We start from the raw sequence: 54283 nt of genomic DNA on the forward strand, positions 1-54283 counted from the left end.
CGGCGCCGCCGGCGCTGCCGGGTACGACCGTGACCGTCACTTTCGCGCCCGGGATGCTCTTGCGGGTGGCGTCGTACCAGGGCGCGAGGCGCGCGCCGGGGCTGCCGCCGCTGTCGAGCTTGTAGTCGGACAGGCGCTCGGAATCGGCCGTCATCACGCCGAGCAGGCGTTCGGCGGCGATCGTCGCCTCAGCGCGCATGCTCGCTTCCGACAGCGCCGAGTAGGCGCGCGCCTGCAGGCCGATGGTGCCGAGCAGGCCGATCGCGAGCAGCACGGCGGCCAGCAGCGCCTCTAACAGGGCGACGCCTTCCTGGCGGCGCGGCATGGGACGCAGCATCATGGCGGGCACCTTTGTAGATCGCCGGCGGCGGCCAGCGGATTGCAGCGGATGGCATTGCCGGCCATGGTCAGCACCACGGCGAGCGGGCGCGCCGCGGCGGCGCGCTTGGTGCCGGGGGTGAGTGCGATGCGCTCGATGCGCGGGCCGATGGCCGGGTCGACCCAGCCTACCGGCGTGAAATAGACGGCATTCGCGCCTTCTGGTCCGAGCGCCGGAACCAGGTCGGCGGCCGGCGGCAGGGCTTCGGCGCTGCGCTGCAGCGACTTGAAACCCTTGGCGCCGAGCGGATCGCGGGTGGCGGGATTGGCCGCGCTCGACCAGTTGGGGCTGATGTCGTTGCAGGGTTCGTCCGAGCGCGGGAAGCAGAGGTCGATCTGCCAGTCGTACTGGCCGTTGCCCGCGTTCTTGCTGAAAACCAGGCGGCTGACGCCGTTCTGGGTCAGGGCCTGGTTGCGCGCCAGTGCGAAGGCCTCGGCGTAGAACTGGCCGGCGGCGGCGACCTTGCTGGCGTAGATCCAGTCGGCCATGCGCGGCATGCCGACCGACAGCACGACGCCGAGGATCGCCAGCGCGATCAGGGCTTCGAGCAAGGTGAAGCCGCGGGCGACGAGCATGCGCATGCGGATCGGCCTCATTGGCTACACTGGCCGCTCTTGTCGCGCACCCAGCATCTGGTGCTCGTGGCCCAGCCGGTCGGCACGCTCGTGGTGGCGCGCTGGCCGTTCTGGTCGATCGTGAACACGAAGCCCGAGGTGGCGTTCTTGCCGGTCGCGCTGATGGTGTAGGCGCTGTCGGTCGCGCTCTCGAGCTTGTAGGTGAAGTTGTCGGAATTTGCCGGCAGATTCGCGAAGCCGCTATAGGAATTCGTGTTGGACCAGTGCTGCTCGAGCGCCGGCTGCACGCCCGCCAGGCCGGAATAGGCGTCGGTCAGGCGCGTGCGCAGGACGTAGCTGCCATAGGTCGGCACGGCGATCGCGGACAGGATGCCGATGATGGCGACCGTGATCATGAGTTCGATGAGCGTGAAGCCAGCCTGAGGTTTCATGTCGGTTCCCGAAGGTGGGACGCGCCGCTGGGAAGCATCGCGCCAGAAAGAAAAGTTGCCTTGGGAGAATAATACCGCAGGAAGCTTGCATTACCCTGAGGAAATGCTGACGGGAAGCTGACAATGAGTGGGCGAGCGGGTGCAGCAGTCAAGCCGTTCAGATATCCGGCACGATCCGGATCACCGGCACCCGGCGCAGCGCCTGTGCCTGCAAGACCCCGGGCTGGTGGGCCGCCGCCTGCGACAGCACGCGCAACTGTTCGACCAGCAGTGCGATCTTCTGCTGCCGCTCCTGCGCGGCCGCATCCGTCTCGCCGCGGGCCGCCCTGGTGGAGACCAGCGCCTGCCAGGGCCGGGCGCCGGGCACCGCGGCCTCGAGCGCGCGGTGGAAGTTCGCCAGGTCCTTTTCGATGACCCCGGTCAGGTTCTGCAGGCGCACCGCACGGTGGTTATCGAAATTCATCCTGTCGCTACTGCCGGGCGCAAACTGCCTGGCCAGCATGGCGGCGCCTTGTTGTCCGGCGCGCGTCAGTTCATCCAGGACCGGTGGCGGCATGTTGAGGTTCAGGCCGCCCTCGTCCTTTTTCAGGTAGACCCGGACCACGCGGTCGCGCACGCCTGGCGCTCGCACCAGCATGTGGTTCTGCCAGTGGCGCGCGGCGTTCAGGATGCCGAGCCCGAATCCGGCTAGCCGGCCCGCCCCCGAGGCGCGCTCGTCGAAGCGCAGGAAGCTGTCTCCCCTGCCCTCGTCGTTGCGGTCCGGCAGGAACCAGCGGTTGTCCGCCGTCTCGGGCGTGGCGCCGATCGGGCGGTGCTTGCGCTCGGCTTCCAGCTTGATGCCGAAGGTGGGCCACAGGGGCAGCGGGGCATCGAACAGGTGAATGGGGAAATTCGAACAGATGCCGCCGTCGGAAAACCAGCAGCGTTCGAAGCTGCGCCGGGCATGGTGCGGCTCCTCGAAATCGACCGCGTACAGCGGGACGGCGCTCAGCAGGACGGGGAAACTCAGGCTCAGGCGCGCCGCGAACACGACCGGCAAGTCGCGCGCGGCCGGCAGCATCAGCATGCCTTGCGGCAGCGTGGCGGGGTGGGCCTCGTGGGGCTGGGCGGCGTAGTCGGGGGCACTGCGCACCATGTGTTCGATCACGTTCGGCGGGAACCAGGCCGCCAGTTCCGCAGGCTTGAAGAACAGGGCCTGGTCGCGGTCTTCGCTCGGGAAGCGGTAGGGCCGGCTATGGGTGACATTGGTCGACATCACCTGCAGGTCGACGTAGCGCCAGGCGCGCGTGCCCGCCGCCTGCAGCCAGTCGGGCGGATCGGAACGCGCGTCGTCGGTCGGGCGCCACAGCTCGCCGAAGGTGAGCGGATCGCCGTCCGCCGCCTTCCCCGCGCATTCGTTGATGAGCCTGGACAGCCAGAGCGTCAGGGGTTCGCGCGGATCGCAGGGCGCCATGCGCTCGCTGCCGGGCACATAACCGGTGCACAGGCCGAAGCCGTTCTTCACAAGCGGCCCCGTCGCCACGCGCCAGATCGCGAAGCCGACCGCGCCGATCCCGCACAGGAGGCTGAGCAGGACGGCGGCGAGCCAGCCGGCGCCGCTCGCCAGCCCGAGCAGATACAGGCCGGCCAGCACCAGCACGACGCTGCCGCCGAAGGCCAGGCCGAAGTTCGGGATGATGGCCAGCAGCAGCCTGCCCAGCAGTTTCTTGCCTTTCAGGTTGAGGCCGGAAGCGAGGAGGTTGAACAGGGGCCGCGTGGCCGGCTCGGGCTGGAACAGGTCGAACAGCCGGGTGGCGTTCGGGCGCGAGAAGCCGGCGGCCTGCAGCTCGTCCGGCAGGCTGGCCAGGCGCTTGAAACCGGGGTCGGCGGCCGGGTCGCGCACCCTTCCCACTTCAGCCGCGGCCGCGACCGCCGCCGCCAGCGCGCCGACCGAGGTGCCGCCGATGTTCTTGAGGCGGAAGGTGGCGGCCAGCTCGACGACCGCCTTCGGATAGATGACGCCGCTGGTCACGCCGCCTTCCATCACCATGTCGCATAGGGGCATGGCATGCGGCGCCTGCGCCTGGGGTGTCGACTCGTCGCTCATGGTCCGGCTCCTGGCAGGTTCGCATGCGGGCTGGACAGGCGGCCGTGTCAGGCCATGCCGTCCGGTCTACTGATGACTATCGCGCAGACGCATGAACGCGTCAACAGGAATCCCCGGCCGGCGTGCTCAGGGAAACGCGACCGTGAACACCGCCCCGCCGCCCTCGGCATCGAGCAGTGTCAGCTCGGCGCCGTGCAGGCTGGCGATGTCGCGCACGATGGCGAGACCCAGGCCGCTGCCGTGGGTGCCCTCGTCCAGGCGCACGAAGCGCTCGAACACCTGGTCGCGCAAATGCGGGGGGATGCCGGGACCGTTGTCTTCGATGCGCAGCACGCTGCCGCCGCCCCCCAGCGCGGCGCAACCGACCGTCACGCGGCCGCCGCGCGGGGTGTAGCGCAGGGCGTTGTCGACCAGGTTGTCGACCAGGTCGCGCAGCAGGAAGCGGTCGCCTTCTACTTGCGCCGGGGCCAGCTCGAAGCCGAGGTCGATGTCGCGGCTGGCGGCCTGTTCGACGAAGGCCTGGATGCTCTCGGCCACCAGGTCGGACAGGTCGAGCGGCGCCAGGCGCGCGCGGGCAAAGCGGTTCGGCTCGGCGCGCTCGAGCGAGAGCAGCTGGTTGGTTTGCCGGATCATGCGCTCGTTCGCGCCCAGCATCAGCTCGAGCGAGCGGCACGTCTCGGGATCGTCCGCGTGGCGCGCCGCCAGCCATTCGAGCTGCAGGCGCAGCCCGGCCAGCGGCGTGCGCAGCTGGTGCGCGACGTTGGCGCGGAACTCGTCCTGGGCACGGGCGCCGGCGTCGATCCGGCCCAGCAAGGCATTGAAGGCGCCGACCACGGGCAGCAGCTCGCGCGGCATGCCGGCATCGATGAGCGGCGCGAGGTCGGCGCTGCCGCGCGCATCGAGCCGCGCGCGCAGGCGCGCCAGCGGCGACAGGCCATTCCCGACCGAGAACCAGACCAGGCCCACCAGCGCCAGGCTGAACAGCACTTCGAGCAGCACCAGCGAGCGCACGATGGCCGCCTGCACGCCCTGGCGCGCGCGCGTGGTGCGCGCCAGGCTGACGCGCATGCCCCCGCCCGCCTCCGCCACCGCGACCCGCACCGGCTCGCCGTCGAGGCGCGCGTCGAGCAGGCCCGTGCGTGGCGGCGCCGCCAGCTGCGGCGCGCCTGCCAGCAGGCGCCCGGCGCCATCGTGCAAGGCGGCCCAGCTCGCTTCGCCCGCGCCGTTGTCGGGCGCGACCGTCCCCATAGCGCCCGCCCCGCCGCTGCGCACGCGCGCGGCCAGCGCCGACGCATCCTGGCGCAGGCCTTCGTCGAAAGCGAGCTGGGCCGGCGTCCAGGCCAGCAGGTAAGTGAGGGCGGCGGCGCCCAGGTTGACGACCAGGATCGGCCCGACCAGCCATTTCAGCAGCCGCAGCCGAATGCTGGGAATGCCGCTCATGCGGCCGGCGCCGCTTCCAGCAGGTAGCCGAAACCGCGGATGGTGCGCAGGGCGAGACCGGCGCCTTCGAGTTTCAGGCGCAGGCGCGAAACATAGACTTCGACCGCGTTCAGGGTCAGGTCTTCGCCCCAGGGCGCGATGGTGTCGATGATCTGCTGCTTGGAGACGACCCGCCCGGCCTGCTGCAGCAGGTATTCGAGCACCGCCCATTCACGTGCCGACAGCTCGAGCGGACGATCGCCGATGCGTGCGCGGCGCGCGCCGGAGTCGAACACCAGATTGCCGAGCGTGAGAACGCCTGTCTTGGGTGCATTCCTGCGGCCCAGCGCGCGGATGCGCGCCACCAGTTCCGGGGTGGCAAAGGGTTTTACCAGGTAGTCGTCGGCCCCGGTCTCGAGGCCGCGCACCCGGTCTTCGACGGCGTCGCGCGCGGTCAGCAGCAGGACCGGGGTGGTGTCGCCGCGCGCACGCAGGCGGCGCACGACTTCGAAGCCGTCGATGCCGGGCAGGCCGATGTCGAGCACGGCGACTTGCGGGGGATTGCGCTGCAACTGCAGGTCGGCCTGGAGGCCGTCGCCGGCCAGTTCGACCTGCATGCCGTGACCCTGCAGGGTGCGGGTCAGGCCGTCGGCAAGGACGGCGTCGTCTTCGACGAGTAGGACATGCATGCGCTGGACAGTGGAAAAATGGCTGAAGACTCGGCCATTATGCGGAAAAAGTTGCTTTTTGAGAAGAAAAGCCCCGGAAAAAGCCTGATTTTCAGCATCTTTCCCAGTAGGACTGGACTGACACGACACCATGCATACAGCCTACATGGGGGCAACCCCTAATCTTATGTTCGGCAACAGACGGAACCATTATCGTACACACATCGCGATTGAGAACTTGTCAACTAAGTCACAGTCTCCCAAGAGTCGCACTCCATGCAGTACGTTAGATAAGAGGACAGAAAATGAACAACGCTCAACTCGGTGGTGTCACGCAAAAAGCACAATCGGTCAACCAGCTTCTTTCGACCAAAGAGGATATCAAAGCGGCGTCCCGTCCAGTTGTCAGTTTCAGCGGCACCCAGCAAAACGAACTGCTGGCAGCCCTCCCCCGCCAAGACCTGGAAACCCTGTTCGAGCACCTGGAACTGGTTCCTATGCCATTCGGTAAGGAACTGTTTGAGTATGGCAGCAAATTGGAATACGTGTATTTCCCGACGACTTCAATCGTGTCGCTGCTGTATGTGATGGAAGACGGCGCCACTACCGAGATCGCCGTGGTCGGCCACGAAGGCGTGGTCGGCGTGTCGCTCTTCATGGGCGAGCGCGCCATGTGCAGCGCCGTGGTGCAGAGCGCCGGCTACGGCTACCGCCTGAAGACGCAATACCTGCGCGATGCCTTCAACCGCGGCGGCGCCCTGCCCCAGCTCTTGATGCGCTACACCAACGCCCTGTTCGCCCAGATGGCCCAGAACGCCGTCGGCGGCCGCCACAGCTCGATCGAACAGAAACTGTGCCGCTGGCTGCTCGACCGCCTGGACCGTTCGCCAGGCAACGAGCTGAAAGTGACCCAGGAACTCATCTCCATCATGCTGGGCGTACGCCGCGAAAGCATCACGGCCGCCGCCGGCAAGCTGCAGGATGAAGGCCTGATCCAGTACCGCCGCGGCAACATCACCGTGCTCGACCGTGCAGGCCTGGAAGAGTATGCGGGCGAATGCTACAAGGTCGCCAAGACCGAGTATGACCGCCTGCTGATGGACGTGGCACGCTGATCGTAAGGTGGACGGCTCCACCCTGGCGCTTGAATGATGGCGGCCTAAACGCCGCCCACGCGTTCAACGCCCGCCCGCATCACCCCAACGCATCACGAAGCAATACGAATTTCAGGCAGCAAACCTTCCCAGATCGTCGTTCCCCACCGCCGGCAGGACCGGCGATGGGCTCGGCGGCATCAAGGCAATATGGGCCGTCGCTGCGGCCGGCGCCGGAATCCGGGCCCGCACGCAAGTCCCCACCCCATTCACCCCCGCTTCGACATCGAGTTTGCCGCCCAGCAGCAAGGCGCGCTCGCGCATGCCCAGCAAGCCATGCGACTTGGAACGGGTGAGCGCATCCGGCGCGATGCCGATGCCGTCGTCCGTCACCTCGAGCGCCAGGGCATCGTCCTCGCGCGCCAGGTGTACGATCACGCTGCGCGCCTGCGCATACTTGGCGATGTTGTTGAGCGACTCCTGCACGATACGGAACAACGCGATCGCATGCATGGGGCCGGCCGAGTCGACTTCGCCGTCGATCAACACGTCGCAGTCCAGCCCCGTGACCCGGGCGTAATCCTCGCAATAGCTTTGCAGGGCGGCGGCGAGGCCCAGGTTGTCGAGCAGGCTCGGGCGCAGGTCCTCGACGATGCGGCGCTTCAATTGCACCGTGTCGACCAGGGTCGCACGGGCGCGCGCCAGCATCGGCGCCAGGTCCGGCCGGCTGGCGCGCAGTTGTTCGCTGAGGCTGGCGAGGTCGAGGCCGATGGCGGTCAGGTTGGCGCCCATCTCGTCGTGCAGCTCGCGCGCCAGTTTCGACTTCTCTTCTTCCGACACGTGGATCAGGTGGCGCGACAGCACGGACAATTGCTCGGTGCGGCGCGCCACCGTCGATTCGAGCTGTTCGTTGGCCAGCTGCAAGGCGTGCTCGGCGCGCGCCCGGGCGGTGAAGCTGCGCTGCACCAGCTGGTAGAACAGCAGCAGCACGACGATCGCGGCGGCATTGATGCCCATGCCCAGGATCACCGCATGCCGGTACTGGCCGTAAAAGGCGGCGCTGCGCGCGTTCAGCAATTCGTTTTGTTCGCTCAGCATGATCACGACCTGCAGGCGGATCTCGTCGCTGTCGCCTTCGCTGGGCGCGCCGGTAATGGTGAGGATTTCCTTCAGGCCACCATCGCGATAGATGGTGAGGGCTTCGTTCATCATGCGCAGCTGGCGCTCGACGAGCGTGCGCAGCTGGGCCAGGTTCTTTTGCTGCGAGGGGTTGTCGGCCAGCAGCACGCTAAGCTTGCGCAATTGCTGGTCAATCTGGACCGGCGCGCCCTGCACACTGCCCAGGTAGCTGGGCGAATCGGAGAGGAAATAGCCCCGCAGATTGCTTTCGGCATCGGTGACAAGCAGGTTCAAATGCTGCAGCTCGTCGGTGACTTTGGTGGTCTGGTCTTGCAGCGAATTTGCTGCCTTCAGGCCGTCCAGGTTACGCAGCAGAAAAATACCGTTCACGAGCAGGATCGCCACGCAGGCGAAGCACAGCAGCGTCTTGTACAGAGGGAGGGAGCGCGTGTGTTTCGGAAGGGGATCGGTGGAAAAGTACATCTGCGGGTTCCTTTCGCGCAACTTGCCGGATCGCACTGATTATAGTCGCAGACGGACTTTAATGCAGCGCAGCAATGAGGCCGAGTTGAAGGGATGAGACAGAATGTACTTGCGGACAAGACTCCTTGCCGCCGCGCCAACTGACGCTTTGGCAAGGATGTACGCCGACTTTTGATGCACTACTTATTGCACTGCGGCAAACCCGCGTTGCCGGTCATCCGGCAAGGGCAGGCGCCAGGCGGCGCCCGCGAACTGCTCAGTCGAGCAGGTTGTTTTTCATCGCGTAATAGGTCAGGTCGCTGTTCGACTGCAGGCCCATCTTTTCCATGATGCGGGTCCGGTAGGTGGACACGGTCTTGATCGAGAGCGACAGCGCGTTGCCGATATCGGACACGGTCGCGCCCTTGGCCAAGCGCAGGAACACCTGGAATTCGCGGTCCGACAGCTCGGTGTGCAGGGCCGTATTCGGATCGCGGTCGAAGCTTTGCGCCAGCAGTTCGCCGACGGTCGAGCTCACGTAGCGGCGGCCCTGGAACACAGTACGCACCGCGGTCTTGAGTTCGTCGGCGTCGCACTCCTTGTTCAGGTAGCCGTTGGCGCCCATCTTGAACAGGTTCAGTGCGTACTGTTGTGCCGGGTAGCCGGAGAGAATCAGCACCGGCAGGTTCGGCTGGCCCTGGCGGATGGTACGCAGAATGTCGATCCCGCTCTGGTCGGGCATGGCGATGTCGAGCAGCAGCACGTCGCAAATTTCGCGACGGGCGATGTCCAGCGCCTCGCGGCCGGTGGCGCCTTCAGCGACGACTTCGAAATCGCCGGACGAGGAGAAAATCTGTTTGAAACCTGCTCGAACTATCTGGTGGTCGTCACAAATGGCAACGCGTATCATTGTCTTCCCTTAAATTTTCCTGGCACAGGAAAGTGCCGGGGAAAGCGTCCCCCGGCTATCAGGCGTTGGATTACCTAAGCCGCATGTAACATTTTAGCACTCATGCGCCCTTCTACAACAGCGCACGACTGCCCAGTTAACACTACATTAAGTCGGCCGCACGCTCTGCTTGCACAAAGCGAGAATATCGAGCAGATCCGCACGCAATTTGGCCGTGTCGACGACAGGCGCTTCCTCGACCTGCACTTCCTCGACGCCGCCGGCCAGGTTGCTGGCGCGGCTGTCGAGCTTGTTGCGTGCCCCGCTGATCGTGAAACCTTGTTCGTACAGCAGTTCGCGGATGCGCCGGATGAGCAGCACCTCGTGGTGCTGGTAATAGCGGCGGTTACCTCGGCGTTTGACCGGCTTCAGCTGAGTAAATTCCTGTTCCCAGTAGCGCAGCACGTGCGGTTTGACACCGCACAATTCGCTGACTTCGCCGATCGTGAAATAGCGCTTCGCCGGGATCGGCGGCAGCGCGGTCAGTTCAATCTTGTTCGGGCGATCGTTCATAATTCACTTATCAGCATCAGGCCGCACGCGCCAGCGAGGACGGTGGCGGGCTGGTCTCTTCGACCATGCCTTTCAGTTTCTGGCTGGCGTGGAAAGTCACGACGCGGCGCGCCGTGATCGGGATCTCTTCCCCGGTTTTCGGATTGCGGCCCGGCCGCTGCGGCTTGTCGCGCAACTGGAAGTTGCCGAAGCCGGACAGCTTGACGGCCTCGCCGCGCTCGAGCGCGTTACGGATCTCGTCGAAGAAGGTTTCGACCATGTCCTTGGCTTCGCGCTTGTTCAAACCGACCTGCTCGAAGAGCAGCTCGGCCAGCTCGGCCTTGGTCAGGGTCGGCAGGTCCTTCTCGGCTTCCTTCCGTACCCGCGCCACCTGCATCGCGCGATGCAGATCGGCCGCCAGGGCCTCCTGGAATACGGCCGAATCAACGTCGTTGTTATTAATTTTGAAGCCCTGCCTTCAGATGGACATGTTTTGGATGTAAAACTTAGCCGCGCAATTTTGCGCTGTGTTTTTCTCTTGCGGACTCGGCCACGGCAGCCATCACGGACTCCACGACATCGTCCTGCAAGGTCGATTGAGTATCTTGCAAGCTAAAGCGGAAAGCAAGCGATTTTTCGTCCGTTTCCAGGCCCTTGCCGCGGTATTCATCAAACAAAACAACGGCTTGCACGATCTTGCCGTTCGGGTGGGCGGCGACTGCCGCCTCGAAGGCGTCGATCACGGCCTGGGCCGGAACGCTCTGCTTCACCACCAGCGCCAGGTCGCGCGTGGCGCCCGGGAACTTCGAAATCTCGCTATAGCTCGGGACTTCGCGCGCCAGCAGCGCGCTTGCATCGACCTCGAACAGCACAGGCGCCTGCGGCAGGTCGTACTTCTGCAGCCAGCGCGGATGCAGTTCGCCGATGAAGCCGACCACGCGACCGTCGAGTTCGACATGCGCGCAGCGGCCCGGGTGCAGCGCCGGATGCTCAGCCTTGACGAAGCGTACCACACGCGGCGAAAACAGCGCTTCCAGATCGGCCTTCACGTCGAAGTAGTCGACGGCACGCGTCGGCGCGCCCCACTGCTCCTCAATCGCCGGGCCGTAGGCCATCGCGCCCACGCGCTTGGGCTGCTCGAAACCGGCCACGCTCAGCGGACCGTCTTCAGTCGTGTCGGCGCGCTGGAACACGGCGCCCACTTCGAACACGCGCACCCTGCCCGCCTTGCGGTTCAGGTTGTAGCGCACGTTGGCCAGCAGGCCGCCGATCAGGGTCGAGCGCATCACGCTCATCTGGCTCGCGATCGGGTTCTGCAGCTTGATCGGATTCTCGTTGGCGGCGAAATCCTGCTCCCAGACGCTTTCCACGAAGCTCATGTTGACGACTTCCTGGTAGCCCAAATCAGCCAGCTGGTGGCGCACGGCGAACAGCGAGCGGGTGTTTTCCGGCTCGATCAGCATCGCGGAAGGCGCCACCGGCGGGTTCGCAGGAATGTTCTCGAAGCCATACACGCGCGCGACTTCCTCGATCAGGTCTTCCTCGATCTCGATGTCGAAGCGGTAGGACGGCGCCGTCACGAAGAATTTACCCGCCTCATGCGTGAACGGCAGGTGCAGGCGCGTGAAGATGTCGGCGACGATCTCGTCGGTGATCGGCACGCCGATGACCTTTTGCGCGCGCGCGGTGCGCAGCATGACCGGCTTGCGCTCCGGCAGGTTCGCGACCTGGTCGTCGATCGGGCCAACCTTCGTTGCGTCGGTGCCGCAGATTTCGAGGATCAGCGCAGTGATGCGCTCGATGTGCTCGACGGTCGTGGCATAGTCGACGCCGCGCTCGAAGCGGTGCGCCGCATCGGTCGAGAAATTGTATTTGCGGGCACGGCCCTGGATCGCGTTCGGCCACCAGAAGGCCGCTTCCAGGTAGATGTCGGTCGTGTCCAGCGTGACGGCGGTCGAATCGCCGCCCATGATGCCGGCCAGCGATTCGATTTCCTTGTCGTCGGCGATCACACCGACCCACTCGTCGACTTCGATGGTGTTGCCGTTCAGGAGCTTCAGGGATTCGCCCTTCTTGCCCCAGCGCACGTCCAGGCTGCCGTGGATCTTGTTCATGTCGAACACGTGCGAAGGACGGCCGACTTCCAGCATGACGTAGTTCGAGATATCCACCAGTGCCGAGACCGAGCGCTGGCCCGAGCGCTCCAGGCGCTGCTTCATCCAGTCCGGCGTCGCCGCCTTCGCGTTCAGGCCGCGGATCACGCGGCCGGTGAAACGGCCGCACAGGTCCGGCGCCGAGATCTTTGCCGGCAGGACTTCGTCCATCGTGACCGGCACCGGCACCGTGGTCGGCAGGTGCAGCGGGGTGCCGGTGAGCGCCGACACTTCGCGCGCCACGCCCAGCACCGACAGGCAATCCGCCTTGTTCGGGGTCAGCTTGATGGTGAACTTCAGGTCGTCCAGGCCCAGATAATCGCGGATGCTGGTGCCGACCGGCGCGTCGGCCGGGAGTTCCATCAGGCCGCTGCTCTCTTCCGAAATTTTCAGCTCTTTCGCCGAGCACATCATGCCCTGCGACTCGACGCCGCGGAGTTTACCGACCTTGATCTCAAAGGGTTTGCCGTCGGCGCCAGGCGGCAGCACGGCGCCGGCCTTGGCGCAGATCGCCTTCATGCCGGCGCGCACGTTCGGGGCGCCGCAGACGATGTTCAGGAGTTCGCCGGTGCCGACGTTGACCTGGCAGACGTTCAGGCGGTCCGCGTTCGGGTGCTTGGCCACTTCGACAACTTCGGCCACGACCACGTTCGAGAACGGCGGCGCGACCGGCTCGACTTCTTCGACTTCCAGGCCGGACATCGTCAGCAGGTGGGACAGTTCTTCCGAAGTCATCTTCGGATCGACCATGGAACGGAGCCAGTTTTCGGAGAATTGCATAATCTTTTACCTTGTCTATTCGTGCTGCTCTTCGCGCACCGCAATCTGTAGGGTGGACGGCTTGCCGTCCACGCGGTGATCGTTAGCGTTCGTTGAACGCGTGGACGGGATAACAGTCCCCCGGACTGTTATCCCCCGTCCACCCTACTTAGTTAAACTGCTTCAGGAATCGCAGGTCGCCTTCGTAGAACAGGCGCAGGTCGTTGATGCCATATCGCAGCATCGTCAGGCGCTCGAGGCCGGAGCCGAACGCGAAGCCGATGAATTTTTCCGGATCGAGGCCGAAGTTGCGCACGACGGTCGGGTGCACCTGGCCGGCGCCCGAGACTTCCAGCCAGCGGCCCTTCAGCGGACCCGAACCGAAGGCGATGTCGATTTCGGCCGACGGTTCCGTGAACGGGAAGTAGGACGGACGGAAACGCACCTGCAGGTCGTCGGTCTCGAAGAAGGCCTTGACGAAGTTCAGGTAGACGCCCTTCAGGTCGGCGAAGGAAATATCCTCGCCGATCCACAGGCCTTCGACCTGGTGGAACATCGGCGAGTGGGTGGCGTCGCTGTCGACGCGGTAGGTACGGCCCGGCGCGATCACCTTGATCGGAGGCGTGTGGGTGCGCGCATAGCGCACCTGCATCGGGCTGGTGTGGGTGCGCAGCAGCAGCGGCTTGCCGGTCGTGTCATTGCCTTCGATATAGAAGGTATCCTGCATCGAACGGGCCGGGTGGTTTTCCGGGCTGTTCAGCGCCGTGAAGTTGGTCCAGTCGTTTTCGATTTCCGGGCCGTCGGCCACGTCGAAACCGATCGAGCGGAAGATCTGCTCGACGCGCTCCCAGGTGCGCATCACCGGGTGGATGCCGCCGATGCCGCGGCCGCGGCCCGGCAGGGTGACGTCGATGGCTTCGGCGTTCAGGCGCGCTTCGAGCTGGGCGTTGGCGAGCGCATCGCGGCGGCCAGTCAGTGCCTGTTCGATTTTTTCTTTGGCGGCATTAATCAGTGCGCCCTGCGCCTTGCGCGCGTCAGGGTCGAGCTTGCCGAGGCCCTTCATCAGTTCGGTAACCTGGCCGGTCTTGCCGAGGTATTTTGCTTTTGCGTTTTCCAGCGCGGCCGCGTCAGGGGCGGCGCCAAAGTCAGCCTGGGCCGAGACGACGAGTTCTTCGAGCGAGTTCATGTGTGTTCTGTTCCTGGATTGGGTGGCAGGAGCCACGGGTGCTGGTCAATTGTCGCGGATCTGCAACGCGTTGGCAAATTCACAGCATCCCAGAATCAAAAACGGGGCAAAGGTCTGCACCGATGCCCCGCTCTTTTCACGCTACGTTGCCGCAGCGTTGTTTGCTAGCAGTCTGCTATTAGGCAGCCAGCTTGGCCTGGACGGCAGCGACGATCGCAGCGAAAGCTGGCTTGTCGTGCACGGCCATGTCGGCCAGGACCTTACGGTCCAGTTCAATCGCGGCTTTTTTCAGGCCGTTCATGAACGCGCTGTAGGTCATGCCGTGCGAACGCGAAGCCGCGTTGATACGGGTGATCCACAGTGCGCGGAAGACGCGCTTCTTGTTGCGGCGGTCGCGGTATGCGTACTGGCCAGCGCGCATGACTGCTTGCTTGGCAATACGGAATACTTTGCTGCGACGGCCACGGTAGCCTTTAGCAAGCTCAAGAACTTTCTTATGACGGGCACGTGCAGTAACCCCACGTTTTACTCGAGGCATATTCGCTCCTTAGTGTGAGATTAAGCAGATGGCATCATGCGGTAGACGCTGGTCACGTCCGACGCATTGATGTTACGGGTGCCGCGCAGCTGACGCTTGTTCTTGGTGGTCTTCTTGGTCAGGATGTGACGCTTGAACGCCATACCCGATTTCACAGTACCGCCCGGACGCACGCGAAAACGCTTCTTCGCGCTGCTTTTGGTTTTCATTTTTGGCATAGTCATCTGTCCTTGCGGACAGCCTCATATGTGACAGGATTGCAGGTGGCAGCAACGCTGCTCTTGGATGCCTACTTTCACTTGTCTTGCAGCAGGAGCGAGCCTGCTACAACCTGCTTCGAAAAACAGGAACCGCAGATTCTAACACAGGTTCAGGGGGAAAGTGTTGCTGAGGGGCGGATTTTGAATGGTGGGCACGGGGCGCCCACCCTACGACTATCACCGCGTGGGCGGGAGACCCGCCCACCTTACGATCCTTCGGCATACGCTGCTCAGTTCGTAGGGTGGGCGCTCCGTGCCCACCAACATCGAAGTCGCAAACGACACAAGGCCGGGCCCGGTGTCAGCATCGCTGCAACACCGGGCCCGGCCCTGCTCTCACCCAAATCGAAGAATTACTTCTTCTTCTTCGGCGCGATAATCATGATCATCTGGCGGCCTTCCATCTTCGGGAACTGCTCGACCTGGCCATACGGCTCCAGGTCACCCTTCAGACGTTCGAGCATGCGGAAGCCGATGTCCTGGTGCGCCATTTCGCGACCACGGAAACGCAGCGTGATCTTGGTCTTGTCGCCGTCTTCCAGGAACTTGATGAGGTTACGCAGCTTGATGCTGTAGTCGCCTTCATCCGTGCCTGGACGGAATTTGACTTCCTTGACCTGGATGATCTTCTGCTTCAGCTTGGCTTCGTGGGCCTTCTTCTGCTCCGAGTACTTGAACTTGCCGTAATCCATGAGGCGGCAGACCGGTGGAGACGCGTTCGGCGCGATCTCGACCAGGTCGACGTTCTTTTCCTCGGCCAGACGAAATGCCTCAGCCAGGCTCACAATACCCAGCGGCTCGTTGTCCACCCCGGACAAACGCATTTCCGGGTAAGTGATTTCGCCATTGATGCGATGCGACTTGTCAGTAGCTATGTTGTTTCCTTTTAATGTCTGAATAACCGGCCGGCTTATTTTTGGTTATTTGGCCTTGGAGGCCACTTCGCCAACGAGGCGCTCGATCAGGGCATCGACGGACATCACGCCCAGATCGACATTGCCCCGGGCGCGCACGGCCACGGTGTTTGCTTCACGTTCCTTGTCGCCAACAACTAGAATATATGGCAATTTTTGGACGGAATGCTCGCGTATTTTATAGGTAATCTTCTCGTTCCGCAAATCAGCGTGAACGCGCAGACCGGCCTTCTTGAGCTTCTGTTCCACCTCTTTCACATACGTTGCCTGGGCGTCAGAAATGTTGAGAACAGCCACTTGTACCGGCGCCAGCCAGAGCGGCAGCGCGCCGGCATAGTTCTCGATCAGGATGCCGATGAAGCGCTCCATCGAACCGACGATCGCGCGGTGCAGCATGACCGGCACCTTGCGGGTATTGTCTTCCGCCACATACTCGGCCCCAAGACGGCCCGGCATCGAGAAGTCGACCTGCATGGTGCCGACCTGCCATGGACGGCCGAGGCTATCCTTCAGGTGGTACTCGATCTTCGGACCGTAGAAGGCGCCCTCGCCCGGCAGTTCCGTCCACTCCACGCCGCAGGCGCGCAGGGCCGAACGCAGCGCTTCTTCCGCCTCGTCCCAGATCTCGTCGGAACCGATGCGGCTGTCCGGACGCAGGGCCAGCTTGACGTCGATGTTGTTGAAGCCGAAGTCGTCATACACCTGCATCGCCTGCGAGTGGAAGGCGGTCACTTCCGCCTCGATCTGCTCTTCGGTGCAGAAGATGTGGCCGTCGTCCTGGGTAAAGCCGCGCACGCGCATGATGCCGTGCAGCGCGCCCGAGGACTCGTTGCGGTGGCACTGGCCGAACTCGCCGTAGCGCAGCGGCAGGTCGCGGTAGCTCTTCATGCCCGAGTTATAGATCTGCACATGGCCCGGGCAGTTCATCGGCTTCAGCGCATACGAGCGGTTCTCCGACTCGGTCGTGAACATGTTTTCGCGGTAGTTGTCCCAGTGGCCGGTCTTCTGCCACAGGGTGACGTCCAGGATCTGCGGCGCCTTCACCTCGTCGTAGCCGTTGGCCTGATATTTCTGGCGCATGTACTGCTCGACCTGCTGCCAGACGGTCCAGCCTTTCGGGTGCCAGAAGATCAGGCCCGGCGCTTCTTCCTGGAAGTGGAACAGGTCCAGCGCCTTGCCGAGTTTACGGTGGTCGCGCTTTTCCGCTTCTTCCAGCATGTGCAGGTATTGCTCCTGGTCTTCCTTCTTGGTCCAGGCGGTGCCGTAGACGCGCTGCAGCATCTCGTTATTCGAGTCGCCGCGCCAGTAGGCGCCGGCCAGCTTCATCAGCTTGAAGACCTTCAGCTTGCCGGTCGAGGGCACGTGCGGGCCGCGGCAGAGGTCGGTGAAACCGCCTTCCGAATACAGCGAGACATCCTCGTTCGCAGGGATCGAGGCGATGATCTCGGCCTTGTAGTCTTCGCCGATCGACTTGAAATAGGCCACGGCTTCGTCGCGCGGCAGCACCTTGCGGGTGACCGGCTCGTCCTTCTTGGCCAGTTCCTGCATTTTCTTTTCGATCTTGGCCAGGTCGTCCGGGGTGAACGGGCGCTTGTACGAGAAGTCGTAATAGAAACCGTTGTCGATGACCGGGCCGATCGTGACCTGCGCTTCAGGGAACAGTTCCTTGACGGCGTAGGCCAGCAAGTGCGCGGTCGAGTGGCGGATCACGTCCAGGCCTTCGGGATCCTTGTCGGTCACGATGGCGAGGTCGGCGTCCTGTTCGATCAGGAAGGAGGTGTCGACCACCTTGCCGTCGACCTTGCCGGCGAGCGCCGCCTTGGCAAGGCTCGGGGCGATGCTGGTTGCCACCTGGGCGACCGTCACGGGGCCGTCGAACTGACGGCTGGAGCCATCGGGAAGTCGCACGTTAAGCATAGTGATCTCCATGTTGGCGCGAACGCCGGAAAAGTTAAAAATTTATAAAGCTGAATTCGCTGGACGAAAAAAAACGCGCACCAGGCGCGTTGATTTCGTTGTGTTGAGCAAAAGCACACCCGACCGCGTCTAGCGATTCCCCCACAACATAGTCGTAGTTCGCGGTGTCATAACCGTCGGTGCCTTTCTCGCTCTTACAGGTGGTGAGCGAAGGGACTTCGCTGCACTGAAACTCTGGTGGGCGGTGCAGAATTCGAATCTGCGACCCCTTGGATGTCGACCAAGTATTCTAACCAGCTGAACTAACCGCCCAATGACGTGCATTATAGGGGCAGCGCCGCCCTCGCGCAAGGCTTGCACGGAATTAAGTAGCGAGCTGGCAAAGTTGGCGCGGCTATCCATTACACTGCCGGCTGTTTCACTTTATCGACGCCCATGCCTTCCGAACACGCCGCCCCGACTTCCGAACACCTGCACGCCCACCTCGACGGCGACGCCAGCCATGGCCACTTCATCGAGGCGCGCAGCCAGAAGGCGCTCGGCATCGCGCTGGCGATGACCTTGTTGTTCGCGCTGATCGAAGTCGTCACCGGCGTGATGTCGAACTCGCTGGCCCTGATTTCCGACGCCGGCCACATGGTGACCGACGCCGCCGCCCTCGGCCTGGCCCTGCTGGCGCAGCTGATCGCCAAGCGCCCGCCCTCCTCGCGCCACTCCTTCGGTTTCGTGCGCGCCGAGGCGCTGGCCGCTTTCGTGAACTGCCTGGGCATGCTGGCGCTGGTTGCCTGGATCGTCTGGGAAGCCGTGCAGCGCCTGACCCATCCGGAACCCGTGCAGGGCGGCGTGGTGCTGGTGGTGGCCGCGATCGGCGCCGCCATCAACCTGCTGGTCGCCTGGGTGCTTTCGCGCGACAGCGACAGCATCAATACCCGCGCGGCCCTGGTCAACGTGCTGGGCGACCTGCTGGGCTCGGTGGCCGCGATCGCCGCCGGCGCCATCATTTATTTCACCGGCTGGGTTCGCATCGACCCGATCCTCTCGATCTTCGTCTCGCTGCTGATCCTGAAGTCGACCTGGGGCATTCTGCGCGAGTCCTATCACTTCCTGATGGAAGGCGTGCCGCACGGAATCGATTACCTGCAGGTGGGCGCCGACCTGGCCGAGGTCGAGGGCGTGCTCTCGGTGCACGACCTGCACGTCTGGGACATGTCGCCCGGCCATCCTGCCCTCATCGGCCACCTGGAGATTCGCGACCTGGTCGAGTGGCCGGACGTGCTCAAGCGCGTGCGCGCCATGCTCCTCGACAAGCACGGCATCGACCACGTGACCCTGCAGCCGGAAGCACTGGACGGCATGCCGCTCGATCCGCACTGTAAGCCCGCACTGTAAGCATCTTCCGACCCCACGTGGGCACGCGCGCCGATAGTCTCAGGCCGGCGCTTCCCGATAATAAAGGGATGAGCGAACTCACCGATCACGTCTTCGACACCCTGGTCATCGGCGGCGGCCCCGGCGGCCTGACCGCCGCCATCTACCTGCGCCGCTTCACGCGCAACATCCTCGTCGTCGATAAGGGCAACAGCCGGCTGTGCCTGATTCCCGTCTCGCACAACTATCCCGGCTTCCCGGAGGGCGTGCCCGGCGGCCAGTTGCTGGTCAACCTCACGAACCAGCTGAAGAACTACGGCGGCGAGGTGCGGCATGGCGAGATCACCGACCTGCGCCTGGAAGACGGCCACTTCGTCGGCGACTACCTCGACGACGAAGGCGTCACCCACGAAGTCCGCGCCTTGACCGTGCTGCTGGCCACCGGCGTGGCCGACGCCGGCCTTCCGATCGAGAACTGGCGCGAAGCCGTGGCCTGCGGCGCCGTACGCCTGTGCCCGGTGTGCGACGGCTACGACGTCATGGACCGGCGCATCGCCGTCGTCACCAACGAAACCAACCCGGTCGGCCACGCCCTCTTCATGCGCTCCTTCAGCGCGCACGTGACGCTGTTCGACCGCGGCGAGGAATCGATGCTGAACGAGGACGAGCGGCGCCAGATCGAAGCCGCCGGCGTGCGCTACATCGAGTCGCCTTTATTGGGCGTGAGCATGAGTGCGGACATGAAGCCGGTGCTGAATACGGCGGACGGCGAGAGCCGCGAGTTCGATGTGTTCTATCCGATGCTGGGGGAATCGGCGCGCTCCGGGCTGGCGGCAAAGCTGGGCGTGGAGACGGCGGAGTGCGACAAGATCGTGGCGGACGATCACCAGCGGACCAGCGTGCCGGGGTTGTATGCGATCGGGGATGTGGTGCGCGGGCTGAACCAGATCGCGGTGGCGGCTGGGCAGGCGGCGATCGCGGCGACGGCGATTCATAATGCCTTGCCGTGGGCCTTGCGGCCGCAGAAGACGGCGTAGCGAGGATTCATAGGCTGGCTGGACGCGTGGGCGGCAGAGCCGCCCACCTTACGGGTATAAGCACACGTAAGGTGGGCGGTACTCCCGCCCACGCGTTCACCGCCTGCTTACCTGGCCCCGGACGCCAAGGCGATCCGGCGCTTGATCTGCTCGGCCACCGCTGCATCACCCGCCGCTTCCGCCCGCTTCTGCTGCACACCCAGCCACATCAGCAAAGGCCGCCGCCACCCTTGTGTTGACGCCGTCTCGGTCGCCGCCTCGATGTCGGCCGGCTTGATGCGCCCTGCCTTGAACAAGGCACCCGCCGCGACCAGCTTCGACAGCGGATCGGCCACCGTCGTCAGCGAGCCGGTGCCGACCACCGCCCGATGCTGCTCCGGCAGCGCCGCCACATCGATCCCTTCCCAGCGTCCGGCCAGGTAAGCCGCGTACGCCCGCTGCTGCGCCGTCGCATCCGCCGCCAAGGAAGCAAACCCCGGACACTCGTCGAATTCGAGCGACGCCGCCAGCGCCGCGCAGCGCACCAGTTCCACCTGCGCCACCAGATCGGGCCGGCCGGTACTCGTCGTCTCGCGCCGCGCCCGCGCGAATTCCGCGTTGGCCGCAGCCGTGTTCCCGCGCAGGTAGTCGTCGGTGAAGCCGTCCAGTGCATCCTTGGCATTCGGCTGCCAGCTCGGCGGTGCGGGCTTGCTGGCGCAGCCGGCCAGCACCAGCGCAATCGTCAACATTGCGATTCTCATGGCAGCTTGATCTCCTCGTTCTTGCCGGCGAACGGCCACTTGCGGTTGAGCTGGTCGACCAGGCGGTTCACCTTGCGCAGGCTGGCGTCGACCTCGCCGCGCAGCGCGCCCAGGTCCTCGGTCGCCACGCGCGCATTCGCGCCCACGGCCTGGGCCTCGACCAGCACGGCGTCCACTTTCTTCAGCGTGCCGCGCGCATCGGCCAGCACGCCCTGCAGTTCGACCACGGCCGCCTGGGCGTCGTCGGCGATTCCCTTCTTGCCGTACAGGCGCTGGTCGGTCTTGGCCAGCAGGGTATCGAGGCGCGCCAGGGTCTGCACGAACTTCTTCGCCTCGTCGTCGCCCAGCGCGCCGCTCAGGAGGCCGTACTTGCCGGACAGGCGCCCGGTCAAAGTCTGCACATTCTCCAGGCTGCCCGCGACGCTGCCGCCTTCGGCCGTCATGCCTTCCAGGTTGTTCAGCAGCGAGCGCGCCGTCGCCACCAGGCCGGGAATTTCGGCCGTGACGTCGCCGCGCAGCACCGGGCGCACCGCGCCGTCCGGCAGCGGCGCGTCGTCGAGCACGCCGGTGAAGGCGCGCAGGCGCGTCTCGCCGACCACGCTGCGCTCCAGCGTGAAGACGGAGGACGCGCGCAGCCACTTGGCGTCCGACTTCGAGACGTCGATCACGATCTGCACCTTGCCATCCTTGGCCAGGTCGACCAGGCGCACGCGTCCGATCGGGAAGCCGGCGAAAGTCATGTCCATGCCGGGAATGACGCCCTCGGAATTCTCGGTCGTCAGCACCAGCTTCTGTGTCGCCTCGAACACGCCGCGCGCGTACATCACGTACAGGACAAACGCGATGATCAGGGCGGCCACCGCCGCCAGCAGGATCATCGCCTTGGTTTCGACATGGGCAGGTTCGTCGTGGGTCGGTTCGATCATGGGTTCTTAGATGTATTTGAGGGCAAGCGAGGCGCCTTCGATCAGCAGCAGCACGAACAGCAGGCGCAGCGCGCCGGGTTGCACGCTCGACGCCAGGCGGCGCGGATAGCGCTGCAGTTCGAGGATGGCGGCGGTCGGGATCACGGCCACTGCCAGGCCGAACAGCACGGTCTTGAGCACGAAGCCGATCGCGACGACCGGCTCGAATACCCGGCCCACCGTGCGCGTGTAATCGGGCAGGCCCCAGGGCGAGAGGCCGTAGACGTTCAGGTAGGCCAGCACCAGCACGATGGTCGAACTCACCATCGCCAGGCTCAGGACCGAGACGGCGTTCGCGAACAGCTGCGGCACCAGGTCGCGCCGCAGGCGGCGCAGGGCTTCGGCATTCACTTCTGCGGTCGGCAGGCCGGCGCGCGCCAGGCCCAGGGCGCTGGCGTCGAAGGCCATGCCGGCGCGCAGGGCCGCGAACAGCGCCGCCGACAGCGGGATCAGTTCCAGCACCAGCACCCGCACCACCATCTCCAGCGCGTAGCGCGACAGGCCGTAGCTCAGGGCGGTGACCAGCACGATGCGGATGATGACGAGGCTGATCAGGGCCGAGAGCAGCGTGAACCAGGGCAGCACCTGCCAGCTGCTGGCATGGATGTAGCGCGCGGTCACCAGGCGGTTCGTCCGGTTGTAGGTCGAGGGCGAGAGTGCGGTGACGATGGCGACGGCGCCGAGGAAGAACATGTACCACCAGCTGCGCAGGTAGCGCGCGAAGGCGAGGCCCCAGAGGCTGGGGCGGGCGGCGAGGTGGAGGGAGCGGCGCATGGTTATATGATACGGTTTTGATGAGCAGACATCGCAGTTTGTATCACGTTACCGAACGGGCGATCGGCCAGCGCTCGTAGGGTGGACTCCCGAGTCCACGCGTTACGGCGCCGGCACATCGGTTCAGCATCGATCAATCCGCAACGCGGGCGTTCCGAGTCATGTCGACCATTCGCGCGAGGCGAGCCGTGCACCGCGTGGAGTCGGGACTCCACCCTACGACCTGCGTGCCTCTTGGACGCCACCGACTTCGGCAATGGCGCTCAAGGCCTTCTGCAACTGCGCCGTCGCCCCGATCTCCGCCGTGAACACCATGCGCGCCTGCCCCTTGGTCGACTGCGTGTTAACGCCGATGACGTTGATCTTCTCGCGCAAGAACGCGTCCGAAATGTCGCGCAACAGCCCCTGACGGTCGGCGGCGAGGATGAAGATGTCGACCGGGTACACGGTCTCGGTCACGCCCTTGCCCCATTCCGTCTGGATCACGCGCTCCGGCGCCTTCGACCGCATCTCGGCGAAGTTTTTGCACGAGAGCCGGTGAATCGACACGCCCTTCCCGCGCGTGACGAAACCGACGATCGGGTCCGGCGGCGCGGGCTTGCAGCACCTGGCCAGCATCGTCATCAGGCCTTCGGTACCGACCACCAGCACGCCCGACTTGGCGCCCTGTTCCACGCTGGAGGCGCGGCTCTTGTTGACGACCGCCGTGTCGTCCGGCGGCGGCGCTTCCACGGTTTCGTGCAGCGCCGCTTCCACGTGGCGCAGGCTGAACTTCTCCTTGCCGACGGCGACAAACAGGTCGTCGACCTTGGCAAAGCCGAGTTTATGCGCCAGCGCTTCCAGGTTGACCGCCGTCTTGCCCTCGCGCTGCAGGGACTTTTCGACCAGCGCCCGGCCCGAGGCCAGGGTCTCGGCCAGTTCCATCGCATGGAACCAGGCGCGGATCTTCGAGCGCGTGCGGCTGCTGACCGTGTAGCCGGGACTGAGCCAGTCGCGCGACGGCCCCTGGCTGCCGGCCGGGCCTTTGGCCGTGATGATCTCGCAGGTCTGGCCGTTTTTCAGGGGGGTATTCAAGGGCACCATCACGCCGTCGATCTTGGCGCCGCGGCAGCGGTGGCCGACCTCGCTGTGCAGGTGGTAGGCGAAGTCGATCGGCGTCGCGCCCACCGGCAGTTCCAGCACGCGCGCCTGCGGCGTCAGCACGAAAATGCGGTCGTCCAGCGTGGTGGCCTTCAGCTTTTCGACCCATTCCTTCTGGTCTTCTTCCGGCGCCACGGCATCGGAATGGTCGGTGACGTCGCTCTTCCAGGCCAGCAGCTGGCGCAGCCAGGCGATCTTCTCGTCGTACTTCTGGCTCTTGAAGTTCGAGCCGCCCTCTTCCTTGTAGCGCCAGTGCGCGGCCACGCCGTACTCGGCGAAGTTGTGCATTTCCTGGGTGCGGATCTGTACTTCCAGCGGGCGCCCGTCTTCGGCCGTGACGACCGTGTGCAGCGAGCGGTAGCCGTTGCCCTTGGGGCGCGCGATGTAGTCGTCGAATTCGGCCGGGATCGGGGTCCAGATGTTGTGCACCAGGCCCAGCACCGTGTAGCAGGTCTTCTCGTCCTGGACGATCACGCGGAAGGCGCGCACGTCGTAGAGCGAGGAGAAATCGAGGTCCTTGCCGCGCATCTTGTTGTAGATGCTGTAGATGTGCTTCGGCCGCCCGCTCACTTCGGCCTTGATGCCGGCCGCATGCAGCTCGCGCTGCAGGCGCTCGATGGAGGACGCGACGAAACCTTCGCGCGCCATCCGTTTTTCTTCGAGCATCTTGGCGATGCGCTTATAGGTCTCCGGCTGCAGGAAGCGGAAGGCCAGGTCTTCCAGCTCCCACTTCAGCTGCCAGATGCCGAGCCGGTTCGCGAGCGGCGCGTACAGGTCCATCACCTCGCGCCCGTAGTCGTGCGTCAGTTCGTCGAAGCGTTTCTGTTCGGCGAACCAGCGCAGCGTCGTGACGCAGGACGACAGGCGGATCAGCACCACGCGCATGTCGGTCGCCATCGCGAGCAGCATCTTGCGCAGGGTTTCCACCTGCGCCCCCGCCTGCTGGGCCGCGTTCTTGCCGCGCCCGACCGCCTGCTGGCCGACCGTCAGGTCGCGCAGGCGAATCAGCTGCTGCACGCCGCGCACCAGGCTGGCCACTTCGGGGCCGAACAGGCGCTCGAGCGTCTCCACCAGCGGCGGCTCGAACAGCACCAGCTCGAACAGCAGGCCGGCGATGCGCGTCTCGACGTCGCTGCGCAAATAAGCCAGTGTGCCGGCCACGCCCAGCGAGAACTCGAAGGCGTTCTGGCCGGACGAGCAGGCGCGCTCGCCATAGGCGACCGAGGCGTAGTCGAGCGCGTCCTGCACGCGCACGCATTCTTCAGGGCTCAGGCCCTGGATCAGCTGTGTGGTGGCGTCGCCGAGTGCGGCGGTGGAAACCATCGAAAATCAGCGCAGTGCCGCGGTGATCACGATCTCCACCAGGCAGGCCGGATTGGCAAGCTTCGCTTCGACGGTGGCGCGCGGCGGCGTGTGGCCCGGAGCGACCCACTCGTCGTAGACCGCGTTCATGCCGGCGAAATGGGCCATGTCGGCGATGTAGATCTGGCACATGAGGATGCAGGTCTTGTCGCTGCCCGCTTCCTGCAGCAGGCGGTCGACGTGGCCCAGCACTTCGCGGGTCTGGCCTTCGATGTCCTGGGTGGTGTCTTCGGCGATCTGGCCGGCCAGGTAGACGGTGCCGTTGTGGATGGCGGTTTCGGAGAGGCGCTTGCCTACGTGGAGTCGTTTGATTTCCATGTTCTCTTTCGTGTTCAGGATGCCTTGGCACCCGTTAAAAATTCGCGTGCGATCGCGATCTGGTCCGCGTGCACGAAGGTCGGCGCATGGCCGACGCCGGCCAGTTCGACCAGGCGCGGCTTCGGCCCGCGCGTCGTCATCTCCTGCGCGACAGCGTGCGACAGCAGGTCGGAGAGTTCGCCGCGCACCAGCAGCGTGGGGCATGCAATCGCGTCCCAGCAGCGCCACAGCACCGCCTCGTCCTGCCTGGCGCGCTCGACGCCCATTTTCTTGAAGGGCTGGGCCAGCGCCAGGTCGTAGTGGCGCACCCATTGCCCGTCGGGCTGGCGGCGCAGGACGTCGCGCGCCAGCTTGTCCCATTCCTCGTCGCTGTGCGGCCCGAAGGAGGCCGAGACCTCGCGCACGAAGCGCGCGCCGCTTTCGTAGTCGGGAAAGCGCAGGTCCTGGCCGATGTAGTCGGCGATGCGGTTCAGGGCGCTGCCATCGAGGGCCGGGCCGATATCGTTCAGCAGCAGGCGCGTGATCGGGGTGCCGGGCAAGGATGCCAGCACCATGCCGATCAAGCCGCCCATCGAGGTGCCGAACCAGTGCACGCTGCCGTCGCCGTTGGCGGTGACGCGGGCAATGAGGGTCACCATGTCGGCCACGTACTGCGGCAGCGCGTACAGGTTCGGATCGGCCAGCCGGTCCGAACGCCCGCGTCCGGCGACGTCGGGGCAGACGACGCGGTATTCGCCACACAGGGCCTGGGCCAGCGCGTCGAAATCGTCGGAGACGCGCGTGACGCCGTGCACGCAGACCAGCACGCGCGGGTTGCCCGGGTCGCCCCATTCCTTGTACGCGATCCGGTGCAGGCCGGCGGGCGAGCTGCACTGCACGCTTTTCAATCTCGCTTCCATTCCTGCTCCCGCTGACAATATTGATAGGCCGTTAAGGGTCGGCCGACATTTTAACCGCCCAAGCGATTAGAATTCTACCAATTCTGCAGAACACCCCCGCTCACCCACCCTTCAGAGGAAACAATGAAATCCAACATGCTCAGTGGTAAAACCGCCCTCGTCACCGGCTCGACCTCGGGCATCGGCCTGGGCATCGCGCGCTCGCTGGCCGGCCAGGGCGCCAACATCGTCTTCAACGGCTTCGGCGACGCCCAGCAGATCGAAAAGCTCTACACCGACATCGGCCAGGAGTTCGGCGTGCAGACCGCCTACCACAACGCCGACATGTCCAGGCCAGAGCAGATCGAGGCGATGATGGCCTTCGCCCAGGAGAAGTTTGGCGGCGTCGACATCCTCGTCAACAACGCCGGCATCCAGCACGTCGCCGCGGTCGAGGACTTCCCGGTCGAGAAGTGGGACGCGATCATCGCCATCAACCTGACCTCGGCCTTCCACACCACGCGCCTGGCCCTGCCCGGCATGAAGCAGAAGGGTTGGGGCCGCATCATCAACCTGGCCTCGGTGCACGGCCTGGTGGGTTCGGCGCAGAAGTCGGCCTATGTCGCGGCCAAGCACGGCCTGGTCGGCTTCACCAAGGTCACCGCGCTGGAGACGGCGCAGACGGGCGTCACCTGCAACGCGATCTGCCCGGGCTGGGTGCTGACCCCGCTGGTCCAGAAACAGGTCGACGACCGCGCCGCGCGCGAAAACCTGTCGAACGACGAGGCGCGCCGCGCGCTGCTGGCGGAGAAGCAGCCGTCGGGCGAGTTCGTGACGCCGGACGAGCTGGGGGCGCTGGCGGTGTTCTTCTGCTCGCCGGCGGGTAGCCAGGTGCGTGGCGTGGCGTGGAACATGGACGGCGGCTGGGCCGCGCAATAAGCTCAACTGCCCGCTTTGATTACGCGGCGGGCGTTATCTATACGTAGGGTGGACTCTGTCCACGCGGTCTTTCGTGTCGGTGCGCACCCGACGGCTTGCGGTCAATGCGCGGCTGAATTACCGGTGATACCGCGTGGGCGGAGCCCACCCTACAACATCAAACCCCATGCAAAATTTTGAAAAGCGGCGCGACCGCTTCGAGCTCTTCGACCGCATGGACAGCCCGGCGGTCAACCTCTGCTTCACCCTCGACCTGCCCGACTACCGCCCCTGGTGCAAGCAGCACGGCCTGCCGCCCTTCCACGTGCTGCTGTGCGCCGTGCTGCGTTCGACGCTGGCGATCGAGAACTTCCGCTACCGCGTGTTCGAGGGCGAGGTCATCGCCATCGAGCGCCTGATGCCTTCGTTCACGGTCGTCAACCAGCACAATGACCTGAACTTCGCCCTGTTCGACTGGTCCGACGACCTGCGCACGTTCTGCGAACGCGGCATCAAGGCGCGCGAGCAAGCCTGCGCGATGACGGCGCTGAACAATCAGTATGCCGCCCTCTCTCCGCGCCAGTGCAAGGACCAGGTCTTCGTCACCTGCATTCCCTGGCTCGACTTCACCTCGATCCAGCATCCGATAGCCAGCATCAAATCACCCGACATTCCTTCGCTGGCCTGGGGCCGTTTCAGGGACGCGCCGAACGGCCGCCTGCAGCTGCCGTTCTCGGTGCAGGCCCACCACGGCTTCGTCGACGGCTTCCACATCCATCAGCTGGCCGAGCGGATCGCGGCCGAGCTGACCGGCTTCATGACTTCAAGGCCTTGAAACGGCGTTCGTCGAAGCGCAGCACGCAGGCCTGCAGGCCGCTGACAAAACTCGACGCCGCCCAGTACAAACCGAGACCGGCCGACAGCTTCCACAGGATGAAGGCGGTGACCACCACCTGCACCAGCATCATGACCATCGCCTTGTCCGGCGCGGCCGATGGCATGTAGTACGCCGACAGCGCCGTCAGCGCCAGCACGATGCCGGTGAGCGCCGCATCGGGCGTGGCCAGGCTGCGCATCCACAGGAAGGGACCGGCGCCGAGGCTGGCATTGCTGATCGCCTTGTACAGCAGTCCGAAGACCGGCAGCTGCAGCAGCGCGCCCATCAGGCTGGAGCGGTCGAACATCGACGCGCCGTTTTGCTTGTACAGGTTCGAGATGGCCGCGAACATCTCGGCCGGCTTGTCGGCCAGGCGCTTGCGGATCTCGGCGACCTGGGGTTCGAGCGACGCGACGATCTTCTGGTTGGCGCGCATGCGGCGCGCCAGGCGCAGGGTCAGCGGCAGCAGGGCCAGCCGCACCGCCAGGGCCAGCACCAGGATGGCCCAGCCCATGTTCCCATCGAACACACCAGCCAGGCCAGACATGATCGACGCCAGTATCTCGTTCATTGCACTCGCTCCTTGATTGACAAAAATCTAATGCAAGAATTCTAACGACGACATTGCTTCCGAAAAACATACAATTTTCGATGGATGACTTCGGTTTTTTCGAAGTCATCCGTGAAGCCTATTCCAGCACCCCTTGCACATCGACGATGTCGACGCCCTGCAGCTGCCCCAGCCAGCTGTCGAACCAGGGTTTGTGCGAGGCGCCGACGATGGTCAGCACGCGCGCGCCCGGCTGCTCGCGGAAGGTCTCGCGGATGTTGGCGACCATGCGCAGGTTGCGGATCTCCCAGCCGCCGACCCAGATCTGCGGATAGCCTTCCTTCGATTGCGCGCGCATGGAAGGAACGATGTTCGCCTCGGCCAGGGCGCGCAGGGCCTGCGGATCGTTGATGGCGCGGTAGAGCGGCACCAGGTCGGGCGCCACGCCGAGCGCTTTCTCGCGCTTCTTGAATTCCTCGAAGGTGGCGCCGCCGGAGGCCCACGCCGCTTCGATCGAGCGCACGAAGGCCTTGATGTCCGGGACCTCGATCAGGTCGCCCGTATGGTTGTCCACCGCATGCACGCGCGCGAGACCCAGGCGCGCAGCCAGGCGCGCGGCGATCATGATGGTCTCGTCCTTGCGCACGGCCAGCTTGCCGAGCTGTTCGACCAGGGCGGCGTCGAGGCCGTCGCCGGCGCGGCGCTCGCTGGCGGGCAGCTGCAGCCACTGCACGTAGGCCGAGGCGCGGTCGTAGGAAGCCAGGAACAAGGCGGCGAGATGGCGCCGCTGTGCGGGCGTGGGCTGCGCGGGCCAGGTTTTCAGCAGCCTGTTCGCCTCCCGCATCGCCGCCGCCGCATCGAGTCCCGTCGCCTTGCGCGCCGCCTCCACCGAAGGGCAATAGTCGGCGCCGTATTTCGCGGCGTGGCGCGCGGCCAGGTCGCACTCTTCGCCGTTCTCGTTCTCGATGGTGACGATGCCGGGCTTGAAGGCCGCGAGCTTGTCGATCAGCTTGTCGAGCGAAGCCGGGTCGAAGCTGTCCGGCATCTCGCGCAGGTGCACCGTGCCGAGCACCGCTACCTGCGCGCGCGGCCCCGCCATGTCGCGGTCGAGATTGGTGAGATCGACCTGGGCCCTGCATGGCAACGCGAGCGCGAGCAGCGGCACGAGACAGGCGGCGGCCAGGCGGCCGGGCAAACGATTCACCATCGGATTTCCTCCAGAGCGTTGATTGAGCGGAACAATGTAGGGGAGCGCAAATCTCAGCTCAACCGACATCGGACGGAACGCGGAAATTGCGGCATGGAATGTCAAAAAAACAGCTTGACTCTGAAATATGATGGACATAATATGAAGTCCATCATATATCGGGCCTGACGCCATGAACGCCGACACCAAGCAGAGCCGCCGCGAGCAATCGCATGCGCGCATCCTCGATGCCGCAGGCCGCGCCCTGCGCCGCCAGGGCTATGCCGGGGTCGGCGTGGCCGAGGTCATGAAGGAAGCCGGCCTGACCCACGGCGGCTTCTACGCCCACTTCAAGTCGCGCGACGCCCTGCTGGCCGCCGCCATCGAGCATGCGGCCGCCGACAGCGCCGCCTCCCTCACGCGCCGCATCGCCAAACTGCAGGAAGCCGGCGCCGGCCCGGTGCGCGCGCTGGTCGAGGCCTACCTCGCCGACCTGCATGTCGGCAGCACCGAGCGCGGCTGCGTGGTTGCGGCGCTCGGTTCGGAAATGCCGCGCCAGAACGAGGAATTGCTGGAGGTCTCGCGGCGCCGCGTGGCCGCCCTGGTCGAACGCGCCCGCGCCGCCCTCCCCGCCGACGCAGCACCGGAGCGCGCCTTCCTGCTTGCGAGCAGCCTGGTCGGCGCCCTGCAGATGGCGCGTGCGCTCGGCGCAGAAGGCCGGGCACTGCTGCCAGCCACGCGCGACGCGCTCATCGCCCAGTACGACGCACACTGAACACCGGCCGCAGTCCGCCTGCGGCTTTTTTTGAGCACAAAATATGATGGTCATCATATTCCCCAAAACCTGAAAGGACACACCATGAAACTCCAGAACGCCACCGTCTTCATCACCGGCGCCAACCGCGGCCTTGGCCTCGCGTTTGCCCGCCACGCCCTCGCCCATGGCGCGCGCAAGGTCTACGGCGCCGCGCGCGATCCCAACACGATTACCTTGCCCGGCCTGGTGCCGATCGCGCTCGATGTCACGAATCCCTCGCAGGTCGCAGCGGCAGCAAGCGACTGCGGCGACGTTACCCTGGTCGTAAATAATGCGGGCATCGCGAGCGTCAAAGGCTTGCTGGAGGAGGACAGCATCGCCGCCACCGCGCGCATGATGGAGACCAACGTCTACGGCCTGCTGCGCGTCAGCCAGGCCTTCGCGCCCGTCCTGAAAGCGAACGGCGGCGGCGCCCTGCTCAACGTGCTGTCGGTGGGCAGCTGGCTGAGTTCCCCGATCCTGGCGGCCTACGCGGTCTCGAAAGCGGCCGCCTGGAGCGCGACCAACGGCCTGCGCAACGAACTGCGCGCGCAGGACACGCAGGTGCTCGGGCTGCACGTCGGTTTCATCGACACCGACCTGACCAACGGGCTGGAAGTGCCCAAGCTCTCGCCCGCATTCGTCGTCGAGCGCGCTTTTGCGGCGCTGGAAAACGGCGACAGCGAAGTGGCGATCGACGAGTTCACGCAGCAGATCAAGCGCGGCCTCTCGAAGGAGCCGGGCATCTACATCGATTTCGCACGCTGATCGGGAGCCTCCATGACCACGCCTACCCTTGCCCCCAGCGTCGATGCCGCACCGCGCGTGCATGCCTCGCCCTGGCCGACCTTCTGGATCGCCTGCATCGCCGTGTTCCTGGTCTCGATCGACAGCACGGTGCTGTTCGCGGCCTTCGGCGCCCTGAGCGCCGCCTTCCCCGCCGCCACGCCGGCCGATTTGTCCTGGGTGCTGAACGCTTACACGGTCGTCTACGCCACCATGCTGGTGCCCGCCGGCGGCCTGGCCGACGCCCACGGCAGGAAGCGCGTGTTCCTGTCCGGCGTCACCTTGTTCCTGGCCGCGTCGGCCGCCTGCGGCATGGCCGACAGCGTGCCGCTGCTGATCGCGGCGCGCGTGGTGCAGGCGCTGGGCGCGGCCCTGCTCACGCCTGCCTCGCTCTCGATCATCCTCGACGCCTTTCCGAAGGAGAAGCGCGCGGTGGCGGTCAGCCTGTGGGGCGCGGTCGGCGGCCTGGCCGCGGCCATCGGCCCGAGCCTGGGCACGAGCATCGTCGAGCACCTGGGCTGGCAGTGGGCCTTCTACATCAACCTGCCGCTGGGCGCCGTGTCGCTGTACTTCGGCGCGCTGCGCTTGCGCGAGGCGCGCATCGAAGGCAGGAAGGCGCGCATCGATGTCGTCGGCATGCTGCTGCTGATCGTGGCCGTCGGCGCGATCGCGATGGCGATCACCCAGCTCGACTCGCCGCGCTGGAGCCGCCTGGAACTGGGCGCACTCAGCGCCACCAGCGCCATTGCCTTCGCCGCTTTCATCGCCTGGGCGCGCACCAGCGCGGCGCCGCTGGTCGACCTGGCCCTGTTCGCGAACCGGACCTACAGCGCCGTCAACCTGGCGACCCTGGTGTTCGGCGCGGCGTTTGCGATGATGTTCTTCGCCTTCTTTTCCTACATGACGCGGATCTGGCATTTCAGCCTGCCGCTGGCCGGCATTGCGGTGACGCCGGGGCCATTGATGGTGGTGCCGACGGCGATCGTCGCCGGCCGCATCGCGGCGCGTACGGGCCACCGTCCGATCCTCGTTATCGGTTCGCTGGTGTACGCCGCCAGCGGCCTGTGGCTGCTGCTGGTGCCGGGTACGGAGCCGGCCTACGCGACGCACTGGCTGCCGGGCCTGTTCCTGAGCGGGATCGGCGTCGGCATGGTGCTGCCCTCGCTGTCGGGCGCCGCGGTGGCGGGCCTGCCGCAGGCGCAGTACGCGGTCGGCAGCGCGGTCAACCAGGCCACGCGCCAGCTGGGCGCAGTGCTGGGCGTGGCCGTCACGGTGCTGCTGGTCGGGCACGCGCAGCTGACGCGGTCGGATTTCATGCCGCTCTACGGCATGCACGTCGTCCTGGCCCTGCTCACCGGCGCATTGTGCCTGGCGGTGAAGACGCGGCCCGCTCCACGTTGATCAGGCGGCGCGCAGCACCAGCAGGTGGCCGTCGATATCGGCGCCGTGCTCGCGGCGCACCATGGCACGCTCCGCTTCGAGAACCGTAAAACCGTGCCGCGTCGCGAGGCGCTCGAGGTAGGCCAGGCTGTGGGCGTAGCGCTGCGATGGCAGCAGCGCGAACTCACCATCGTCCAGCGCCTCGGTCGAGAAGCAGAACACGCCGCCTGGCCGCAGCGCCGCGCGCACCTGGCCGAACAAGGTATCGAGCTCGCCGAAATAGACCAGCACGTCGGCGGCGACGGCCAGGTCGAAGACCTGCGCATGCTGCTCCAGATACGTTCCGATGTCGGCGCACACCAGTTCGTCGTACAGCCCGGCCGCACGGGCCTGGTCCAGCATGCGCTCGGACAGGTCGACCCCGGCCAGGCGCTGCGAACGCGGACGCAGGAAGGGCGCGCACAGGCCGGTGCCGCAGCCTAGGTCCACGGCCATGAGATCGACGCCGACGTGGCGTGCCAGCGCAGCCTCGATCAGGGCCGGCGTGCGGTAGCCCAGCACCTCGGTGAGATGGCGGTCGAAGTGCCCGGCGTACTGGTCGAACAGGGCTTTCACGTAGGCCTCCGGCGCCTGGCCCGGCGCCGTGCCCGCGCCGAGCGCGCCAAGGACGAAATCGAGTTCGCCCGTATTGGCGCCCGCATCCAGCGCGAGCGCGCGTGCGTGCAGGTAGGCGTCGATCGCGTCCTCGCGCCGGCCCAGCGCCAGCAGCGCGTCGCCCCGTTGCCGGTAGCCCTGCGCGTGCTGCGGCCGCATAGCCAGCGCCGCGTCGAAGCTGGACAAGGCCTCGCCCGGCCGCTCCAGCTTCATCAGCGCCAGGCCGCGTCCGGCATGGGCCTCGGGTGCGCGGGCGTCACTGGCGATCGCTTCGTCATACGCCCGCAAAGCGGCGTCGAAAGCGCGCAGCCCGAACAGGGCGTTCGCGCGCACGCAGGCCGCCTGCGCGTAGGGCCGCTTCTGGTGCAGCGCGCGCTCGGCGCTCTCGAGTGCCGCTTCCGGCTGGCCCAGATCGAGCAGCGCGATCGCGCGGTTGCACCAGGCTTCCGGATAGGAGGGGCGCAGGCGCAGCGCCTGCTCGTAGCTGTCCACCGCTTCCGGCAGGCGGCCCAGCGCCCGCAATGCGTTGCCGCGATTGTTCCAGGCGAGTGCATAGCCGGGGTTCAGCTGCACGGCCGTGTCGTGGCTGGCGAGCGCCTCGCCGCTGCGGCCGAGGTCCTGCAAGGCCGCGCCCAGGTTGCAGTGCGCCGTCGCCTGCGCCGGGTTGAGGGCCAGCGCATCCGAAATCAGGCGCACCGCTTCCTGCGCATCGCCCTGCTGGCGGTACACGACGCCGAGCAGGTGCAGCGCGTCGAACTGACGCGGCGCCTGCGCCAGCACCTGCCGGTAGCGTGCGGCGGCATCCGTCAGGTGGCCCGCCTGGTGCAGGGTCAGCGCTTCCTTCAGCAAGGCGCCGATCTCTTCCATGTGTTCTCCGTGTGTGAATCCGGCCGCCAGCATACCGTACCCGGGCCCGGCAGGCTCCGCTATGATGGCGGCTTCACAACTGAACGGAAGCCGCCATGCCGACCTGGAGCCGCACACTCGCTTTGCTGTCCTTTACCGCCATCGCCTCCGCCCACGCGGCCGACCCGCGCAGCCTGCTCCTGAGCGCGGACCGCGTCTGGACCGGCGAAGGCAAGCCGCACGCCGGCTGGGCGGTGCTGGTGGTCGATGGGCAGGTCAAGGCAGTGGGACCAAGCGGCAGCATCGATGCCCCGGCCGACGCCGAGCGCGTTTCCCTGCCCGGCAAGACCCTGATCCCGGGCTTGATCGACCTGCACTCGCACGTGCTGCTGCACCCGTATAACGAAACCACGTGGGACGACCAGGTGATCAAGGAGCAGGTCGAGTACCGCACCCTCCTCGCCGGCAAGCACGCCGCCGACACGCTGCAGGCCGGCTTCACGACCCTGCGCGACCTCGGCACCGAAGGCGCGAACTATGCCGACGTCGGCATCAAGCGCGCCATCGAACAGGGCGTGGTGCCGGGTCCGCGTCTCCTGATCGCGACAAAAGCCATCGTCGCCAGCTACAGCTACGGCCCGGCCGAGCGCAGCTACCGGCCCGACATGGAGATTCCCTACGGCGCCCAGCCGGCGACCGGCGTCGACGAGGCGGTGAAGGCGGTGCGCGAGCAGAGCGCGCGCGGCGCCGACTGGATCAAGATCTACGGCGACTACCGTACCGGCGTCGACGGCACGAGCCGCCCGACCTTCACGCTGGACGAGCTGAAGGCGATGGTGGAAGCGAGCCACGTCACCGGCCGCAAGGTCGCGGTGCACGCCAGCACCGACGCGGCGATCCGCCTGGCGACCCTGGCCGGCGCCGACACCATCGAGCACGGCTACGGCGCCTCGGAGGCGACCTTCCGCCTGATGAAGGAACGCGGCACGGCCTACGTGCCGACGCTCACCGCGCCGGAAGCGATCGGCGAGTATTTTCAAAAGCACGTGCGCGGCGGCGCGCCCACTCCCGCCATGCAGGAAGCGGCGCGCGCGTTTGCGTTGGCGCGCAAGGTCGGCGTCGTGATCGGCAACGGCAGCGACGTCGGCGTCTTCACCCACGGCACCAATGCGCGCGAACTCGAGTGGATGGTGCGCCTCGGGATGACGCCGACGGAAGCACTGCGCTCGGCCACCGTCGTCGCGGCCGGCATCCTCGGCAAGGACAAGCAGCTGGGCCAGCTGGTGCCGGGCGCGCTGGCCGACGTGGTGGCGGTCGAGGGCGATCCGACGGCCGACATCACGGCGCTGCGCAAGGTCGCATTCGTGATGAAGGGCGGCAAGGTCTTTCGCCGGCAATGATCCGACCGGCGTGGGCTCGGGGCGCCCACCCTACGTCATTCACGACAGCAATATGCGCGATAAAAACACAAGCTAGCGTCGCGTTGCGCATATCACGCAAGCGCATGACCGGCATTCATGGGGTTGGGGATTTCCACAATAGCGACTACAGTGAGAATTCGTGATGATGGCAACACCATCAATCTCATGAAGCCTTGTCATGAAAAAGCCTTTCTATAAAATCCTGTACGTCCAGGTGCTGTTCGCCATCGTGCTCGGCGTGTTGCTCGGCGTCTTCTACCCCGAGCTCGGCACCAAGATGAAGCCTTTGGGAGACGGCTTCATCAAGCTGATCAAGATGATCATCGCCCCCGTCATCTTCTGCACCGTCGTGGCCGGTATCGCCGGCATGCAGGACATGAAGAAAGTCGGCCGCGTCGGCGGCAAGGCCCTGCTCTACTTCGAAGTCGTGTCGACCTTCGCCCTCGTCATCGGCCTGATCGTCGCCAACGTCGCCAAGCCGGGCGCCGGCTTCAACGTGGATGTGGCGCACCTCGACACCAAGGCGATCGCCCAGTACACGGAAAAGGCCCAGCACCAGAGCACGGTCGACTTCCTGATGAACATCATCCCGAACACCTTCGTGGATGCCTTCGCCAAGGGCGACATCCTGCAGGTGCTGCTGATCGCGATCCTGTTCGGCGTGGCCCTGTCCATGCTCGGCGAACGCGGCCGTGCAACGACGAAGATCATCGAAGACTTCTCGCACGTCATCTTCGGCGTGGTGAACATCGTCATGAAGGTCGCACCGATCGGCGCCTTCGGCGCGATGGCCTTCACCATCGGCAAATACGGCCTGGCCTCGCTGATCCCGCTGGCCAAGCTGATGGGTTCCTTCTACCTGACCTGCGGCCTGTTCGTCGTCGTCGTGCTCGGCACCATCGCCAAGCTGACCGGCTTCTCGATCTTCAAGTTCATCAGCTACATCAAGGAAGAACTGCTGATCGTGCTCGGCACCAGCTCCTCGGAATCGGCCCTGCCGGCCCTGATGCGCAAGCTGGAAAAGCTCGGCTGCTCGAAGTCGGTGGTGGGCCTGGTGGTCCCGACCGGCTACTCGTTCAACCTGGACGGCACCAACATCTACATGACCATGGCTGCCCTGTTCGTTGCCCAGGCAACCAACACGGAACTGACCCTGATGCAGGAACTGACCATCCTCGCCGTGGCGATGCTGACCTCGAAGGGCGCCTCGGGCATCACCGGCGCCGGCTTCATCACCCTGGCTGCGACGCTAGCCGTGGTGCCGACCATCCCGGTCGCCGGCATGGCCCTGATCCTCGGCATCGACCGCTTCATGAGCGAATGCCGCGCACTGACCAACTTCGTCGGCAACGGCGTGGCCTCGGTGGTGGTGTCGAAGTGGGAGAACGAGCTGGACAAGGAACGCATGGAGGCGGTGCTGTCGGGGCATTTTGTGGAAGAGCATGCGAAGCATGCTGCCCCGATCCGCGAAGCTGCCTGATTGCTTCCTTCCCGATGAAAACCGCGCTTCGGCGCGGTTTTTTTTCGCCGGAACGCATACTTTGAAAACGCGTGGAGTCGGGACTCCACCCTACGTCTAATCGTTGCCCGTCTTTTAGCGCCGTGCTACGCTCCGCGCCACACCAACACGGAGACCCCACGATGCGCCTGTCCACCCTCGCCCTCGCCGCCCTGCTCGCTTTACCACTAGCCGCCGCGGCCCAAACCGCACCAAGCTACGACGCCGAACTGGCCAAATCCCTGGGCGCCGACGAACGCGGCATGCGCCAATACGTGCTGGTCATCCTGAAAACCGGCCCCAACAAGATGCCGGCCGGCGAGGCCCGCACGAAGATGTTCGAGGGCCACTTCGCCAACATGGGCAAGCTCGCCGGCGAAAAGAAACTGGTGCTGGCCGGCCCGCTCGACGGCAAGGAAGGCCGCCGCGGCATCTTCGTCTTCAACACGCCCGACATCGAGGCCGCGAAAACCTGGGTCGCGACCGACCCCGTCATCATCAACGGCGAGATGGTCGCCGAGTACCACAAGTTCTACGGCTCGGCGGCGCTGATGATGGTGAACGAGGTGCACGGCAAGATCGAGAAGAAGTGATCACTCCAGCTTGAACACCACATCCACCGGCTGCATCAGCTTCAGGGCATCGACCGACAGGAAATCGCGTGCGCCCACGTTGCCTGGGCGCGAACGCTGGTAGCTGAAGTCGGTGCGCACCACGCCCATCGCGGCGCCCAGGTTTTTCACGCCGCCCGGCGTCACGCCCGTGACGGCGCCGAGCTTGCGGCGCGCTCCCTTGGCGATGATCTCGGCGCGGCGGCGTGCTTCGCGCAGGGCGTCGGCCATCAGCTCGGCTTCGAAGGCGTCGCGCTCGGTCAGGTCGAAGGAGGTGGCGAAGCCGCTCAGGTTCGGCTTGTCGAGCAGCGGCGCCACCACGGCGCGCCACTTCGACAGGTCGCGCACGATCAGGTGCACGCTGACCCGCAACTCCTGCGGCGTCGCCTCGGCGGCCTTGTTGCTGCCCGGCTCGCGGCGCACGTCGCGCGTTTCCAGGTCTTCCAGCGGCACGCCCTGTTCCTGCAGCAAAGCCCGCACCTCGGCCATGCGCGTCTCGATCGTCGCCTGCGCCTGTCCCGGCTCACCCTCGACCGCACTGACCAGGAAATCGATGGTGCCGATGTTCGGCGTCGTGTAGCGCGTGGCTTCCGCGCTCACGTGCACGAAGGGGTAAGTCGGCAGAGGCGAAGCCTGGGCCGCGACGGGGGCCGCCAGGGCGGCTGCGAGGGCGAGCTGTTTCAGCATGAAGTCTCCTGTCGATGTTATTGAACAGAAAGAATAGGCTGATATAGACAATCTTGTCTATTTATTTCGGCGCGAGGCCGCACGGTTGGAAAATAACCTAGACAATCCTTTCTAGACAAGATAATCTAGATTCAATCACCCTGCATCGACGAGGAACCGCCATGAGCGCATCTGCCGACACACCCAAGCCCACCGCGGCCGAACTCGACCTTTTGCAGGTGCTGTGGCCGCTCGGCTCCGCGACCGCGCGCCAGGTACACGAAGCGATGCAGGCAACGCGTCCGGACGTGACCTATGCCACCGTGCTGCGCCTGATGCAGATCATGCACACCAAGGGCCTCCTGATCCGCGACGAGAGCGAACGCTCGCACGTGTATGCGCCGGCCCAGCCCCAGGATTCGCTGCAGACCAACCTGATCCGCGACCTGATGCAGCGCGCCTTTGCCGGCTCCGCCAAGGCGCTGGTGCTGGCGGCCCTGAAAAGCGGCATCTCGAAGAAGGAGCGCGCCGAGATCGAGAAGCTGCTGAAGGAGGACGACAAATGACGGGCGCCGAACTGATCGGCCACGTCGGCGCCACCCTGCTCGATTCGGTCTGGCAGGCGGCCCTGGTCGGGCTGGAAGCCTCGGTGGCGCTGATCGGCCTGCGCCGCGCGCGTCCCGAAACGCGCTACCTGACGCTCTGCCTCGCCCTGCTGCTGTGCCTGCTCTGGCCGATGGCGGAACTGATCGCGCGCCTGCATGGCGGCGCATCGGGCGCAAGCGGCACGCCCGTGCTGGCCCAGGTGCTGGCCGGCGGCGACGGCCTTGCCGGCGGCGGCTGGCGCGGCTTCCTGCAAGCTCACCTGACGTGGCTGGTGGCGGGCTGGGCGGCCTGTGCCGGCGCGCTCGGCCTGCGCCTGGCCCTGGGCCTGGTCTGGGTGAGACGGGCCGCGCAGGGCCGCCGCACCGATCCACACTGGAATGCGCGGCTGGCCGGCATGGCGGCCGGCTTCGGCATCACCCGCGCCGTCCGCCTGCGCGTGGTCGACTCGCTGGCCAGCCCGGTCACGGCCGGCTGGTGGCGCCCGGTGGTACTGGTGCCGGCGTCTTTGCTGACCGGCATGCCGCCGCAGCTGCTGGAAGCCCTGCTGGCCCACGAGCTGGCCCATGTGCGCCGCTGCGACTACCTGGTCAACCTGGCGCAGCGCGTCATCGAAACGATTTTGTTCTACCACCCCGTGGTCTGGTGGCTCTCGCACCGCATCCGTGTCGAGCGCGAGCAGATTGCGGACGATATCGCAGCAAGGCAGCTCGGCGAACCGCGGCGTCTGGCCCTTGCGCTGTCCGAACTGGAACGTCTCCAGTTCGCAACCCACGACCTGGCCCAGGCGGCCAACGGAGGAGATCTCATGTCACGCATCAAACGATTGCTACGTCCCGAAACACAGGCAACGAGCTGGAAGGCCGCGCTTCCGGTCCTGGCCATGGCGGCGGCCTGCATCGCCGGCTGCGCGCAGACCGCGACGCGGGGCGCCGCCCCGCGGCAGGAAGCGCTCAGCACCAAGCCGATTGCCCAGTTCGCTTCCTGCGCCAAGCCCGAGTACACGCCCGAGGCGCTGGCGAAACGCGCCGAAGGCACCGTGACCCTGCGTTTCCTGGTCGACACCGACGGCAGCGTCGCCGACGCCCTGGTCCTGAAGTCGAGCGGCGACCGCTCGCTCGACGAGGCGGCGCGGGTCGCAATCGCCAAGTGCCGCTTCACGCCCGGCACCGCCGGCGGCCAGCCGGTGCGCGCCTGGGTGCCGGTCCAGTACGTCTGGTCCCTGGGCTGAAAAGCAACAGCGGCGCACATGCTTCCGTTCCCGGCAGTGTGCGCCGGCGCGCCCGCGCTAGAATCGAGATGCGACGGCCGATCGTCGCGCACCGGTCAGCGGGGGCCCCATGCAAGACGGCGAAAAGCTCAACACCCTCACCCATTTCGGCGGTGCCGTGCTGGCCTTCGGCGCCAGCATTCCCCTGCTCGGGCGCGCCTTCTACGCCAACGGGCACCTGGGCCTGTTCAGCACCGCCGTCTACGCCGTCTCGCTGGTCCTGATGTATGCCTGCTCGACCGCCTACCACGGCGCCAGCGGCCAGCTGAAGCAATTGCTGCAGCGTTTCGACCACCTCAGCATCTACCTGCTGATCGCCGGCAGCTACACGCCCTTCTGCATGCTGATGCTGGACGGCAGCGAAGCCTGGATCCTGCTTGGCGTCGTCTGGGGACTGGCCATCGTCGGCATCCTGCAGGAAGCCCGGCCGCACTCCGGCGCGCGGGTGCTGTCGCTGCTGCTCTACCTGGCGATGGGCTGGTCGGCGGCGACCATGATCGGGCCGCTGCACGAGGGACTCGGCGCGGACGGCTTCGCCTGGCTGCTGGGCGGCGGCATCGCCTACACGGTCGGGATCGTCTTTTATGTGCTCGATGCGCGGCTACGGCATGCGCACGGAATCTGGCATCTGTTCGTGCTGGCGGGAAGCGCCGCGCACTACGTCACGATTTACTGGTACGTGCTCTAGCTTGTCCTGCACCGCGCACACGCCACCACAGAAGTGCCGCGCATGCAGCGAACATCCCGATCGCAAAGAGGTTGAGCACCAGCACGGCGTTCGGCAGGTAGACGACGGCCCCCAGGTTCAGCCCGCCGCGCACACGGTAAGCGAAGCTGGAATCGAATGCGTGGTAGGTGGCGAGCTGCAGGCCATAGAAGGCCAGCGCGGCAAGGTGCCCGGCTGGCCGCCCGCGCCAGGCATTTATTCCGGCAAACAAGGCCAGCAGCGAGAGCAGCGCCAATGCGCCGCTCGCACTGCCGGCAAGCATCCAGACGGCAAGGCCGAGCAGGCCGTCGAGGATGGTGAGGCCGGCCAGGATGCGCTCGACGCGAATCCATCGCACGTGGCTTGCGTTATCGAATGGGACGGCTGAAGTCGTGTCGGGATGAAGCACAGTGTTTCCTCGATAGTCAAACCACGGCAGCACTGAACGGCTCGGGCCGCCGCGCGAGCAGGTCGGACAGCCGCTGAAGCCCCGCCTGCAGGCGTCCACGGTCCTGGATGCTGCCCAGGGAGATCCGGATTGCATTCACGAATGCGCCGCCGGTTGCGAATGCCTCCGCCGGCGTGACGGCGATGCCCTCGTTGTCGGCTGCACGCGCCAGCTGCGCGGAGTGCCAGTACGCCGGCAACTCCAGCCAGACATGCAAGCCGTCTCCCGCGCCGCTGTAGCGTCCCGCCAGGATATCGCGCGCCATCCGGTGGCGCAGGCGCGCCTCCTTGCAGACGCCCGCCAGTAAGCCGTCGGCCGAACCGTCGAGGATCCACTGCGTGGCCAGGGCGGCCGTCAGCGGAGCGGCCATCAGCGCAAACGACCTGAGCGCGGCCAGGAAGCGTTCGCGTTCCTGCGGGTCGCGCACGAGCACGAAGGCGACGCGCAATCCGGGCGTCAGGCATTTCGACAGGGTCGAGATGTAGAGCACCTGGTCCGGGGCAAGCGCGGCAATCGGCGGCGGCGGGGCATCGGCAAGGAGCCAGTAGGGATCGTCCTCGACAATGCGTACATTGCAGCGCTGGGCGATGGCGGCGAGCTCCTTGCGCCGGCGTTCCGGCACGGTGACCGCGGTCGGGTTCTGCAGGGTCGGATTGAGGTAGACCAGCCCGGGCTTGTGCCGGCGGCAGGCTTCCTCGAGCTTCTCGGGCAGCATCCCATGCCTGTCCGCTTCCACCGCAAGGACCTGCCGGCCGAACTGGGCCGCCGCGGCGCGCAGGCCCGGATAGGTCGCCGGCTCGGCGAGGATAACGTCGCCAGGCGCCGTCAGCGCCAGGATCAATGCGGCGATCGCCGCCTGCGCGCCCGGACAGACGACCAGTTGCCCGGCATCCAGCTGCCCGAACATCGGTTCCAGCCACCTGGCGCCGGCCTTGCGGTCGGCGTCGCTGCCTCCGCCAAGGTGGTAGGTCATCAGCGATGCGTTATCCGCCCTCATCAGTACTTGCGACAGACCCTGTTTCAGCATGTCGTCGAAGTCCACGCCGTCCGGCGGTGGCGGCGTGTTCATGCTCAGGTCGAGGACCGCCGTCAACTCGACCTTCGGCGCCGCGACGTAGGTGCCGCGCGCGCCGCGGCCCTCCAGCAAGTTGCGGCGCCTGGCTTCGTCGTAGGCGCGCGTGACCGTCGTCAGGTCGACCTCCAGCTGCGCCGCCAGCTGGCGCTGCGGAGGAAGACGGTCGCCCGGTCTCAGGAATCCGTCCGCCACCGCCGCCTGCAAGGCATCCGCAATCTGCAGGAAACGCGGCCCTTTGTGCGCGGCCAGGCGCGGCAGCCAGCTTGGCAGATCCTCATCTTGTATGGTTTTCAACTGGGACATTTTGTCTCAATGTATGGATTTTGCTTTTGAGTAGAATGCCTCAAAACGGGTAGCAACACCATCCATGCATGGAGGCCGCTGACGTTTTCTCCTCTCTCATCTGTATCGGCAAAGCAAATCATGGAATGGTTCCCTATCGTCGCCGTGACGTTCAAGTTTCTCGTGCTGGGCACGGGGATGTTCTTTGCCATCAAGTGGCATTATGACCAGGGGAAGAAGGGAAAGGAGAAGGAGCGTCGAGCCGTGCTGCGCGCGAGCGCCAAGGTGGCTGTAGCCTTCGTGCTATTGCTCGTGGTCTTGGTGTACGGGACCTTTTTCCTTGCCAAGAGGCTCGGTATGGACCTGGGCTTTTGATCAAGGAAAAGATTGGTCGGCCGATAAAAACAAAAAGCCCGGCACACGCCGGGCTTTTTTGACTACTGCAAGCCTGGTCGCCTGAGTCAGACCGCCGACACGTCCAGCTCGGCAGCAGTGGCTTCCACAACTTGCTCCTTCGTCACGCCCGGCGCCAGTTCCACCAGCTTCAGGCCGCTGTCGGTCACATCGATCACACCGAGGTCCGTGATGATGCGGTCCACCACGCCGACGCCGGTCAGCGGCAGGTCGCATTTCTTGAGGATCTTGTGGCTGGTCGAGCCGTCCTTGGCGGTGGCGACGTGTTCCATCACGACGACCACGCGCTTGACGCCGGCGACCAGATCCATCGCGCCGCCCATGCCCTTCACCATTTTGCCCGGGATCATCCAGTTGGCCAGGTCGCCGCGCTCGGAGACCTGCATCGCGCCCAGGATGGCGAGGTTGATCTTGCCGCCGCGGATCATGCCGAAGGAATCGGCCGAGCTGAAGTAGGCGGCGCCCGGCAGCGCGGTCACGGTTTGCTTGCCGGCGTTGATCAGGTCGGCGTCGACCGCGTCGTCGGTCGGGAACGGGCCGATGCCGAGCAGGCCGTTTTCCGATTGCAGGAAGACTTCGATGTCCTGCGGCACATAGTTGGCGACCAGGGTCGGCAGGCCGATGCCCAGGTTCACATAGAAACCGTCCTGCAGTTCCTTCGCCGCGCGCGCGGCCATTTCATCACGAGTCCATGCCATGTTCTGTCTCCGGTCGATATTAGTTGGCCGCGCGCACGGTGCGCTGTTCGATGCGCTTTTCCGGCGTTGGATTGTGGACGATGCGGTGCACGAAGATGCTCGCGGTGTGCACCTGGTCCGGATCGATCTCGCCGATCTCGACCAGCTCTTCGACTTCGACGATGCAGACTTTACCGGCGGTGGCGACGTTCGGGTTGAAGTTGCGCGCGGTCTTGCGGAACACCAGGTTGCCGGCCTTGTCGGCCTTCCAGGCTTTTACCAGCGAGACGTCGGGCACGAGCGAGCGTTCCATGACGTACTGTTCGCCGTCGAATTCGCGGGTTTCCTTGCCGTCGGCAACGATGGTGCCGTAGCCGGTCTTGGTGAAGAAGGCCGGGATGCCGGCGCCGCCGGCGCGCAGCTTCTCGGCCAGCGTGCCCTGGGGCGTGAATTCGAGCTCGAGTTCGCCGGCCAGGAACTGGCGTGCGAATTCCTTGTTTTCGCCGACATACGAGGCGATCATCTTCTTGATCTGGCGCGTTTCCAGCAGCTGGCCGAGGCCGAAGCCGTCCACGCCCGCGTTGTTGGAAATCGCGGTCAATTGCTTCACGCCGGAGTCGCGCAGCGCCGCGATCAGCGCTTCCGGAATGCCGCACAGGCCGAAGCCGCCGACGGCGATCGTCTGGCCGTCTTGAACGACGCCGGCCAGTGCCGATGCCGCGTCAGGATACACTTTGTTCATACCCGTCCCTTTTGTAGATTGGCTGAATTGCCGTTTATGTACCGCAGAGTAGAATGCCAGCATAAAATAGGCCGATTCAAAGCACAATACCGTAGAACTACCGGCCATGGCCCTGCCTCAAGACACGCGTCCCGCGAATCCATCCTACACCATCGATTACGAGATGATTTTCCAGCATGCGCCGGTGGGCATGTGCATCTCCGTCAATCGCGTGATCCAGTCCTCGAACCAGGCGCTGGCCGCCATGTTCGGCTACGAGCGCGACCAGCTCGACGGCCAGTCCTTCGCCGTGCTGTATCCGACCATGGACGAATTCCTGCGCACGGGCGACCGCATCGTCCCCATCATGAATGCGAAGGGGCGCTATTCGGACGAGCGCATCATGCGCCGCGGCGACGGCGAGCTGTTCTGGTGCCACGTGACGGGGCGCGCCCTGAACGCCAGCGAGCCGCTCGGCGCGGGCGTCTGGACCTTCGAGGACGTGAGCGAGAAGCGCCCGGTGACGGCCGAGCTGACGCCGCGCGAACGCGAGATCGCGGCTCTGCTGGTGGAGGGCAAGACCAGCAAGATCATCGCGCGCGAGACGGATCTGAGTCCGCGGACGGTGGAGATGCATCGGGCGAAGCTGATGCGCAAGTTTTCGGCATCGACCTCGTCGGAATTGGTCCACAAATTGGTGGGGGTGGCGCGCTAGCGATGTAACGCGTGGAGTCAGGACTCCACCCTACGATCCGTGGTGTACGTAGGGTGGAGTCCTGACTCCACGCGGTTCACCGTATCCCTTATTGCGGCACCGGCAACAGCGCGCGCACTTCTTCAGGCAGCGGCACCGACTTCTCGACCGCGAAATCCACCCACACGATCTTCGCCGCACCTTCGGCGTGCAGCGCTCCGGCCTGCCCGTCCTCGCCAACGAGGCGGATCTCGTGCATGACCTCGAAGCTCGAGCGCCCCGGCGCGGCCGCGTACGACGTGACTTCGATCTGGGCCGGATACTTCAGCTGCTTGAGGAAGGAACAGCGCGCGTTGATCAGCACCGGGCCGACGCCGCTCGGATCGGGCAAGGCGCCGATCTGTTCGAGCCAGGCGATGCGGGCCGTTTCGATGTAGCGGAAATAGACGGTGTTGTTGACGTGGCCCATGGCGTCCATGTCGCCCCAGCGCACGTCCATGCGCATCGTGTGGATCAGTTTTTTGTCGCTCATGCTTCAGACTCGTTACGTTAAAAAAAATGGCGCCGCTTCCGGCGCCACTTCCGCTATTTTACGACGCGCGTGACTACTGCGCCGTCATGCCGTCGTCCGCCGTGATGATGGCGCCATTGATGAAGTGGGCCTCGTCGGCCGCGAGCAGCAGGAGCAGGCCGTCCAGGTCTTCCGGCTTGCCGGGACGCTTGCGCGGCAGCAGGTCGATCAGCTTGCGGCCCTGTTCGGTCTCGAAATAGTCCTCGTTCATCTCGGTGGCGATGTAGCCGGGGCAGATGGCATTGACGTTGATCCCGTACTTGCCCCACTCGACCGCCATCGCCTTCGTCATCTGCACCACGCCGGCCTTGCTCATGCAATAGACGCCGATCTGCGGCAGCACGCGCAGGCCCGCCACCGAGGCGATGTTGACGATGCGGTGCTGTTTTCTCGGGTCGCCCTTGGCGCGCTGGATCATACGCTTGGCGGTCTGCTGCGCAACGAAGAAGGCGCCGCGCAGGTTGGTGTCCATGATGTACTGGTAGTCGTCCTCGGTCACATCGAGCAGGCGCTGGGTGCTTTGCACGCCCGAGTTGTTGATCAGGATGTCGATCGGGCCGGCCTCGGTTTCGGCGTGGGCGATCGCCGACTTGATGCTGGCCATGTCCGTCACGTCCAGGTTGACCACGTGGGCGGCGCCGCCGTCGGCCTCGATCTCGGCGCGCAATTCCTTGAGGCGTTCGGTGCGGCGCGAGGCCAGTACGACCTGCGCCCCGGCCCCGGCCAGGGCTTTCGCGAAGCGCGCACCGAGCCCGCTGGAGGCGCCGGTGACCATCGCAATCTTTCCTTCGTAATTCACTTCGATGCCCACGTTCGCTCCTGTCCTGTTGTGCTCCGACACGGTTGATGTCGAAGGCATAATGATGTCATAAATCGCCGGTATTAGATTACTGACCCTAATATTCCGCCTAAAATGGCGCCCGACATTGCATTCGCGCGGAAAAACCCGCACACTCGTGCTTAAATTTTTTTGACCATACCAACACCATGACAGAGACAACCAACATCCTCGAACAATACGGCCCGCGCGAAGCGATGGAGTACGACGTCGTCGTCGTCGGCGGCGGCCCGGCCGGCCTGTCGGCAGCGATCCGCCTGAAGCAGCTGGCGGCTGAAAAAGGCCAGGAAGTCTCGGTCTGCGTCCTGGAAAAAGGCGGCGAAGTCGGCGCCCACATCCTCTCGGGCGCGGTCATGGATCCGATCGCCCTGAACGAATTGTTCCCGAACTGGAAGGAACTCGGCGCACCGCTCAACACCGAAGTGACCGAAGACCGCGTCCTGTTCCTGACCGAGACCAAGGCGACGGCGACGCCCTCGTTCATGGTCCCGAAGATGCTGACCAACCACGGCAACTACATCATCTCGCTGGCGAACGTCGTGCGCTGGCTGGGCCAACAGGCCGAAGCCCTGGGCGTCGAAGTCTTCCCCGGCTTCCCGGCGGCGGAGATCCTGTACAACGAGGATGGTTCCGTTAAAGGTGTCGCGACCGGCAACATGGGCGTGGACCGCGAAGGCAATCCGACCGACGCCTTCCAGCTGGGGATGGAACTGCACGCGAAGTACACCTTCTTCGCCGAAGGCTCGCGCGGCCACCTCGGCAAGCAGCTGATGGCGAAGTACGACCTGAACCGCGGCAAGGATCCGCAGACCTACGGCATCGGCATCAAGGAACTGTGGGAGATCGACCCGGCCAAGCACAAGCCGGGCCTCGTGATCCACACGGCCGGCTGGCCGCTGGACAAGGACACCTACGGCGGTTCCTTCCTCTACCACCTGGAAAACAACCAGGTCGCGGTCGGCTTCGTGGTCGGTCTCGCCTACCAGAACCCCTACCTGTCGCCGTACGAGGAATTCCAGCGCTACAAAACGCACCCGGCGATCCGCGGCTTCTTCGAAGGCGGCAAGCGCATCTCCTACGGTGCGCGCGCGATTACCGCAGGGGGTTTGCAATCCTTGCCGAAGACCGTATTCCCGGGCGGCGCCCTGATCGGCTGCGACGCCGGCTTCCTGAACACCTCGCGCATCAAGGGCAGCCATAGCGCCATCAAGACCGGCATGCTGGCCGCCGAAGCGGCCTTCGAGGCCCTCGGCGCGAACCGCCAGCACGACGAACTCACGGCCTACCCGGCAGCCTTCGAGAAATCCTGGCTGTACGAGGAACTGCACCGCGCGCGCAACTTCAAGCCGTGGATGAGCAAGGGCCTGTATCTCGGCACCTTCATGACCGGCGTCGACCAGATGCTCTTCCGCGGCAAGGCGCCATGGACCCTGCGCCACAAGCACGCCGACCACGAATGCCTGCGCCCGGCCTCGGAGTTCAAGCCGATCGTGTATCCGAAGCCGGACGGCAAGCTGACCTTCGATCGCCTGTCCTCGGTCTTCATCTCGAACACCAACCACGCCGAAGACCAGCCGGTGCACCTGACGCTGAAGAACCCGAGCATCCCGGTCGACGTCAACCTCGCCAAGTACGCCGGCCCCGAGCAGCGCTATTGCCCGGCGGGCGTGTACGAGTTCGTGAAGACGGACGCCGGCCAGGACCGTCTGCAGATCAATGCGCAGAACTGCGTGCACTGCAAGACCTGCGACATCAAGGATCCGACGCAGAATATCGTGTGGGTGACGCCGGAGGGTGGCGGCGGGCCGAATTATCCGAATATGTAAGTCTGGCGGGCGCTTCTGGCGCCCGTTTTTTTAGGGTCTATTTGGCGCACGTAAACGCGTGGAGCCGGGACTCCGGTGAACCCGTCATTGAGGCCATTGGCCTCAATGACCCCTACGATTCATTGGTATTCGTAGGGTGGAGTCCTGACTCCACGCGGTACGGCGTTTGAGCAGACGTTGTTTTGCGGCAACTCCGCGCTTCCGATGAGATTACTCGCATGTGATAATCCTGCTTTGCAATCTCACCAATTCTCACCGATGCCACGTTCCACCGCGCTGTACCCCGCCCTGCTCTGCACCCTCCTCGCCGCTCTCCCCGCTTCGGCCCAGAACCAGTCCTTCCTGATGTCCCGCATGTCCCAGCTGCCCGAATATGGCAACACGGGCGACAGCGTGCGCATCTACGGCACCGTCGATCTCGGCATGATGCACACGAAGACCGACCACGCGGCCGGCCGCTGGCAGCAGCAAAGCGGCGGCGCCTATACCTCCAAGCTCGGTTTCTACGCGTCGGAAGACCTGGGCGGCGGCCTGAAGGCGGAAGCGAAGCTGGAAGCGGGCTTCAACGCCGATACCGGCACCCAGCAAAGCAGCGCCCTGTTCAACCGCGAATCCTGGGTCGGCCTGAAATCGAGCACCTTCGGCACGCTGCGCTTCGGTAACCAGATCAATGCGATGCTGCCGCTGTTCGTCGATCCCTTCGTGCTGGTGCCGACCAATTCGGTCTACACCTGGGTCGGCGGCGGCGCCATGCAGGGTCCGCGCGGCGTCGGTGCGAATACCGACCTCGGCCCGGGCGCCGCAACCATCCCCGTGCGCGTGCCGAAGTCGCTGACCTACGCCACCCCACGCGTGATGGGCTTCGGCGCGCAGGCGATCTACGCCACCAACCCTTACGGCACGAGCGAGCCGAAGGTCGGCACGCGCGGCGGCGTGCTCTCCTTCACCGATGGCCGCGTCTACCTGGCGGCGAGCATGACCCAGGTCTGGAGCAGCCCGGTCACCGTCAATGTCGGTCAGCCGGCGCAATCGGTACGCACCGACATCCCGGCCGTCGGCGCCCTCTACGACACGGGCAAGCTCGTGCTGTCGGCCTCGTACGCGCGCACCACGCCGCAACTCGCCGGCGCCGGCGAAGCACAGATCTCGACGCTGGGCGCGATCCTGGTCCAGGACCGCCTCAGCTGGCGCGCCTCGCTGGTGCACCGCGACACCGACGGCGCGCGCAATGCGGCCGGCAGCCCGGTCGAATCCTCGGCCCTGGGCCTGATGCTGGGCGTCGACTACGACCTGTCGCGCCGCACCGGCCTGTACGCGCGCGCCGGTTCGGTGCGCAACTTCGGCGCCTCGACCATCATCCTGAACAGCGTGGCCCTGCCTTTCGAGGCCGGCAGCACGGCGCCGCAACTGGGCATCGAGACCCGGACCCTGTCCTTGGGTGTGTTCCACAACTTCTAAACAAAAACGGCGCGGGTCCGCAGACCCGCGCCGTTTTTCATCCAGCGGCCGTCTTCAGTCGAGCGTGATCTTGCCCACTTCGATCACGTTCTTCCAGCGCGCCTGTTCGGCGGCCAGGAACTGGTCGAACTGTTCGGGCGTATTCGCCACCACCTCAAAACCCTGCTCGACCAGCTTGGACTTCAAGTCCGGTTCGTTCAGCGCGGCCACGATGGCGCCGTGCAGCTTCGCCTTGACGTCCTTCGGCAAGCCTTTTGGCGCGGCGATCGCCTGCCAGGAATAGATTTCCACGCCCGGCACGCCCGATTCCGCCAGCGTCGGCAGCTTGGGCAGGACGGCGGAGCGCTGTTCGCCGGTGACGGCCAGGGCCTTCAGCTTGCCGCTCTTGATGTAGGGGAGCGCGGCATTGATGTTCACGAACGAGACGTCGGTCTGGCCGCCCAGCAGGTCGGTGATCGCCGGCGCGCCGCCCTTATACGGCACGTGCAGGCCGCTGGTGCCGCTCTTCTGCCAGAACAGTTCGGCCGTCAGGTGGTCCGAGCTGCCGTTGCCGGAGGACGCGAAGTTGACCTTGCCCGGGTTCTTCTTCAGGTAGGCGACGAAGTCCTGGATGTTGTTCGCAGGGAGATCGGGCCGCGCGACCAGCACGTTCGGCGCGCGCACGGCCACCGTCAGCAGGTCGAAATCGCGCTGCGGGTTATAGGCCAGGCCCTTTTGCAGAAACTGGTTGACAGCATACACGCCGATCGAGGCCACCATCACCGTGTAGCCGTCGGCCGGCGCACGCTTGACCAGGCCGGCGCCGATCGCACCGGTGGCGCCGGGACGGTTGTCGACGACCCAGGGCTGGCCGAAGCGGGTCGAGACCTTCTGGCCGACGGCGCGCGCGATGGCGTCGGTGGAGCCGCCCGGCGGGAACGGCACCACGGCCGTGATCGGCTTCTCCGGGTAGGCGGCGTGTGCGCCAGTGATCAGCACCATGCTCGACAGCACACCGAGCAGCAACTTCTTTGCATTCATTTCGTGTCTCCTGATTATTGTAGTCTAGGGCGTTGAAAGTGATACAAGCTGTCTCGCTTGGGCGGATGCCCGGCGAGACTTAATGAACATGCTCAACGGACCAGGCAAGGCCCCTTGGCGTCGAACTTCCAGTTCGGCACCAGGAACTGCATCGCTGCCGCGTCGTCGCGCGCGCCCAGGCCCATGTTGCGGTAGGCCTGGTGCGCCTTCTCCAGTTCCACCATGTCGAGTTCGATGCCCAGGCCCGGCTTTTCCGGAATCCGGATCATGCCGCCCTCGATCTTCATCGGTTCTTTCGTGAGGCGCTGGCCGTCCTGCCAGATCCAGTGGGTGTCGATCGCCGTGACCTTGCCCGGTGCGGCGGCGCCGACGTGGGTGAACATGGCCAGCGAGATGTCGAAGTGGTTGTTCGAATGCGAGCCCCACGTCAGGCCGAACATCTGGCACAGCTGGGCCACGCGCACCGAACCCTGCATGGTCCAGAAGTGCGGATCGGCCAGCGGGATGTCGACCGACTGCAGCTGGATCGAGTGGGCCATCTGGCGCCAGTCGGTGGCGATCATGTTGGTCGCGGTCGGAAGGCCGGTGGCGCGGCGGAACTCGGCCATCACCTCGCGGCCCGAGAAGCCGTCCTCGGCGCCGCACGGGTCCTCGGCATAGGCCAGCACGCCGTGCTTGTCGCGGCAGACGCGGATCGCGTCTTTTAATAACCAGCCGCCGTTCGGGTCGAGCGTGCAGCGCGCTTCCGGGAAGCGCTCGTGCAGCGCGACGATGGCTTCCATCTCGGCGTCGGCGCTGAGCACCCCGCCCTTCAATTTGAAATCGTTGAAGCCGTAGCGCTCCCTGGTCGCTTCGGCCAGGCGCACGATGGCTTCCGGCGTCAGCGCTTCCTCGTTGCGCAGGCGGAACCAGGCGTTGTCGGCGTCCGGCTCGGCGCGGTAGTCCAGCGGCGTCTTCTTGCGGTCGCCGACATAAAAAAGGTAGCCCAGCATCTCGACCGCGTCGCGCTGCATGCCTTCGCCCAGCAGGCTGGCCACCGGCACGTTCATGAACTGGCCGAGCAGATCGAGCAACGCCGATTCGACCGCGGTGACGGCGTGGATCGCCACGCGCAGGTCGAAGGTCTGCTGGCCGCGGCCGCCCGCGTCGCGTTCGGCGAAGGCGCTGCGCATGGTGTTGAGGACATTGTTGTATTCGCCCAGGGTCTTGCCGACCACGAGCGAACGGGCATCCTCGATCGTCTGGCGGATTTTTTCGCCGCCCGGCACTTCGCCCAGGCCGGTGTTGCCGGCGCTGTCGGTCAGGATCACGATGTTGCGGGTGAACCAGGCGCCGTGGGCGCCGGAGAGGTTCAGCAGCATGCTGTCCTGGCCGGCGACCGGCACGACGCGCAGCGAAGTGATGGTTGGGGCGCCCGAGGCGTTGCCGGCGGCGGTAGTCCGGGCCTGTGCTTGTTCCACGTATGTCTCCTGGTGCGGTATGCCTGCCGCCGGGGCGGCGGTCAGGGCTGAACTGTCTGGTGTCTGGTGAAGGCCATCATAGGCGTGCCACGATGGCCGAACAAACCAAACACTGTCCTGATCGATCCACCCTTTGTATCGATAAGTGGAATCGTGATGCGGGATCAGAACGTGTGGCGGATGCCGAGGTTGTAGCCGGTGTCGCCGGTACCCGACTCGGTGTTGTTGGCAACCGTGTAGCCGGCGCCGTTGCGGTTGTCGATGTGGCCGTAGGCCGCGTACAGGTTGGTACGCTTCGACAGCGGATACAGGTAGCCGACGCCCCAGGCGTTGGCGTCCTGGTTGAAGGCGGTGCGGTCGTCCTTGTGCATCACCGAGGCCAGCAGCGTGCCGCCCGGGACCGGTGCGCTCAGGCCGAGCAGCACTTCGCGTCCGTCGGTCGAAGCGGTCGGCCTGACGCCGCCGTAGGGATTGTTCGGGTTGCCCAGTGGCGCCGCGTTGAAGCCCTTGTCGACGTTGAAGGCGCCGTACAGCTTGATGAATTTGAGGTCGTAGTTGGCGGCCAGCAGGGTGTTGCGGCCACGGCGTCCGCCCGGTTGCGGCGTCTCGGCGTTCTTGCTGTTGTAGGCCAGGCGTGCGTTCAGCGGACCGCGCGCGTAGCCGATGGCGCCGCCGTACTGGCGGCCGTCGGCGCTGCTGGCGCCCTCGCCCAGCGCATAGGCCAGTTCGAACCAGGCGCCGTTCACGTTCGGGAAGGCGTAGGTGATCGTATTGCTGCTGCGGACGTTCGCGCCATTGTCGGCGAAAACGTTCTTCGAGCTGCCGGCATAGCCGGTGCTGAACGGGTCGCCGACCTGGGCCAGCGCATTGTGCCAGGGCGTGTACTGGCGGCCGAGCGCGACGGCGCCGGCCTTGCCCTTCAGGCCGACCAGGGCCTGGCGGTTGAAAATCGTGTTGTTGGCGTCGAGGGTGCCGGTATCGATCTTGGCGCCGGTTTCCAGCGTGAAGAAGGCGCTCAGGCCGTTGCCGAGGTCTTCGGTGCCACGAAAGCCGATGCGCGAGGCCGAGGCCGCGCCGCTGGTGATCTTGGTGGTGCGTCCCGCCGTGCCGCCGTCCTCGACGACGAGGGCTGCGTCCATGATGCCGTAGATCGTGACGTTGGTTTGTGCCTGTGCCGCTGCCGCGCCGAGCAGTCCGAGCGCAAACAGGCCGAACTGAGGGCCGAGCTGAATACGTGCCTTCTTCATGATGGTCTCCTTTGTGGGGATGCAAGGCCGGGCGCGGTCGACGCCGCGCTTTGCCGGTGCTGCGCGTGGGCGTCAGCTTTCTTGCACTAAAACAATCATAGAGGGGGAAGGATTCAGCAACAAACCAAGCTGTGACGTGTCCGATTCACGAATTGAATGGATGAGTTCGCTTCAAACCTCGTGGAAGGTCGGCAGGATGTCGCGCTTGAAGAGCTGCAGGATGGGATTGTCGTTGTCGCGGCGCCAGGCGCAGACCATGCGCACCGGCTCGGTCTCGATGCGGCGCACGACGATGCCGTCGAAGTGCAGGCGCGTCGCGCCTTCGGCCACCAGCGCGGCGCCGATGCCGGCGTTGACCAGCGCCAGCATGGTGTGCACCTGCCCGATGTGCTCGACGATGTCGGGCACGATCCCGGCGCGTTCGAAGCGTTCGCTCAGCATCTGGTGGAAGGGCCGCGCCTCGTAGGGCGAATACATGACGAAGGGTTTGCCGTGCAGGTCGGCCAGGGTCGGCGCCAGCGGCCAGCGGTCGGCTTCGCCCTTCGGGATCGCCAGCATCAGCGCCTCGGTCGCCAGCAGCGCCGATTCGAGCTCGGCGTTCAGCGCGTGCGGACGCAGCAGGCCGAGGTCGAGCTGGCTCGCGTTCAGGCCCTCGACCTGCTCGGTGCTGACCAGTTCCTTGAGCGTGAGGACGACGCCCGGCGAGTGCTCGCGCAGGCGCCGCACGACCTCCGGCAGCAGGCTGTAGCCGGCGCCGCCCGTGAAGCCGATGGCCAGCGTGCCCTGCTCGCCCTTGGCCAC

At 65.5% G+C, this 54283-nt stretch carries 54 protein-coding genes and 1 tRNA gene (2 of these 55 only partly in view); 18 read left to right on the forward strand and 37 right to left on the reverse strand.

Features of this window, described 5'->3' with window-relative positions; all coding sequences use genetic code 11:
- From ACFPQ5_RS11930 to ACFPQ5_RS11955, 6 genes are all read right to left on the reverse strand, one after another.
- Positions 1–340, reverse strand: partial view of a hypothetical protein gene (locus tag ACFPQ5_RS11930; protein WP_379755456.1) — the 5' portion only. 80 nt of this gene lie to the left of the window's left edge; 340 of the gene's 420 nt are visible here — the first part of the coding sequence; it begins with the start codon at positions 338–340; its stop codon lies beyond the left edge, outside the window.
- The gene (locus ACFPQ5_RS11935; RefSeq protein WP_379755459.1) at positions 337–960 is read right to left on the reverse strand and encodes a pilus assembly FimT family protein; all 624 of its coding nucleotides are present in this window, start codon (positions 958–960) and stop codon (positions 337–339) included. Before ACFPQ5_RS11935 ends, ACFPQ5_RS11930 begins: the two co-directional genes overlap by 4 nt.
- 11 nt (positions 961–971) lie before the next feature.
- Positions 972–1385, reverse strand: coding sequence for a type IV pilin protein (locus tag ACFPQ5_RS11940; protein ID WP_379755462.1), 414 nt, complete (start codon positions 1383–1385; stop codon positions 972–974).
- A 157-nt stretch (positions 1386–1542) separates the two neighbouring features.
- Positions 1543–3471, reverse strand: a complete 1929-nt coding sequence (locus ACFPQ5_RS11945) for a patatin-like phospholipase domain-containing protein (RefSeq protein ID WP_379755464.1) — start codon at positions 3469–3471, stop codon at positions 1543–1545.
- A 126-nt stretch (positions 3472–3597) separates the two neighbouring features.
- The gene (locus ACFPQ5_RS11950) at positions 3598–4911 is read right to left on the reverse strand and encodes a sensor histidine kinase (RefSeq protein WP_379755467.1); all 1314 of its coding nucleotides are present in this window, start codon (positions 4909–4911) and stop codon (positions 3598–3600) included.
- On the reverse strand, positions 4908–5579 hold the full coding sequence (locus tag ACFPQ5_RS11955) for a response regulator transcription factor (protein ID WP_379755470.1): 672 nt from the start codon (positions 5577–5579) through the stop codon (positions 4908–4910). The genes ACFPQ5_RS11950 and ACFPQ5_RS11955 overlap by 4 nt, the downstream gene beginning before the upstream one ends.
- Positions 5580–5863: 284 nt before the next feature.
- Between ACFPQ5_RS11955 and ACFPQ5_RS11960 the strand changes: the two genes are divergently transcribed.
- Complete coding sequence (locus ACFPQ5_RS11960) at positions 5864–6673, forward strand: Crp/Fnr family transcriptional regulator (RefSeq protein WP_136221428.1); 810 nt, start codon at positions 5864–5866, stop codon at positions 6671–6673.
- A 111-nt stretch (positions 6674–6784) separates the two neighbouring features.
- Here the strand turns inward: ACFPQ5_RS11960 and ACFPQ5_RS11965 are convergent, their stop codons facing one another.
- The 11 genes from ACFPQ5_RS11965 to ACFPQ5_RS12015 all read right to left on the reverse strand — a co-directional run bounded on the left by ACFPQ5_RS11965 (position 6785) and on the right by ACFPQ5_RS12015 (position 17713).
- Positions 6785–8254 (reverse strand): CHASE3 domain-containing protein, encoded by a 1470-nt coding sequence (locus ACFPQ5_RS11965; protein WP_379755473.1) that lies wholly within the window; start codon positions 8252–8254, stop codon positions 6785–6787.
- Positions 8255–8510: 256 nt separating this feature from the next.
- The gene (locus ACFPQ5_RS11970) at positions 8511–9143 is read right to left on the reverse strand and encodes a response regulator (protein WP_056334485.1); all 633 of its coding nucleotides are present in this window, start codon (positions 9141–9143) and stop codon (positions 8511–8513) included.
- A 147-nt stretch (positions 9144–9290) separates the two neighbouring features.
- On the reverse strand, positions 9291–9695 hold the full coding sequence (locus ACFPQ5_RS11975) for a MerR family transcriptional regulator (protein WP_379755476.1): 405 nt from the start codon (positions 9693–9695) through the stop codon (positions 9291–9293).
- Between the two features lie 16 nt (positions 9696–9711).
- Complete coding sequence (locus tag ACFPQ5_RS11980) at positions 9712–10071, reverse strand: integration host factor subunit alpha (protein WP_136221431.1); 360 nt, start codon at positions 10069–10071, stop codon at positions 9712–9714.
- Positions 10072–10180: 109 nt separating this feature from the next.
- Positions 10181–12607 (reverse strand): phenylalanine--tRNA ligase subunit beta, encoded by a 2427-nt coding sequence (pheT, locus tag ACFPQ5_RS11985; protein ID WP_379755479.1) that lies wholly within the window; start codon positions 12605–12607, stop codon positions 10181–10183.
- A 148-nt stretch (positions 12608–12755) separates the two neighbouring features.
- Positions 12756–13772, reverse strand: a complete 1017-nt coding sequence (pheS, locus tag ACFPQ5_RS11990; RefSeq protein WP_379755482.1) for a phenylalanine--tRNA ligase subunit alpha — start codon at positions 13770–13772, stop codon at positions 12756–12758.
- A 178-nt stretch (positions 13773–13950) separates the two neighbouring features.
- The gene (rplT, locus tag ACFPQ5_RS11995; RefSeq protein WP_056334468.1) at positions 13951–14310 is read right to left on the reverse strand and encodes a 50S ribosomal protein L20; all 360 of its coding nucleotides are present in this window, start codon (positions 14308–14310) and stop codon (positions 13951–13953) included.
- Positions 14311–14330: 20 nt separating this feature from the next.
- Complete coding sequence (gene rpmI / locus ACFPQ5_RS12000) at positions 14331–14528, reverse strand: 50S ribosomal protein L35 (RefSeq protein WP_026354218.1); 198 nt, start codon at positions 14526–14528, stop codon at positions 14331–14333.
- 395 nt (positions 14529–14923) lie between these two features.
- Entirely contained in the window at positions 14924–15469 is a 546-nt protein-coding gene (gene infC / locus ACFPQ5_RS12005) for a translation initiation factor IF-3 (RefSeq protein WP_379760091.1), read from the reverse strand.
- Between the two features lie 21 nt (positions 15470–15490).
- A complete protein-coding gene (gene thrS / locus ACFPQ5_RS12010; RefSeq protein ID WP_379755485.1) occupies positions 15491–17401 on the reverse strand; it encodes a threonine--tRNA ligase in 1911 nt (636 codons plus the stop codon).
- Between the two features lie 235 nt (positions 17402–17636).
- Positions 17637–17713, reverse strand: a tRNA-Val gene (locus ACFPQ5_RS12015).
- Between the two features lie 123 nt (positions 17714–17836).
- Between ACFPQ5_RS12015 and ACFPQ5_RS12020 the strand changes: the two genes are divergently transcribed.
- Together ACFPQ5_RS12020 and ACFPQ5_RS12025 are read left to right on the forward strand one after the other, a co-directional pair.
- The gene (locus ACFPQ5_RS12020; RefSeq protein ID WP_379755488.1) at positions 17837–18790 is read left to right on the forward strand and encodes a cation diffusion facilitator family transporter; all 954 of its coding nucleotides are present in this window, start codon (positions 17837–17839) and stop codon (positions 18788–18790) included.
- Positions 18791–18858: 68 nt separating this feature from the next.
- Entirely contained in the window at positions 18859–19806 is a 948-nt protein-coding gene (locus ACFPQ5_RS12025; RefSeq protein WP_379755490.1) for an NAD(P)/FAD-dependent oxidoreductase, read from the forward strand.
- A 107-nt stretch (positions 19807–19913) separates the two neighbouring features.
- Here the strand turns inward: ACFPQ5_RS12025 and ACFPQ5_RS12030 are convergent, their stop codons facing one another.
- The 6 genes from ACFPQ5_RS12030 to ACFPQ5_RS12055 form a co-directional block, all read right to left on the reverse strand.
- A complete protein-coding gene (locus ACFPQ5_RS12030) occupies positions 19914–20546 on the reverse strand; it encodes a hypothetical protein (RefSeq protein ID WP_379755493.1) in 633 nt (210 codons plus the stop codon).
- The gene (locus ACFPQ5_RS12035; protein WP_379755496.1) at positions 20543–21472 is read right to left on the reverse strand and encodes an MlaD family protein; all 930 of its coding nucleotides are present in this window, start codon (positions 21470–21472) and stop codon (positions 20543–20545) included. The genes ACFPQ5_RS12030 and ACFPQ5_RS12035 overlap by 4 nt, the downstream gene beginning before the upstream one ends.
- 6 nt (positions 21473–21478) lie before the next feature.
- Positions 21479–22285, reverse strand: a complete 807-nt coding sequence (locus ACFPQ5_RS12040) for an MlaE family ABC transporter permease (protein WP_379755499.1) — start codon at positions 22283–22285, stop codon at positions 21479–21481.
- Between the two features lie 216 nt (positions 22286–22501).
- A complete protein-coding gene (locus ACFPQ5_RS12045; protein ID WP_379755502.1) occupies positions 22502–24748 on the reverse strand; it encodes a RelA/SpoT family protein in 2247 nt (748 codons plus the stop codon).
- A gap of 6 nt (positions 24749–24754) precedes the next feature.
- Positions 24755–25105 (reverse strand): RidA family protein, encoded by a 351-nt coding sequence (locus ACFPQ5_RS12050; protein WP_379755504.1) that lies wholly within the window; start codon positions 25103–25105, stop codon positions 24755–24757.
- Between the two features lie 14 nt (positions 25106–25119).
- Positions 25120–26004 (reverse strand): alpha/beta fold hydrolase, encoded by an 885-nt coding sequence (locus tag ACFPQ5_RS12055; RefSeq protein ID WP_379755507.1) that lies wholly within the window; start codon positions 26002–26004, stop codon positions 25120–25122.
- Between the two features lie 135 nt (positions 26005–26139).
- Between ACFPQ5_RS12055 and ACFPQ5_RS12060 the strand changes: the two genes are divergently transcribed.
- Positions 26140–26922, forward strand: a complete 783-nt coding sequence (locus ACFPQ5_RS12060) for a 3-hydroxybutyrate dehydrogenase (RefSeq protein ID WP_379755509.1) — start codon at positions 26140–26142, stop codon at positions 26920–26922.
- A 166-nt stretch (positions 26923–27088) separates the two neighbouring features.
- Positions 27089–27736: a CatA-like O-acetyltransferase gene (locus ACFPQ5_RS12065; protein ID WP_379755512.1), complete on the forward strand. Its 648-nt coding sequence runs from the start codon at positions 27089–27091 to the stop codon at positions 27734–27736.
- On the opposite strand, the gene yidC is transcribed toward ACFPQ5_RS12065, so the two are convergent.
- Positions 27717–28349 (reverse strand): membrane protein insertase YidC, encoded by a 633-nt coding sequence (gene yidC, locus ACFPQ5_RS12070; RefSeq protein ID WP_379755514.1) that lies wholly within the window; start codon positions 28347–28349, stop codon positions 27717–27719. The two genes, ACFPQ5_RS12065 and yidC, sit on opposite strands and share 20 nt — an antisense overlap.
- A gap of 118 nt (positions 28350–28467) precedes the next feature.
- Positions 28468–29535 carry a DUF5694 domain-containing protein gene (locus ACFPQ5_RS12075; protein WP_379755517.1) on the reverse strand — a complete coding sequence of 356 codons (1068 nt, stop codon included), beginning with the start codon at positions 29533–29535 and terminating at the stop codon, positions 28468–28470.
- A gap of 172 nt (positions 29536–29707) precedes the next feature.
- Between ACFPQ5_RS12075 and ACFPQ5_RS12080 the strand changes: the two genes are divergently transcribed.
- The 3 genes from ACFPQ5_RS12080 to ACFPQ5_RS12090 all read left to right on the forward strand — a co-directional run bounded on the left by ACFPQ5_RS12080 (position 29708) and on the right by ACFPQ5_RS12090 (position 32497).
- Positions 29708–30289 (forward strand): TetR/AcrR family transcriptional regulator, encoded by a 582-nt coding sequence (locus tag ACFPQ5_RS12080; protein ID WP_379755520.1) that lies wholly within the window; start codon positions 29708–29710, stop codon positions 30287–30289.
- Between the two features lie 84 nt (positions 30290–30373).
- Positions 30374–31078 (forward strand): SDR family oxidoreductase, encoded by a 705-nt coding sequence (locus tag ACFPQ5_RS12085; RefSeq protein ID WP_379755523.1) that lies wholly within the window; start codon positions 30374–30376, stop codon positions 31076–31078.
- A gap of 12 nt (positions 31079–31090) precedes the next feature.
- Positions 31091–32497, forward strand: a complete 1407-nt coding sequence (locus ACFPQ5_RS12090; protein WP_379755526.1) for an MFS transporter — start codon at positions 31091–31093, stop codon at positions 32495–32497.
- On the opposite strand, the gene ACFPQ5_RS12095 is transcribed toward ACFPQ5_RS12090, so the two are convergent.
- Positions 32498–33997: a tetratricopeptide repeat protein gene (locus ACFPQ5_RS12095; protein ID WP_379755529.1), complete on the reverse strand. Its 1500-nt coding sequence runs from the start codon at positions 33995–33997 to the stop codon at positions 32498–32500.
- 95 nt (positions 33998–34092) lie between these two features.
- On the opposite strand from ACFPQ5_RS12095, the gene ACFPQ5_RS12100 reads away from it, so the two are divergent.
- The 3 genes from ACFPQ5_RS12100 to ACFPQ5_RS12110 all read left to right on the forward strand — a co-directional run bounded on the left by ACFPQ5_RS12100 (position 34093) and on the right by ACFPQ5_RS12110 (position 37488).
- On the forward strand, positions 34093–35376 hold the full coding sequence (locus ACFPQ5_RS12100; protein ID WP_379755532.1) for a metal-dependent hydrolase family protein: 1284 nt from the start codon (positions 34093–34095) through the stop codon (positions 35374–35376).
- Between the two features lie 199 nt (positions 35377–35575).
- Entirely contained in the window at positions 35576–36877 is a 1302-nt protein-coding gene (locus ACFPQ5_RS12105) for a dicarboxylate/amino acid:cation symporter (RefSeq protein ID WP_379755535.1), read from the forward strand.
- A gap of 161 nt (positions 36878–37038) precedes the next feature.
- Positions 37039–37488, forward strand: a complete 450-nt coding sequence (locus ACFPQ5_RS12110; RefSeq protein ID WP_379755538.1) for a YciI family protein — start codon at positions 37039–37041, stop codon at positions 37486–37488.
- Here the strand turns inward: ACFPQ5_RS12110 and ACFPQ5_RS12115 are convergent, their stop codons facing one another.
- Complete coding sequence (locus tag ACFPQ5_RS12115) at positions 37489–38193, reverse strand: SIMPL domain-containing protein (RefSeq protein ID WP_379755541.1); 705 nt, start codon at positions 38191–38193, stop codon at positions 37489–37491. It abuts the gene before it with no gap.
- 161 nt (positions 38194–38354) lie between these two features.
- Between ACFPQ5_RS12115 and ACFPQ5_RS12120 the strand changes: the two genes are divergently transcribed.
- From ACFPQ5_RS12120 to trhA, 3 genes are all read left to right on the forward strand, one after another.
- Positions 38355–38738 (forward strand): BlaI/MecI/CopY family transcriptional regulator, encoded by a 384-nt coding sequence (locus ACFPQ5_RS12120; RefSeq protein ID WP_379755544.1) that lies wholly within the window; start codon positions 38355–38357, stop codon positions 38736–38738.
- Positions 38735–40006 (forward strand): M56 family metallopeptidase, encoded by a 1272-nt coding sequence (locus tag ACFPQ5_RS12125; protein ID WP_379755547.1) that lies wholly within the window; start codon positions 38735–38737, stop codon positions 40004–40006. Before ACFPQ5_RS12120 ends, ACFPQ5_RS12125 begins: the two co-directional genes overlap by 4 nt.
- Before the next feature lie 109 nt (positions 40007–40115).
- Positions 40116–40733: a PAQR family membrane homeostasis protein TrhA gene (gene trhA / locus ACFPQ5_RS12130; RefSeq protein ID WP_379755550.1), complete on the forward strand. Its 618-nt coding sequence runs from the start codon at positions 40116–40118 to the stop codon at positions 40731–40733.
- Here the strand turns inward: trhA and ACFPQ5_RS12135 are convergent.
- Together ACFPQ5_RS12135 and ACFPQ5_RS12140 are read right to left on the reverse strand one after the other, a co-directional pair.
- Positions 40708–41109, reverse strand: coding sequence for a hypothetical protein (locus tag ACFPQ5_RS12135; RefSeq protein WP_379755553.1), 402 nt, complete (start codon positions 41107–41109; stop codon positions 40708–40710). The genes trhA and ACFPQ5_RS12135 overlap by 26 nt on opposite strands.
- A 67-nt stretch (positions 41110–41176) precedes the next feature.
- The gene (locus ACFPQ5_RS12140; protein WP_379755555.1) at positions 41177–42577 is read right to left on the reverse strand and encodes an aminotransferase-like domain-containing protein; all 1401 of its coding nucleotides are present in this window, start codon (positions 42575–42577) and stop codon (positions 41177–41179) included.
- A gap of 120 nt (positions 42578–42697) precedes the next feature.
- Here ACFPQ5_RS12140 and ACFPQ5_RS12145 point away from each other — a divergent pair, with 120 nt between their 5' ends.
- Positions 42698–42931, forward strand: a complete 234-nt coding sequence (locus ACFPQ5_RS12145) for a hypothetical protein (RefSeq protein WP_379755558.1) — start codon at positions 42698–42700, stop codon at positions 42929–42931.
- Positions 42932–43017: 86 nt separating this feature from the next.
- On the opposite strand, the gene ACFPQ5_RS12150 is transcribed toward ACFPQ5_RS12145, so the two are convergent.
- Together ACFPQ5_RS12150 and ACFPQ5_RS12155 are read right to left on the reverse strand one after the other, a co-directional pair.
- Positions 43018–43668: a 3-oxoacid CoA-transferase subunit B gene (locus ACFPQ5_RS12150; protein WP_136221461.1), complete on the reverse strand. Its 651-nt coding sequence runs from the start codon at positions 43666–43668 to the stop codon at positions 43018–43020.
- 19 nt (positions 43669–43687) lie between these two features.
- Positions 43688–44389 carry a CoA transferase subunit A gene (locus tag ACFPQ5_RS12155; protein ID WP_379755563.1) on the reverse strand — a complete coding sequence of 234 codons (702 nt, stop codon included), beginning with the start codon at positions 44387–44389 and terminating at the stop codon, positions 43688–43690.
- A gap of 106 nt (positions 44390–44495) precedes the next feature.
- On the opposite strand from ACFPQ5_RS12155, the gene ACFPQ5_RS12160 reads away from it, so the two are divergent.
- The gene (locus ACFPQ5_RS12160; protein WP_379755566.1) at positions 44496–45083 is read left to right on the forward strand and encodes a LuxR C-terminal-related transcriptional regulator; all 588 of its coding nucleotides are present in this window, start codon (positions 44496–44498) and stop codon (positions 45081–45083) included.
- Positions 45084–45171: 88 nt separating this feature from the next.
- Here the strand turns inward: ACFPQ5_RS12160 and ACFPQ5_RS12165 are convergent, their stop codons facing one another.
- On the reverse strand, positions 45172–45594 hold the full coding sequence (locus ACFPQ5_RS12165) for an acyl-CoA thioesterase (RefSeq protein ID WP_379755569.1): 423 nt from the start codon (positions 45592–45594) through the stop codon (positions 45172–45174).
- Positions 45595–45667: 73 nt separating this feature from the next.
- Positions 45668–46444, reverse strand: coding sequence for an SDR family oxidoreductase (locus ACFPQ5_RS12170; RefSeq protein ID WP_379760093.1), 777 nt, complete (start codon positions 46442–46444; stop codon positions 45668–45670).
- Positions 46445–46620: 176 nt separating this feature from the next.
- Between ACFPQ5_RS12170 and ACFPQ5_RS12175 the strand changes: the two genes are divergently transcribed.
- Both ACFPQ5_RS12175 and ACFPQ5_RS12180 read left to right on the forward strand, forming a co-directional pair.
- A complete protein-coding gene (locus tag ACFPQ5_RS12175; RefSeq protein WP_379755572.1) occupies positions 46621–48297 on the forward strand; it encodes an electron transfer flavoprotein-ubiquinone oxidoreductase in 1677 nt (558 codons plus the stop codon).
- A 258-nt stretch (positions 48298–48555) separates the two neighbouring features.
- Positions 48556–49755 carry a porin gene (locus ACFPQ5_RS12180; protein ID WP_379755575.1) on the forward strand — a complete coding sequence of 400 codons (1200 nt, stop codon included), beginning with the start codon at positions 48556–48558 and terminating at the stop codon, positions 49753–49755.
- Positions 49756–49809: 54 nt separating this feature from the next.
- Here ACFPQ5_RS12180 and ACFPQ5_RS12185 read toward each other — a convergent pair whose 3' ends face one another.
- The 4 genes from ACFPQ5_RS12185 to ACFPQ5_RS12200 all read right to left on the reverse strand — a co-directional run.
- Positions 49810–50775, reverse strand: a complete 966-nt coding sequence (locus tag ACFPQ5_RS12185; protein ID WP_379755578.1) for a Bug family tripartite tricarboxylate transporter substrate binding protein — start codon at positions 50773–50775, stop codon at positions 49810–49812.
- 92 nt (positions 50776–50867) lie between these two features.
- Complete coding sequence (gene gudD, locus ACFPQ5_RS12190) at positions 50868–52235, reverse strand: glucarate dehydratase (protein ID WP_379755581.1); 1368 nt, start codon at positions 52233–52235, stop codon at positions 50868–50870.
- Between the two features lie 164 nt (positions 52236–52399).
- On the reverse strand, positions 52400–53482 hold the full coding sequence (locus tag ACFPQ5_RS12195) for a porin (protein ID WP_379755584.1): 1083 nt from the start codon (positions 53480–53482) through the stop codon (positions 52400–52402).
- A 171-nt stretch (positions 53483–53653) separates the two neighbouring features.
- On the reverse strand, positions 53654–54283 hold the 3' portion of the coding sequence (locus tag ACFPQ5_RS12200; RefSeq protein WP_379755587.1) for a LysR family transcriptional regulator. The gene runs 255 nt beyond the window's last position; 630 of the gene's 885 nt are visible here — the last part of the coding sequence; its start codon lies beyond the right edge, outside the window — the gene reads right to left on this strand; its stop codon occupies positions 53654–53656.

The organism is Massilia suwonensis (genome assembly GCF_042655665.1).
Taxonomy (GTDB): domain Bacteria; phylum Pseudomonadota; class Gammaproteobacteria; order Burkholderiales; family Burkholderiaceae_D; genus Telluria; species Telluria suwonensis.

What these genes read in the sequence shown, in the direction of transcription:
- ACFPQ5_RS12150 (WP_136221461.1), bottom strand. Translation starts at nt 43,668, where the DNA reads ATGGCATGGACTCGTGATGAAATGGCCGCGCGCGCGGCGAAGGAACTG.
- ACFPQ5_RS12165 (WP_379755569.1), bottom strand. Translation starts at nt 45,594, where the DNA reads ATGAGCGACAAAAAACTGATCCACACGATGCGCATGGACGTGCGCTGG.
- ACFPQ5_RS12115 (WP_379755541.1), bottom strand. Translation starts at nt 38,193, where the DNA reads ATGCTGAAACAGCTCGCCCTCGCAGCCGCCCTGGCGGCCCCCGTCGCG.
- ACFPQ5_RS11940 (WP_379755462.1), bottom strand. Translation starts at nt 1,385, where the DNA reads ATGAAACCTCAGGCTGGCTTCACGCTCATCGAACTCATGATCACGGTC.
- ACFPQ5_RS12110 (WP_379755538.1), top strand. Translation starts at nt 37,039, where the DNA reads ATGCGCCTGTCCACCCTCGCCCTCGCCGCCCTGCTCGCTTTACCACTA.
- ACFPQ5_RS12090 (WP_379755526.1), top strand. Translation starts at nt 31,091, where the DNA reads ATGACCACGCCTACCCTTGCCCCCAGCGTCGATGCCGCACCGCGCGTG.
- ACFPQ5_RS12125 (WP_379755547.1), top strand. Translation starts at nt 38,735, where the DNA reads ATGACGGGCGCCGAACTGATCGGCCACGTCGGCGCCACCCTGCTCGAT.
- ACFPQ5_RS12035 (WP_379755496.1), bottom strand. Translation starts at nt 21,472, where the DNA reads ATGATCGAACCGACCCACGACGAACCTGCCCATGTCGAAACCAAGGCG.
- ACFPQ5_RS11950 (WP_379755467.1), bottom strand. Translation starts at nt 4,911, where the DNA reads ATGAGCGGCATTCCCAGCATTCGGCTGCGGCTGCTGAAATGGCTGGTC.
- ACFPQ5_RS12080 (WP_379755520.1), top strand. Translation starts at nt 29,708, where the DNA reads ATGAACGCCGACACCAAGCAGAGCCGCCGCGAGCAATCGCATGCGCGC.
- ACFPQ5_RS11965 (WP_379755473.1), bottom strand. Translation starts at nt 8,254, where the DNA reads ATGTACTTTTCCACCGATCCCCTTCCGAAACACACGCGCTCCCTCCCT.
- ACFPQ5_RS12040 (WP_379755499.1), bottom strand. Translation starts at nt 22,285, where the DNA reads ATGCGCCGCTCCCTCCACCTCGCCGCCCGCCCCAGCCTCTGGGGCCTC.
- yidC (WP_379755514.1), bottom strand. Translation starts at nt 28,349, where the DNA reads ATGAACGAGATACTGGCGTCGATCATGTCTGGCCTGGCTGGTGTGTTC.
- ACFPQ5_RS12020 (WP_379755488.1), top strand. Translation starts at nt 17,837, where the DNA reads ATGCCTTCCGAACACGCCGCCCCGACTTCCGAACACCTGCACGCCCAC.
- pheS (WP_379755482.1), bottom strand. Translation starts at nt 13,772, where the DNA reads ATGAACTCGCTCGAAGAACTCGTCGTCTCGGCCCAGGCTGACTTTGGC.
- ACFPQ5_RS11975 (WP_379755476.1), bottom strand. Translation starts at nt 9,695, where the DNA reads ATGAACGATCGCCCGAACAAGATTGAACTGACCGCGCTGCCGCCGATC.
- ACFPQ5_RS11970 (WP_056334485.1), bottom strand. Translation starts at nt 9,143, where the DNA reads ATGATACGCGTTGCCATTTGTGACGACCACCAGATAGTTCGAGCAGGT.
- ACFPQ5_RS12025 (WP_379755490.1), top strand. Translation starts at nt 18,859, where the DNA reads ATGAGCGAACTCACCGATCACGTCTTCGACACCCTGGTCATCGGCGGC.
- ACFPQ5_RS12100 (WP_379755532.1), top strand. Translation starts at nt 34,093, where the DNA reads ATGCCGACCTGGAGCCGCACACTCGCTTTGCTGTCCTTTACCGCCATC.
- ACFPQ5_RS12145 (WP_379755558.1), top strand. Translation starts at nt 42,698, where the DNA reads ATGGAATGGTTCCCTATCGTCGCCGTGACGTTCAAGTTTCTCGTGCTG.
- ACFPQ5_RS12195 (WP_379755584.1), bottom strand. Translation starts at nt 53,482, where the DNA reads ATGAAGAAGGCACGTATTCAGCTCGGCCCTCAGTTCGGCCTGTTTGCG.
- ACFPQ5_RS11935 (WP_379755459.1), bottom strand. Translation starts at nt 960, where the DNA reads ATGCGCATGCTCGTCGCCCGCGGCTTCACCTTGCTCGAAGCCCTGATC.
- ACFPQ5_RS11980 (WP_136221431.1), bottom strand. Translation starts at nt 10,071, where the DNA reads ATGCAGGTGGCGCGGGTACGGAAGGAAGCCGAGAAGGACCTGCCGACC.
- ACFPQ5_RS12185 (WP_379755578.1), bottom strand. Translation starts at nt 50,775, where the DNA reads ATGAATGCAAAGAAGTTGCTGCTCGGTGTGCTGTCGAGCATGGTGCTG.
- ACFPQ5_RS12055 (WP_379755507.1), bottom strand. Translation starts at nt 26,004, where the DNA reads ATGGAAGCGAGATTGAAAAGCGTGCAGTGCAGCTCGCCCGCCGGCCTG.
- rpmI (WP_026354218.1), bottom strand. Translation starts at nt 14,528, where the DNA reads ATGCCAAAAATGAAAACCAAAAGCAGCGCGAAGAAGCGTTTTCGCGTG.
- ACFPQ5_RS11955 (WP_379755470.1), bottom strand. Translation starts at nt 5,579, where the DNA reads ATGCATGTCCTACTCGTCGAAGACGACGCCGTCCTTGCCGACGGCCTG.
- pheT (WP_379755479.1), bottom strand. Translation starts at nt 12,607, where the DNA reads ATGCAATTCTCCGAAAACTGGCTCCGTTCCATGGTCGATCCGAAGATG.
- ACFPQ5_RS12065 (WP_379755512.1), top strand. Translation starts at nt 27,089, where the DNA reads ATGCAAAATTTTGAAAAGCGGCGCGACCGCTTCGAGCTCTTCGACCGC.
- ACFPQ5_RS12120 (WP_379755544.1), top strand. Translation starts at nt 38,355, where the DNA reads ATGAGCGCATCTGCCGACACACCCAAGCCCACCGCGGCCGAACTCGAC.
- ACFPQ5_RS12095 (WP_379755529.1), bottom strand. Translation starts at nt 33,997, where the DNA reads ATGGAAGAGATCGGCGCCTTGCTGAAGGAAGCGCTGACCCTGCACCAG.
- ACFPQ5_RS12045 (WP_379755502.1), bottom strand. Translation starts at nt 24,748, where the DNA reads ATGGTTTCCACCGCCGCACTCGGCGACGCCACCACACAGCTGATCCAG.
- trhA (WP_379755550.1), top strand. Translation starts at nt 40,116, where the DNA reads ATGCAAGACGGCGAAAAGCTCAACACCCTCACCCATTTCGGCGGTGCC.
- ACFPQ5_RS12060 (WP_379755509.1), top strand. Translation starts at nt 26,140, where the DNA reads ATGCTCAGTGGTAAAACCGCCCTCGTCACCGGCTCGACCTCGGGCATC.
- ACFPQ5_RS12105 (WP_379755535.1), top strand. Translation starts at nt 35,576, where the DNA reads ATGAAAAAGCCTTTCTATAAAATCCTGTACGTCCAGGTGCTGTTCGCC.
- ACFPQ5_RS11960 (WP_136221428.1), top strand. Translation starts at nt 5,864, where the DNA reads ATGAACAACGCTCAACTCGGTGGTGTCACGCAAAAAGCACAATCGGTC.
- ACFPQ5_RS12160 (WP_379755566.1), top strand. Translation starts at nt 44,496, where the DNA reads ATGGCCCTGCCTCAAGACACGCGTCCCGCGAATCCATCCTACACCATC.
- ACFPQ5_RS12180 (WP_379755575.1), top strand. Translation starts at nt 48,556, where the DNA reads ATGCCACGTTCCACCGCGCTGTACCCCGCCCTGCTCTGCACCCTCCTC.
- ACFPQ5_RS12085 (WP_379755523.1), top strand. Translation starts at nt 30,374, where the DNA reads ATGAAACTCCAGAACGCCACCGTCTTCATCACCGGCGCCAACCGCGGC.
- ACFPQ5_RS12155 (WP_379755563.1), bottom strand. Translation starts at nt 44,389, where the DNA reads ATGAACAAAGTGTATCCTGACGCGGCATCGGCACTGGCCGGCGTCGTT.
- ACFPQ5_RS12075 (WP_379755517.1), bottom strand. Translation starts at nt 29,535, where the DNA reads ATGGTGAATCGTTTGCCCGGCCGCCTGGCCGCCGCCTGTCTCGTGCCG.
- thrS (WP_379755485.1), bottom strand. Translation starts at nt 17,401, where the DNA reads ATGCTTAACGTGCGACTTCCCGATGGCTCCAGCCGTCAGTTCGACGGC.
- rplT (WP_056334468.1), bottom strand. Translation starts at nt 14,310, where the DNA reads ATGCCTCGAGTAAAACGTGGGGTTACTGCACGTGCCCGTCATAAGAAA.
- ACFPQ5_RS11945 (WP_379755464.1), bottom strand. Translation starts at nt 3,471, where the DNA reads ATGAGCGACGAGTCGACACCCCAGGCGCAGGCGCCGCATGCCATGCCC.
- ACFPQ5_RS12030 (WP_379755493.1), bottom strand. Translation starts at nt 20,546, where the DNA reads ATGAGAATCGCAATGTTGACGATTGCGCTGGTGCTGGCCGGCTGCGCC.
- ACFPQ5_RS12175 (WP_379755572.1), top strand. Translation starts at nt 46,621, where the DNA reads ATGACAGAGACAACCAACATCCTCGAACAATACGGCCCGCGCGAAGCG.
- ACFPQ5_RS12050 (WP_379755504.1), bottom strand. Translation starts at nt 25,105, where the DNA reads ATGGAAATCAAACGACTCCACGTAGGCAAGCGCCTCTCCGAAACCGCC.
- ACFPQ5_RS12140 (WP_379755555.1), bottom strand. Translation starts at nt 42,577, where the DNA reads ATGTCCCAGTTGAAAACCATACAAGATGAGGATCTGCCAAGCTGGCTG.